Consider the following 57,671-nt stretch of genomic DNA (forward strand, 5'->3'; position numbering starts at 1 on the left):
AAGCCACTCTTAATCGTGTCTTGGAACGAAATAGAGGCTTTTAAAGACTGCGTACATGGAGAATTAAAACAAGAATTACCCTCGAAAAGCCTATTTTTCCACTAAGTATTTATGCTCATTGCAAAGGTGAGATGCTCCCTAATGGCTTGCCCGTGAAATTCCAGTTATCTAGCTGGTTGCGGTTTATTAATATTTATTAATTAGCAGAATTTGTAATTAACTAGCTAAGTCTCTTGATAGCCGACTCAAGGCTAAAAAATTTATTTAGTAGTAATTACACTTATGCTCGATCAACTATTGCCTTTAGATACCCCACACCTTAATAATTAAGTATAGAATAGCCAAGTCTCCAAACTATCGCTTAACCAAAACTTCTATTATCCTGATGAGAAACCTCTATTTTCTTTTGCCCGGTACTACTTCTCCTTTTGGTGGGGGTGGACTGTGGGCAGAAATGAAAACCGTCAATTTGGCTAGTCAAATTTGTACCGCCCAGATTGTGACTTATCGTCAAAAAGAGTTAAATTATCCTTTTTTAGAGGATATACTCGCGAAAATAAACTCAGATGACAGTATTTTTGTGGTTAGCTGGGGTTTTGATCTTCCTAAACTGGTGCAAAAATTGCGATCGCAGAATATCATCTATCATGCCCATAGTACAGGTTACGGCTTCCGTTTACCCTCCGGCATACCAATTATCACCGTTAGCCGTAATACTATGGGTTATTGGGGAGAAAAAGCCCCTAATGCTTTGATTTACTATCTTCCTAATCAAATTGGCTCAGAATTTCTCAATTTAGGCTTACAAAGGGATATCGATGTCCTAGTACAGGGGCGCAAATCCTCAAAGTATCTTCTCAATCGTCTAGTTCCCGCCCTCCGTCCCCACTGTCGCGTTAAGGTTTTAGATAGCTATGTAGAGGATTTAGTGGGATTATTCAATCGCAGTCGGGTTTATCTCTACGATTCGGCTGAATATTGGGCTGTAAACGGTTTAACGGAGGGTTTTGGCTTACCACCCCTAGAAGCTTTAGCCTGTGGTTGTACGGTATTTTCTAGCGTTAATAGCGCCCTAGCCGATTATCTCGATCCCGGTTTTAATTGTCAAAAAATCGGGGCTTATTCCACTCAATACGATCTGGAACGTATTCTTAATTATGCCCGTAATTTTCCCGTTAATTCTTTACCGGCTAATTTTATCGATGATTATCATCCTGAAAAATTACTACCACGTTTTGAAACAATTTTAAGAGAAATTAATGATTTCTTTGATATTAAAAAACGCTATCCGGCTGATATAGAAGGTTTAGAACCCCTGCGACTTAAAAAATTATGGATGCAGAGTTCTCTGGCTAAACTTAAGAAAAAACTGTTTAAGTAAACGCATCAACTTTTTGACAGAGAAAGATCGATCGACTATTCAGTTATCAGTGAGCAGTGAGCAGTGAGCAGTTATCAGTGAACAGGGATATCGGGAGAAAAAAGCTGATGGCTGACTCCCCAAAAAGAAAACTTTCTACTTCACCATTAAGATAACTGCTATATAATTATTTCTAACTCTTACCCCGAGGATATTTATGAAGCGAGGAATTTACATTACCGCTAATGACCGAGTTATCGAGCAGGCGATCGCATTAATGAATAGTATTCGTTTGTACGATCCCGATTCTCCCGTCATCTTGATTCCCTACGACAATAATTATCAAAAAATTGCCGATTTATTGGCAGAAAAATATGGCGTTATTCTCTATCCCGATCTGCAATTAGTGGAAGAATTGGCACAGAAAATTTATGATATTTTCGGAGAAAAATTCTTTGCTCGTCCCAATCAATTTCGCAAGCAGGTGTGTTGGTTTGGAGAATTAGATCAATTTCTTTATATCGATACCGATATCGTAGTTTTTGAAAAAATAATAGATAATCTAAATTTTCTCGATACCTACGATTTTCTCTGCTGTGATTACCAACACAAAAAAGGTATTGCTGATGTCTTTAATCCGATTGTTTTAGAACAAGCAATCTTCACAGAAAATGATCTAACTGGAATGTTTAACGGTGGTTTTTGGGCTAGTAAAAAGAATCTGTTCTCAGAACAGGAATTATATGGTGCTTTTCAAGAATGTGCCGCTCATCCAGAATATTTTGATTTTTCTCAAAAAACCTCCGATCAACCGATTATTAATTATACCATTCTCAAACGAGTTCCCAATCGGTTTAATATTATCCGCGCCCCGGGTTGTCAAGCGGGAAATTGGGCGGGAAGTTCTCATTTTCAATCTCAGGGGAATATCTTAATCGATCCGAGATTAAATCAGCCCTTAAAATATTTACATTGGGCAGGAATTCATATTGAACCGGGATGTCCCTACTGGGATATCTGGAAATATTATCGTTATCTAGATGATCCTAATCCCCCCGCAGATCCGCCAGCAAGCAAACCAAAAAATCCGTTTCAGAGATTGTTAGATAAAATCAAATTATAGGTTTTATTTTTGGTGCATCTCCTATTTGTGACGTTCTCTCACCTATAGGTGAGCAACAGCAGTTATTAAAAGAGGGCGAAGGCAATTCGCCCCTACAATAATATTATTTTCTGAGATAAGGTGAAAGGGAACAAGTGTTTTTTTCAACCCTATAGCTTAATTTAACTCCAATCCTGTTGCTCCTCGCTTTGGCGAATTTGATACACTTGTCCGTGACTGTGCAGTTGTCGAGTTTTTGCCCATAAACTAGCTTCATCTAACTGCCATTTTTCTAGGATTAAATCTAAATCTCTTTGGATTTCTCTTGCCCCCGGAAAGTTTTGATAACGTATGCGTAAACGAGCGCATTCAGCTAAGTTTAAATCATTGGGTTCTGATTGCAGCAGCTGATCAACAATCGGGCGATCGAGTCTTTCCTGTGGATGTTGTTGTTCTTGATTTTTACTAACCATAATTAATCGAACCAACCGATTTCGGAATCCGTTAACTCTGTCGGGGTAGGATTGGGGGCAATATAACGGGCCAAAGTTGCCATTTCAAAGTTATAAAGACTGGGTTTCTTCGGCGCAGGTTTGGTAATTGGCGACGGTTCAGGGGTGGGAGTGGGACTATTTTCTAGGGTTTTAATTTGATTATATAATTTTTCAATTAACTGTTTTTTCTCGGTTAATTCCGTCTGGGATTGACTTAATTGACTCGATAATTTTTCAATTAACTGTTTTTTCTCGGTTAATTCCGTCTGGGATTGACTTAATTGACTCGATAGTTTTTCAATTAACTGTTTTTTCTCGGTTAATTCCGTCTGGGATTGACTTAATTGACTCGATAATTTTGCCACCAAAGTGTTTTTTTCCGAGAGGACAGATTCTAACTGCTCGGTCTGTTGTTGTAACTGCTGTAACCTGACAGAGAGTTCCAGCTGTTCTTTAAGTTCTTTTTCCAGAGAAATAACTTTTTCTTGGAGAGTTTGCCCATTTTTCTCGGTTTTTTCTAACTCTGCCGTCAAGTCGTTAATTTTTGCCTGTAGGGTGGCGTTTGTTTCCTTAGAACGTTTGGGAGAAGGAGAGGTTTGGGATTCTACCTCTTTATTAGCTTCTGTACGGATGAGATCGTTTAAATTACCTTTGGTCATAAGCTCTGCAAATAGGATATTACGATAGAATCGGATACTGTCAAGAAATCTCTTGGTTTAGGCAATCGATAATTAAGTGGGTGGGTGGAATTAAATATAAGATGAACGTAGGTTGGGTTGAAGCATGAAACCCAACGCCCGATTATGTTACGCTACCGCTAACCCATCCTACAAATAATTGTGCCTCCCTACTTATTACCCCGATATACAAGCTTGATTAAGCTGGGGAATTGTTCCATAGGTTTTATTGTATAGCTTGAGGTCGATCGATCCCTGTCCATTTAAGGAATGAGAACAAATACCTAAATCTCAGTTTCGCCAGTAAGATTCTAAATTTTTCTGTAGTTAATAATACGGAATACTAAATTTGTGTCAGACTAAAGGTAGAAGTCGATCGCACCTGTGGCAAGGATAAATTTATGAATATTGAAGAAAAAGCGCGTCTCAATCTAACCCAAGAACGACAAGCAGAAGGAATGCTCGAAGAAAATGTCTTAACTCGTACAGGGGAGCTTTTGGGGGAAGGAGAGGCAGAAACTGCGAAAGCGCGGGTTTTGTTAACTGAAAATCGCCAAGAAGAAGGAAAACGTCAAGATCAAATCTTAGAACGTTCGATCGAAGCTATGCAATAGCCTTTAGGTGAAGACTGGGAATGTCCACAAAAGTTATAGATAAATATCTGTAGAGACGTGGTTAACTGCGTCTCTATCTCAATTACCGATAACTAATCACTGTTAAACTAATCACTGTTCACACTCTGGACAGTGAAAAAATGCAGATCCGAAGAAAACACCCCAATCCTGCCGTCAAAGTTGAGAGTTTGAGTTATGTGGTGAAAGTGCCGGAGGCACAACCACAAAATATTTTAGAAGAAATCGTTTGGCATAAGGAGATCGAAGTCGATAAATTGCGCGAAAGGTTGCCTTTATTGGAATTACGCAAAAAAATAGCTAATACTGCGCCACCTTGCGACTTTTTAGCTGCCTTAAAACAGGGTAAAACCCAACCCGCTTTGATTGCCGAAGTCAAAAAAGCTTCTCCTAGCAAGGGAGTTATCCGCGAAGATTTTGATCCTGTAGCGATCGCCCGTACCTATGAACAGGGAGGAGCCACTTGTTTATCGGTTTTAACCGATAGTAAGTTTTTTCAAGGTAGTTACGAAAATCTTACCCTCGTCCGGCAAGCGGTATCTTTACCCCTATTATGCAAGGAATTTATCCTTTATCCCTATCAAATCTACTACGCTCGCTCTAAAGGAGCCGATGCTGTCCTTTTAATTGCCGCTATTTTAAGCGATCAAGACCTAGCATATTTTGTCAAAATTGTCAAGGGTTTAGGGATGACAGCTTTGGTAGAGGTGCATAGTCTGGCCGAATTCGATCGAGTGTTAGCCATTGAGGGAATCGAACTAATCGGCATTAATAACCGCAATTTAGAGACATTTACAGTCGATTTAGACAATACTCGCCAATTACTAGAAGCCAGGGGCGAAAAGGTGCGAGAAAAAGGTATTCTGAGCGTCAGCGAATCGGGATTACACACAGCAACAGATCTGGCTAAAGTGAAGCAAGCGGGAGCAAATGCGGTTCTAATCGGCGAATCTTTGGTAAAACTGCCCGATCCTGCCGCAGGTATCCAGAAACTCTTTGAAAATCGGGAATAGGAGTTAGGAAGTGGGGAGAGGGAATTATGAATTATAAATTATGAATTATGAAGTGGGGAATTGGGGAGATGGGGAAGCTGTCTCATCACCCTATCACCCCAAAACCCTATCACCCTATCTCCTGAATCCTGATTCCCGACTACTGATCACTGATAACTGACAAGGCTATCTGCCGGGATATAATCAGAGTTTGCCGAATCTTAAATCATCCCCTCAGAATTGATGCGATCGAGATTTGGTTTTTTATCTTTGTTAAATATGGCCCAACGAGAGAGGACGAACCATGGAAAATAAAAATATGTTGATGATTCCCGGCCCCACACCAGTGCCGGAAGCGGTATTATTGGCTATGGCTAAAGCACCCATCGGTCATCGGACGGGTGCTTTTAGCAAGGTAATCGCCGAATTAACCGAAAATCTCAAATGGTTGCATCAAACCAGTGGCGATGTCTTAATGCTAACCGCTTCGGGAACCGGTGTCATGGAAGCGGGAATTATTAATTTTCTCAGCCCCGGCGATCGAGTTTTGGTGGGGGATAATGGTAAATTTGGGGAACGTTGGGCGAAAGTGGCGAAAGCCTACGGCTTAAATGTGGATTTAGTTAAGGCAGAATGGGGTAAACCCCTAGATCCAGAAGCATTCACCGCTAAACTGACCGAAGACAAGGAAAAAGCCATCAAAGCGGTAATTATCACCCATTCGGAAACTTCCACTGGGGTCCTCAATGACTTGGAAAGCATTAACAAAGCGGTAAAAGACCACGGGGAAGCTTTAATCATCGTCGATGCTGTCACCAGTTTAGGAGCCTATCATATTCCCATCGATGAATGGGGTTTAGATGTGGTCGGTTCTGGTTCCCAGAAAGGTTATATGATTCCTCCCGGTTTAGGTTTTGTTTCCGTGAGCCAAAAAGCTTGGAAAGCCTACGAAACCGCCAAACTACCCCGTTTTTATCTAGATTTGGGCAAATACAAAAAAGCCACCGATGAGGATAGTTCCCCCTTTACCCCTCCAGTTAACCTGATGTACGGTTTACAAGCTTCTCTGCAAATGATGAGAAGAGAGGGATTAGCGGCAATTTTCGCCCGTCACCAACGCTTAACGAAGATGACGCGGGCCGGTATGCGCGCCCTGAATTTGCCCCTCTACGCGGCGGATTCCTGGGCTTCCACGGCGATTACTGCGGTGGCCCCCACTCTGGTGGATGCGGAAAAAATTCGTTCGACTCTCAATAAAAAGTTCGACATCGCTCTCGCTGGTGGTCAGGATCATCTCAAGGGTAAAATCTTCCGTATCGGTCATTTAGGTTTTGCCAGTGAGAGGGATATCCTCACGGTTATCGCTGCCATTGAAGCGACTTTAATCGAGTTAGGTGTCGAAGGTGTCACCCCCGGCGCCGGTGTGGCTGCCGCTGCCTCGGTGATGGTGCAGGGTTAATCTTGGGTTGGCTTTTCCCCTTCTCCCCAAAGAGGGGGATTTTTGGCTCTCTTAGGTTTGGTGGGTAAAATGTAGTCTAAGATACAGTCTTGGGGCAGTGAGTGGAAAGAACCACAGAGACACAAAGGACACAAAGACTGATCGCTACTATATAAGTTAAACTTATCATACAAAGAATAAGAGAGCCAAAAACCTTGTATTATCATTATTCAGTACACAAACTGGTACAAAAAAAGAGGGCAACAAAGCCTGAAACGACCGGCTACTGAATCCTGACTCCTGACTCCTTACCCCACAGTTAACTTTACTTTTGTCCAACTACTTAATCCCACTTAACCGTTTACTTTTGACTTGATTGCGGGCCAATTTGGGGCAAATGCAAAGCCGGATCCTGCGCTGTCCAACCGACGGGAGTATCTAAGCGCACCTCAAAATGAAGATGGGGGGGAATAATATCCGGTTGTCCCGTGGTCCCAACCGCACCGATAACGTCTCCTGCTCGTACCCGTTGGTCAATTCTCACTGTAACCCTGCTTAAATGAGCATAACGGGTCTGCCGACGACCTAAATGATTAATTACTACCAAATTACCATAGGCCCCTTCCTGACCCACATAAATCACTAGACCATCCTCGGCGGCTAGAACAGGTGTACCAACATTTGCGAGAAGATCAATACCACTATGAAAAAGATTTTTCTGTTCCGTGGGGCTTTTTTGCCAACCGTAGGCTAATCCGACAGTGCTGGCAAAGGGTAAGGGATAAGAACTTAATCCAGTATAATCCGATCGCTTGCTGGCGGCGGACCAATTGGTGCCGGGGATAAAAACTATTGTCGGCCGGCGACCACAACCGTTAAGCTCAAAGAGTATATCGGCACGAATACCATAGGCCGCTTCTAAATCGCGCCAAGTGGAACCCTTGGGTGCTTCGATGCGAATGCCGTTCATCGGGGGAATAAAGATTTCTTTCCCGACCGGGGCCAAACCATTTTTGAGAATAGTCGGATTGAGTTTAATTATCGTTGCCGGGATAAGAGCGTATTTTTCGGCGATGGAGGCGATCGTTTCTCCCGCTTGGATTCTATGGCGTTGTAACCTTGATAAAATCGGTGGGGGACAAACATTATCAGACCCTTGGGCAAAAATTAATTTTTGATTTAAGCCCAAAAAACCTAGACAAAAAAACAAAATTGTGCTAGTCAAACTTAGCCAACTTTTCTCGCTTCTGATTCTCCGACCCATGACCATAAAAAAACCGATTTCTTAATTACAAAACCCGGAGAATACTGGGAATACTGTCAATAGCTTCTAAAGACTCTATTGCCACTAAAGCGTTGCGGAAATTGCCCTCGCGCACATCGTGGGTGACAACGACAATTTCGGCTAAATCACCCCTAATACCAATTTGTACCACGGATTCTAGACTAACCCCATGGTCACCGAAGGCCATACCTAAATGACCGATTACCCCCGGCACATCGCGACAGAGAAAACGAGCATAAAAACGGGTCGATAAATCCTCCATCGGAGCGATTTGACAATAATGCTGGTGAACACAGCTTAAAAGCGGGTCAAGTTCCTTGGTTTTGCCACTACTTTTTAAAATTCCGACGATATTCATCACATCCGATACTACCGCGCTGGCCGTCGGTCCGCTACCGGCACCCGGTCCATAAAACATCACTTGTCCCAGGGGTTCCCCCTCGACCAGAATAGCGTTATAGACTCCGTTAGCATTAGCGAGGGGATGGGTTTTCGGGACTAGGGTTGGATGAACCCGCAACTCTAAAGTATCGGCATCTTCCTTAACCGTGTCTTTCGCAATCGCTAATAATTTAATCACAAATCCCAGTCTATCAGCGTAGGCGATATCGACGGCGCTAACTTGCCGGATACCTTCACAGTAAACATCTTCCCGTTTTACCCGACCTCCAAAACCCAAAGAAGCTAAAATAGCGATTTTATCGGCCGCGTCGAATCCATCCACGTCCGCAGTGGGATCCGCTTCTGCATAGCCTAATTCCTGAGCTTTGGCCAGAACTTCACTAAAATCTGCCCCTTTTTGGCTCATTTCCGTGAGAATATAGTTAGTTGTGCCGTTGACAATTCCCATAATGCTGCTGATGCGATTAGCTCCGAGGGATTGTTTCAAGGGTTTAATGACGGGAATTCCACCACCCACGGCCGCTTCTAGGAGGACATAAACCCCTTTTTCGTTGGCCTTGGCGTAGATTTCATCGCTAAAACGGGCAATAACTGCTTTATTTGCCGTAACAACGTGCTTTCCCGATGCGATTGCCTGGAGAATTAAAGAGCGCGCCGGTTCCAAACCACCCAATAATTCGACAATAATATCAATTTCGGGGTCAGTAACGATCGATTCTAGGTCAGTGGTCAACAGCTGGGGAGAAAGCTCGATTTCTCTCGGTTTATCTAGGGATCTAACTCCCACTCGTCCAATGGTAATCTCTTTGAGTACGGGATGACGACCAAAAGGATCGAGGAGGATTTTCGCTGTTCCCGTCCCCACAACCCCGAAACCGAGTAAACCAATCTTAAAGGTCACGCTTTTATCTCCTGCTAGTCCGACGCAAAAAATACTAATGGCCAAGCTGTCGCCATTGTCGATTTTATCATTACAAGGTCTTTGTCTGTGGAGTTTTCTTTTGCTTCCCTGACACCACTAACACAGCTTAAATGGTCGGAGTTAGCCAATTTTCAGCCCGCGAATCGCATAATCTAATAATTCGATAGGATGGATAACGGGTGTATCTTTGCCCTGTAATTGTAGATGTTTTTTAATTTGTAGGGAACAACCCGGATTAGGAGAAGCAATCACCGCGGCCCCAGTATTTAATAAATTGCGTACTTTCTGCTGACCTAATTGATCGGCAGTATCTGGCTGTAGCATATTATAAACTCCGGCACTACCACAACACAGGGCCGCATCGATAGGTTCTTTTAAGTTAATATTGGGGATTTTTTGCAATAATTGCCGTGGCTGCACCGAGATTTTTTGTCCGTGTAAAAGATGACAGGCATCTTGATAAACTAGGGTTAATTCTGTCTCGGTAATCGGCGATAAATCAGCAGTTAACCCCACTGCGGCTAAAAATTCTTGAGCATCGCGTACTTTAGCCACAAACTCCTTAGCCTTATCTTTGTATTCAGGATCATCGGCTAAAATATGATGATATTCCTTGAGAGTATGACCACAACCCGCCGCATTGATAATAATATAATCAACCTCGGTTGCTGCGAAACTATCTATCATTTGTCTGGCTAAACTTTGTGCTTGTTTTTCCTGTCCTTGGTGTGCGGGTAAAGCGGCACAACATCCCTGGGTTTTTGGGATAACCACTTCACAACCATTGGCAGTTAAAACCCGCACTGTTGCTTCATTTACCGGCGAGAAAAAGAGGCGCTGCACACAACCTAAAACTACTCCCACCCGATAGCGTTTTTCCGTTTGGGAGGGAATAACATCGGCATAGTTTTTAAACAGAGAATTTAGAGTAATTTGGGGTAGAATCGATTCCATGGCCGCTAGACGGGGAAAGAGCATTTTTAAGATACCCGATTTCCTGACTAGGGTTTGTAATCCCAGGGTTTGATATAACCAGAGGAAAGGTAAAAATAATTTGAGACGGACGGGATAGGGAAAGAGATTAAAAATGAGAAAACGAATAATTTTATCTTTAAAACTGCGGGGTTGATTGCGTTCCACTTGCGGACGAACTGCGGCGATTAATTGATCGTATTGTACTCCCGATGGACAGGTACTAACACAGGCTAAACAGCCTAAACAAGTATCAAAATGTTGGCTAGTGGTTTCGTCTAAAACCGCTTCCCCTTTATTGATGGCATTCATCAGATAAATTCTGCCCCGGGGGGAGTCCATTTCTTTGCCAATGACTCGATAACTGGGACAGGTAGATAGACAAAAACCACAGTGAACACAACTATCGATTAATTCTTGGGCAGGGGGATTCTTGGGGTCAAATCCTTGACTTTTTTGGTCGATTAATTCTTGAAAGTTAAGGGAATGTTCGGAGGTTTGCATAATTTTTAATTAGATTTTGTTAAGAAAGCGTTCAGGACTAAAAATACCTTGAGGATCGAATTTAGTTTTTATGGTTTTCATCATGGTAATTGCGTTACCTGTATAACCCCAAGGTTCAATTTTTTCTTTTAGGGATGGAGGTGCGGTTAACACCGTTAAATAACCCTGATTGCCATGGCATAAAGAGCGAATTTTGTCAAGATTTTCCTCCGATTTTAAGATAACTTTACCCACGCCGCTACTAATATTAATCGAGGCTAGTCCGTTAATTTGGTCGATCACTAGAGCTAAATTGCTGGGTAATAATCCTATTTTGCCGAAAAAATTGCCCTCTTGGTCATAATTATCCATTGTTTTTCGGTATCTTTGCCATAGAGAAATTTCTTCCTCATCCCGATAATAATTAGTCTGACAATCTAACTGTTGTCCTAAATAACTCACCTGTTGCGATTGTTCGCTAATACTTTCGGGAATGCTTTGAAAACGCAGCAGTAAAGCGACTTTTTCCCCTAATCCTAGTGCTTGCGTCATCCCTGGGTTTAAACATTCAGCCACGGTGGGAGTTAAGGACGATTGCCGAATAACTTGACTTAATTTGCTAATATTTTCGCTATTTCCTCTAATTATCAGGGTTTCTGAGTTAGGGGTTTCGGGATAGAGTCGCAGGGTAATTTGATCGATAATCCCTAAAGTGCCGTAGGAACCCGTAAATAGCTTCATCATGTCGTATCCCGCCACGTTTTTCACCACACGCCCTCCGGCTTTAGCAATCTCGCCATCGTGACGGATAAAGGAGAATCCTAGGATCAGATCCCGGACTCCACCGTATCTTTGCCGCCATGTTCCCGCATCGGCCGTGGCCATAATACCGCCAATCGTGGCATTATGGGCGAAACTGGGATCAAGAGGAATAAATTGACCGCTAGGAGCTAAAAAAGCCTGTAAATCTGCTAGTTTAAGCCCAGCTTCCACGGTTATAGTTAAATCTCCCCTAGCGTGGTCAATAATCCGGTTGAGATTTTGGGTACTGACTAAAATATCCGGCGACTCGACTAATCCACCCCAATCTAATTTACTGCCTTGACCGTAGGCCAATAAAGACAGACGATTTTCGTTGGCAAAACGCACCAGAGAGGCTAAAGCGGCCGTATTAGCGGGATAGACTATAATTTCAGGACTTTTGCCCCTAATTGCCCTTGATAATCTTTCTTGTTCCTCTTTTGGCACTTGTGGCCAGGCAATAACCGTCGTGTCGGGGGGTAAAATAGAAGTTATCTGAACAGCAATCGCAGTCATATTTGACAAAAGAATTGAGGAGTGAGGAGTCAGGACTTACCGGCCGATAATCCAGAAGAATGGGGGTAATGCTGGGGCTAATCAGTAATTTTGGGCCTCTGTTAATCAGATTACCTTAGTTTGGCTCCCCATCTCCGATGTCGGGCAATTCCAGTCATACTGAAGCAGTAAAAAAGCTCTCTTGCATAAATCAAAAAATTTTCGGCAAATGTAGGGAAAAAGCGAGAGGTTAAAGGGAAAATTATCCTTTTGCCTCTTGCCTCTTGCCTCTTGCCTCGTCTCAACAAGCAATTTAAATTACGAACAGCTTAACTGCTAAATTAGCCATACACTCGTGCCATAATGGTAGATTACCTCGATCAGTAAGCCAAGAAGTAATGAGTGTAAATTGGACGAATAGCCGCGCCAAGCGATTAAGTGCCTTACCCCCCTACGTTTTCGCCCGCTTGGATGAATTAAAAGCCTTAGCCCGCAAAGAAGGACTAGATTTAATCGATTTAGGTATGGGCAATCCGGACGGTGCTGCCCCGCGTCCAGTTATCGAAGCGGCCATTCAAGCTTTTGAAACCCCCCAATTTCACGGTTATCCACCCTTTGAAGGAACCGCCAGTTTCCGAGAAGCGATCGCTAAGTGGTATTATCGCTCTTATGGTGTGGAACTCAATCCCGATAACGAAGCTTTACCCCTGCTCGGTTCCAAAGAGGGCCTATCTCACCTCGCCCTAGCTTATGTTAACCCCGGCGATGTGGTCTTAGTTCCCAGTCCCGCCTATCCCGCCCATTTTCGCGGTCCCTTGATTGCCGGGGCGACGCTATACCCGATCATTTTAAAAGCGGAACAGGATTGGCTGATAGATATCGATTCTATCCCCGAAGATGTGGCTAAACAGGCGAAAATCCTCTATTTTAACTATCCCAGTAACCCCACCGCCGCCATTGCCCCCCGGGAATTTTTTGAAAGAATCGTTGCTTGGGCCCGGCACTATGAGATTATGCTCGTCCACGATCTCTGTTATGCTGAATTGAGTTTTGATGGTTATCAGCCCACCAGTTTATTAGAAATTCCGGGGGCAAAAGAGATTAGTGTCGAATTTCATACCCTCTCGAAAACCTATAATATGGCCGGGTGGCGCGTCGGTTTTGTCGTGGGCAATTCCGATATTATTCAAGGGTTACGCACCCTGAAAACCAATCTCGATTATGGCATCTTTTCCGTTATCCAAAAAGCGGCCGAAACCGCCCTACAACTGCCGGATGAATACGTCAAACAAGTACAGGAAAGATACCGGCAGCGACGAGATTTTTTAATCAAAGGTTTGGGACAATTAGGTTGGGATATTCCCCCCTCTAAGGCGACAATGTATCTCTGGGTCCCCTGTAGCGTCGGTATGACTTCCACGGATTTTGCCCTCAGTGTCCTGCAAAAAACTGGTGTTGTTGTCACTCCGGGCAATGCTTTTGGAGAGGGAGGGGAAGGTTATGTGCGCGTCAGTTTAATTGCCGATATCCCGCGATTAGGGGAAGCTTTACAGCGCCTCGAAGATGCGGGAATTCGCTATCAGTGAGGAGAATTTTTCCCCCTGAACCGGCCAAATCCCTCTAGGCACTGACTAAAATTGCGATTATGATGGAATTTTATCGCGGTAGCTTGCCACTTCCATGACCTACAGCTTAAGAATTGCCGATATTCCCGTCAGTGAAAGACCAAGGGAACGTTTAATCAGTGTCGGGGCGAAAAACCTCAGTAACGCCGAATTATTAGCGATTTTACTGGCTACAGGTCAAGGTAAAGGCAAACTCTCGGCGGTGGGTTTAGGACAGCATATTCTCAACGAATTGAGTAAATATCGTCGGGATCCTTTGGACGTTTTGAGGGATATTCACCCCCAGGAATTAACCGCTATTCATGGCATTGGACCGGCTAAGGCCACTACTATTCTAGCGGCGATCGAATTGGGAAAACGAGCTTTTCAACGACGACCGACGGAAAAAATGGTCATCGATAGTCCTGATACCGCTGCCGCTATCCTTGGCCACGAACTAATGTATCAGTCTCAGGAACGTTTCGCCGTTATTTTACTCGATGTCAAAAATCAGTTAATCGCACTCAAAGTGATTACTATCGGCACAGCCACGGAAACACTGGTACATCCGCGAGAAATCTTTCGAGAAGTGGTTAAACAATCAGCTACTAAGTTAATTATCGCCCATAATCACCCCACCGGGTCACTTGTGCCTAGTCAAGACGATATTTTACTCACAGAACAATTATTACAGGGGGCTACCTATTTAGCCATTCCTCTCCTAGATCATTTGATCCTCGGTAATGGCAACTTCCAAAGTCTTCGCCAAATCACGGATCTTTGGGAAAAATATCCCCAAGAAGATTGACAGAAAAGACATTCGATCAAGTAGTTTAATTTTTTAGCCGTTTCAATTGGGCGTTAATTTCTGCAAACATTATGCGATCGCTGTAAAGGATTGGGGAGAAAACCAAAAATTTTGGCCGCTCCTCCTAAAATGGCAACAACCAAAGCTATCAGAATCCCCCGATTGGTAAACTCCTGATAAGCGACTCTTGCAGTTAACCCTTTAATTTCTGCGGTTAGTCGCTCATCTAAAGCTTTAATGTCCCCTCTTAATTCTGATTGTCCTATCTCTAGCTTGTTTAAACGCTCGTTGACATCTCTTTGTAAAAAGTCGATTTTCCCCTCAATCCTTGTCAAGACAGCCTCAAGGGAATAAGTGACCGTTTCGTTAGACATTTTGCTAAACTCCTAATTAAGTAATCTCAATTAATTGTTAGATAGTGGCGCAGACTTCTGATTCTTTGCATTTTATCTTTAATTGTAACCGGCTACTTAGTCGATGAGTCGATGATAGGTGCTGCGTTACAACGGATTGTCACCCTCGAGTCAAAGCAGCAATTTTGGCCGTCTCACGCACCCTTTCCTCCCCACTTCCCAATTCATAATTCATAATTCACAATTTATAATTCCCATGGGACCGAAATCTGGGTAAAATTTGAGAGATACAATCGGTCAATTGGGCATGGATTATAAAGAAGCGGGCGTGGATGTGGAAGCGGGACGCGCTTTTGTCGAGAAAATTCGCCAAAATGTGGAAAGTACCTTCCGTCCTGAAGTTATCGGCGGTTTAGGCGGTTTTGGCGGCTATTTTCAGTTACCTTCCGGTTATCGGCAACCGGTGTTAGTATCGGGAACTGATGGCGTAGGAACCAAGCTGAAAATTGCCCATAGTCTCAATTGCCATGATACGGTGGGAATTGACCTCGTGGCCATGTGCGTCAACGATGTCTTAACCTCTGGGGCTGAACCTTTATTTTTCTTGGATTATCTCGCCACTGGTAAACTGGAAGCGTCACAGTTAGCGGCGGTGGTATCGGGAATCGCTAGGGCCTGTCGTGATAGTGGTTGTACTCTTTTGGGAGGGGAAACGGCGGAGATGCCGGGTTTTTATTCGGCCGGAGAGTACGATTTAGCGGGTTTTTGCGTCGGTATTGTCGAAAAAAGTCAATTACTCGACGGCAGTAAGGTGCAAATCGGCGATGTGGCTATCGGTTTAGCCAGTAGTGGGGTTCACAGTAACGGTTTTAGTCTTGTTCGTAAGATTATCGACACCCAGGGCTTAAATTGGCAAGATTGCCCCGAAATTTTGACCGGCTCTAGCTTAGGTGAAGTTTTGTTAACTCCCACTAGACTTTATGTTAAACCTGTGCTGGAACTGCTGCGCTCTGGGTTAGATATTCACGCCATGGCCCACATTACCGGGGGTGGCATCCCGGAAAATTTGCCCCGCTGCTTAGGTAAAGGGCATTCTGTGCAGATTTACCGCGAAAGTTGGCCAATTTTGCCGATTTTTCACTGGTTAGCCCAGATGGGATCGGTTAATTCCGAAGCCATGTTTAATACTTTTAATATGGGTATCGGTTTTGTGATCATTGTCCCATCGGATCTGGCGCAATTGACTATTAATCAACTACAATCCTCTGGGATTAATGCCTACCAAATCGGCGAAGTGATTGCCGGCAAGGGGGAGATTGTTGGGCTTGATTAAGCTACAAAAACTCTTTCAGCAAACCCTACTTAGGGTCTGCTGAAAAAGTAGGGGCGAAGCATTCGGATAGGAAATCTACGGTTTCAGCGATAGGTTATTGCCCGAATGCTTCGCCCCTACAGGACGCGATCGCCGATAAAGAGGCAAGGTTTTGAAGCACGATTCTCTCAAAACCTTGCACCCGTTTCGCAAGAAAAGCCACAAAACCCTTACCTTGCCTATATTTCACATTTATTCAGCCAACCCTAGTTAATAGATTGTATCCCGTTGACGGGCGGGGCGATCGAGGGATTTAATCGCCGTTGCTAATTCCTCGACGGTCAAACAAGTACCGCCCACGGCCCCGGCCATAGTGGTAATATGTTCTTCCATGAGAGTGCCACCGAGATCGTTGCAACCCCAGTTTAAGGCTTCTGTCGCCCCCTGTAAGCCCAATTTTACCCAACTGGGTTGATGATTTTTAATGCTATTGCCCAGATAAATCCGCGCCACTGCCGTTAATTTTAATGTATCGGCTAAAATTGGTTGATCTCGTCCGACTCGATTTCTCAGGGGTTTGGGGGCTGATTGTCCCACAAAAGGCAATAAAATAAATTCGGTGATTTTAGCTGGATAATTATTTTCTAGGGCGATTTCTTGCTGTTTTCTAATTTTTTCAAGGTGCTGCACCTGTTGGCTAGGGGTTTCAATATGACCGCAGAGCATGGTACTGGTGGTATGTAATCCTAAGCGATGGGCAGTACCGACTATTTCTAACCAAGTGGCAGCATCGATTTTTTCTGGACAAATTACCCGTCTTACCTCATCGACTAACACCTCGGCAGCCGTCCCCGGTAGAGAATTGACTCCTGCTTCTTGCAGGGAAGCGATAACTTTTTCGTAACTTAAACCGTCTTCTCTAGCGATAAATTGGACTTCTTGGGGCGAAAAAGCGTGTAAATGCAGGTTGGGAAAAGCTTGTTTCAGGTTTTTAACAATTTCGATGTAATAGTCTAAGGAATTACCCTTAATCTTGGCTTTTGGGTTTAATCCTCCCTGCATACAAATTTCTGTGGCCCCACGACGGACAGCATCCGCCGCTTTAGCGATAATTTCCTCTAAATTAAGCCAGAAAGCCCCCTCTTCATTTTCATCGCGTCTGAATGCACAAAAACTGCAATGCTGCTCGCAAATGTTACTAAAATTAATGTTGCGATTGATCACGTAGGTGACGGTATCTCCCACCTGTTGACGACGCAAAAAGTCGGCCGTTTCCCGAATCTGGGCAATTAAACGGTTATCGGTAGTTTCTAGCAAGATAATCGCTTCTTTTGCCGATAAATTTGCCCCTGACCGCGCTTTTGCCAAAATATCGGTTACGGGTGCGGTGATGGAGGAGTTAGTCACGGGAAATAAATATTAAGGGTTGCCGATCCTAATTGTAGAACGAGGTCAGAAGGAACAGTAAAGAAAGAGAGCCGATTTAATCCTTTTTCTGTTCCCCATTCCCTTGTCTGCACGCGGTAATTTCCGGTTGAGAGCCTTTATTGCAGGGTGGTTTGTTTTTCCTGTTCTTTTTGTTGACGTTTTTTCTTTTCTGCTTCTAGGGCATCTTCGATCACCTTGAGCAGCTGATCCATTTTATCAAGATTACCGCGATAAACATCGAGGTCTTTTTGCAGTTTCTCGCCGGAGAGATGGAGAATTTCTGAGAACTTTTGCAAAATTGGTTCGCGTTTTTCTTTTTCCTTGATCATGTCCGGTTGTGCTTCCGCTAAAATAGTATAGAGACCGATGGCAAACAGGCGACTATACTTAAACTTAGGCGCGTTGATCAGGGAAACTAGACTATCCGACAACTGATTGTCACCACCTAGAGCCTGGTTTTGCAGTTGGGAGAGCAAGGAATCAATATTAGTTTCTTTGGCAATAGCGATCATATTTTCGGCATCACGACGATAGACTTCGGGATTACCGTTAACCGCTTGGCACAAAGCATTAAAAATATTCGGTTTATCCTCCCCCGGACGATAGCCTTCCATGAACTTCTCGAAAGAAGTAACCACACCGAGGGCATAAATTGGATCATAATGGAAATCTACATTAACGGAGAGCAGGTGCATCTCGACTAATAATTCCTCAACCACGCGCCGATACACCGAATTGATGGGGCGGGTGTGGCGAGTATAAAAATCACGCTTACTATCGGAAACGGTGCGAATTTTATCCACAGAACCAAACTTCATAAAAATTTAACACTGCTCTCATTTTCCCCCTTCTGGTTCCCCCTGACAAGGCCGGTGATTACCAAAGAGCGGCAAGCAGTCAGTCCAGAGAGAGCAAAAGAGCGAGTAAGATAGGGCATGGGGAAATGGGGGAATGGGGGAATGGGGAAATGGGGGAATGGGGAAGTGGGGAAATGGGGAAATGGGGAATTTCAACTAAAACCCCAACACCCTAACACCCCAACACCCTAGCACCCTAACACCCTAACACCCTAACACCCTAACACCCCAACACCCCAACACCCCAACACCCAACAGCTTTTTCACTTTTCACTTGACTATATGGCTAATCAAGACGACAAAATCAAAATTATCAGTGACAACCGGCAAGCACGCCATCTCTACGAGATTTTAGAGACTTTTGAAGCGGGGGTGCAGTTACTGGGGACAGAGGTTAAATCTGTGCGCGCCGGTAAGGTGAACCTGCGGGATGGTTACGTTTTAGTCCGCAATGGTGAAGCGGTGTTAATTAATGTTCATATTTCCCCCTACGAACAGAGTAGCGAATATTTTAATCACGATCCGCGCCGGACGAGAAAATTGTTGATGCACAAAAAGGAAATCAGCAAACTCATCGGTCAAGTGGAACAGAAAGGCTTAACTCTTGTGCCTTTAAAGATGTATTTTAAAGGTAGTTGGGTAAAAATCAGCATTGGCCTCGGTAGAGGCAAGAAATTACACGATAAACGCGAAGATTTGAAACGTCGTCAGGATCAACGGGATATGGCGCGAGCGATGAAGCGTTAACAAAATATGGCACGGGAAGTCCCCACCCTAGAGGGAAGCGGGGGGATGTGCCGAGTGCCTCCTTTCCACTTTTCAAAAAACTTATCTGTATATTTAATCACTCAATCAGAAGCGTCTGCCTTTGAAATAGCAGTTTTTAAATAGGAAACTACCTCATTAATTGCTACTTCTGACGCTTTTTTACCGGCTCTTTCGACTAATTCCACCTTACCCGATTTGAGAGATTTACCCGTGACAATGCGATAGGGAATCCCAATTAAATCCGCATCTTTGAACTTAACTCCCGCACGTTCATTCCGGTCATCCAACAGGGTTTCAATGCCGGCTTGATTTAACTCATTGTATAAACTTTCGGCGGTTTTTACCTGCTCGGCATCGGCTAAATTAGGAATAACCACAATCGCTTGATAGGGGGCAATAGCTACGGGCCAAATAATGCCATCTTTATCGTAGGATTGTTCTACGGCTGCCTGGGCTAAACGCGATACTCCTATACCATAACAACCCATACAAATGGGGGTAGATTCTCCCGCTTCATTAGTATAAAAAGCGTTCATAGCTTGAGAATATTTATAACCCAATTGGAAGATATGACCGACTTCAATTCCTCTAGCACTTTGCAAGGTTTGATTAGGATCGTGAATAGCTCGATCGCCTACCCGGGCTTTGCGTAGATCGACGATTAATTCCGGTAAGATAAAATCTTTACCCCAATTGGCCCCCACTACATGAAACCCGGTTTCATTAGCACCGGTGATAAAGTTTTCTAAGTCTGTCACCGTGTTGTCTGCTATGCGTAAAAATTTAGAAGCAATATCGCTGGCTTTTTTGAGCAAATTATCTTCTAAGTCGGGAGCAATATAACCTAAAGGTAAAGGTTTAGTTGCCCATTGCTGTTGAGCGGCAGCATCGGGTATTTTTAAAGCCAAAATTGTTTTAGCATTGTAACGGCCCGCCTGTCTAACTAATTCATTTTGTAGTTTAACTTCGTTAACCTCTTGATCGCCGCGAATGCTCACCAAAACTAAAACAGTTATGCCGCTATCATACACCACTTCGTAGAGAACATTTTTGACGATAGCGGTGGCGGAACAATCGAGAAATTTAGCTAAACTTTCGATCGTGTTGGTGTTAGGAGTCTCTTTTTTAGTAAACTTTTTAAAGGGAGAAGCCACTTTATCGGCCGGCAAAGAAACGGCTTTTTCCAGATTAGCCGCATACTTTTCATCGCCGGTAAATAAAACCTCATCTTCTCCAGCATCAGCTAAGACCATAAATTCTTGGGATGCGGAACCGCCAATCGCTCCAGAATCGGCTTCTACTGCCCGAAAAGCTAACCCACAACGGCGAAAAATATTGCGGTAAGCTATATCCATCGCTTGATAGGTTTTCTTTAAACATTCCTCGTCGAGATTGAAAGAATAGGCATCTTTCATAATAAATTCCCGTCCCCGCATTAAACCAAAACGAGGGCGAATTTCATCTCGAAATTTAGTTTGAATCTGATATAAATTAACCGGTAATTGTCGATAGGAACGAATTAAATCACGAGCGACGGCAGTAATTACTTCTTCGTGAGTCGGTCCTAATCCTAACTCCCGCTTTTGCCGGTCCGTCAGGGCAAACATAATCCCTTCTGCTTTTGTGTAGGTGTCCCAACGGCCTGATTCTTGCCAGAGTTCCGCCGGTTGCAGTTGGGGAAGTAAACATTCTTGGGCACCGGCTTTGTTCATTTCTTCCCGGACTATCTGGGAGACTTTCTGCAAAACCCGCCACATCAGGGGTAAATAGGCGTAAATACCGCTGCCGATGCGACGAATGTAACCGGCACGGATCAAGCATTTATGACTAGGGATTTCCGCCTCGGCTGGATCTTCCCGGAGAGTGACAAAAAGCTGTTGAGAGAGTCGCATCCTATCGATATCCTTTTGAACAGAAGACTCTCTATTATCTCATCAAAGGAGAGCGACTGCAATTATCAATTACTTGTGTTGACAAACAATAACAGCGATCAGTTTACCGATTCTCAGGTATTTCCCCTCACAACTTGAGACTGGTTGGAGAAGCATTGAACCCTAGTTCCAATTGCCTAACTCCCTTGTTCTCTACTCTAGGAAATATGAGCGTTCAGGTCGATCGCTGTTATCGTCGTTATCGAGACAGAATGTAACTTTAACAGGGTTTACTCCTTTGTGAACTTGACCTTTATAACCTTGCCAGTCGATCTGTCAGGGAAGCTTTTTTCTTTAGCTTCAATTATTAATATAACATCGGATCGGGGCTAGAAATCTTTCTCTTAATCAAAGTTTACATTACTGGGATCAAGGAAAAGCCTTGATGTTTTGACGCTTGACCGACCATAACTCTTATTATCCAAAAATTATGGCAGGAGTAACCTCAACAGTAGTCAAAGAAAGCGCAGAAGAATAGACCTCTGGTAAAAATCAAAAATTGTTGTTAGGGTTAGGAGTCAGTAGCCGGTCGTCAGGAGAATTAGGAATGAACAATAATCAATTAAATGGTCTATTTAAGGATTTTATGCAATTTAATCCTTATTCTTACCGTTTTTGAACCCTCAAAAATTAATTATGCAAGAGGTTTAATGAACTAACTCAACAGACCAAAGAAGCAATCACCGTTAGGGAAAAAGACAAACTGCCACTAAAACAAGAAAAAGCTCCCACCCTCAAGGTGATAGCTAAAAGTTGAGGGCATCATAGAAACACAGTGCCAGCCTGGTTGTGTAAATATCGTGAGCAAGGCAACGAAAAGAACTTTATAAGATGAATCGGAACGATCCCTTAAACTTCCCGTTGCCCAGGTCCCAGTGAGACAGGTGAGTAATATACTTATCCACAGGGAGGCTTGATTGGGGTGCTATATATACAACCAGTCTCAATGGCTGGCTGGTACGAATTATCGTGTCTGACTTCATATATATTCTTGTTCCCCAAACAGAAACATCTTTGGCCTGTTTGCCGACAAGATACAAAGCTGAAATGATTGTGGCATCCGAGGCGATGCGGGCGGCGAATGGGATCGATATCGCTCCTAAAGAACTCTTCGCCTTCACCATAAACTGCAAGGTTCTTGGCGCTATGAGTTGGACTCTGGTAAATGTGTAGCCATCTGAAGATGCTCCCTGCTTGAGATAGTCACTGCTTAGTCTCTCAATGATATCGAGATCAATTTCATGATCTGGCACTTCCGAAGGGAGGCGCGTCGGCAGGGAAAATCCCAAGAAGTTGTGATCGGCAAATACGTCCTCAGCAGTGTAAGCCGTTTCTATTTGACCCATTTCATCTATGGTTATATGCCCGGGCCCGTGAAACCCATTAAAGTGATTGCTTACTGAATAGCAATAGGCCCCTGCGTGTTGGATTAACAATGGATCTCCAGGACTCTGGCCTTCTAAATTGGTCGATGGTAGCAATATATCGCCGGCAAAACAAAGTGGCCCTCCGATAGCATCGTCCCCTTGAGTAGGCAGGGTGCGATGATTGCGATCGATAATTTGGTGGCTCCATGAGAGGAGAGTCACCTTGATTAGCTGGTCGGAGCCAACATCAACAATAGCCCAACGTCTGCCCCGCATCTGCTTAAGCTCGCGGATACGAGTCAACAAGGCGACGGCATTACCAACCAGTGCGTGTCCAGGCTCGACTATGTACTCAATACCGGGTAACAAGTGTTTCTTTAATGCTTCTGTGTACTCTGGGATGGTTGGAAACTGTTGCCCGTCATGGAAGTCAATGCCAAGCCCACCGCCAAGATTTAGTTTTCTCATGCAATGATTCGAGCCGGCCTCGATTAAGTTTTTCAAATGATGAATAAACTGAATCGAATGACTAAATGCCGATACATTATCCATCTGAGTACCAATATGGATATGCAAGCCAGCTATAGGTAGTTGGCAACTGGCCAGCGCATCTGGCAATTCCTCGGATGGGATGCCAAACTTACTGTTGGGCGAGGCGTGAGAAACCAGATCCTGCCAATCAGTATTGTGGAAATATTCCACCGGTTTTTCTGGGTTAACCCGAACCAGCAAGCTCCCACTCCAATCCTTGCCATAAAGCTTATGTTGAAGGTCATCTAATATAGCTTGGGAGTCAGCAACTACTGTTGAGCCTCCATCGAGGAGATCTACCATTAGCTGGCGGTCGGGCGCCGGACTGTTGTATGTGATCCGATTTAACGGGAATCCGCAAGAAAGGGCCAACTCAACTTCATATTTAGAAGAGCAGTCTGCGGAGCATCCCAGGGATGCCAGTTCATTCAGAATCGCCATCGACGGATTAGCCTTTACCGGGTAAGCAACCTGAGATGGACTGCCCACAAGCTCCACAAAGTGGGACAGGTTCCGACGAAGCTGACCGAGGTTCAGTATATATAAAGGAGACCCATGGCGTTTTGCTATCTCCTCGATGTCAATCGATCGCGTCCAAGTTTCCATAATCTCTTCCATAATCTCGCTTTTGTCCAACGCCTAGCATCAACCCCCATCCCTATTCAAGATTCATGAGGGACTTCCTGGTATGGTGTCGGGTGGGTGCTGGCACTTTGAAATGCCTTCAGCTATTTTGCTGCCACTTTTTCTAATCTGGTGGTGGCCGATTGTATTACTGCCACCGTCCTAAGAAAGTGCCAGTGTGGAAGGACTGAAAGCCTTGGAGAGCAGTTCCGACCACGAGTTATATAACATCTCGGATACTGATAGCCGTTAATGGCAATGGGTGAATGAGTATTTGTTCTCATATACAAAGCGGGAAGATCCTAAATTATTAATTAAACCGCTCCCTGCGGTTTAGCACCTTTCCCTATGCTACTATTCCACTTCCATCGGTCTAATACCCCCTAAATGAAACTTAATAGCGCACTCTGCGGTTTAAGAGAAAGACCTTAACTTTGCTTACATCTAAGGGGATTAGTGAGCATCCCGCCTAGGGTTTATTAATAGCTTGGGTAATAGCAATCCAGACTTCGCTTTGTAAGCGTCAAATTCAGGATAGCGGGAGAGGGAGCGGTCTTTTTTAAGCATATTGGGAATGAAGACCCCGGCGATGAATCCCCCCAAAATCAGAAAAGGGAGCCAATGTTGGGCTAACAGGGCAAAACTGAGATAAATTAAAATCTCTCCTAAATAGTTGGGATTACGACAACGACTAAAGAAACCTTCGGTGATCAATCCTTGCCTATATTTAAGGGTAAAATACTTTTGGGCATCGCTACCGTAATGGAGAAATACCCCCATGATATTGATCGCTATGGCTGCGGATATTAAAGGGGCGGCAGCCGTGACCTTCCCACTAACAATAATAAAAGGGGCTGCCCAATATAAACCGAGAACGATAAAAGTAAATATTCCCATAGCCACCGATATTTCTTTTTCCCACTGTTGATCCGGATATAATCTATCCTTGATCAACCACATCAGACCGTAAGTTCCGTGCAGAGCAAGGTATATCCAAGCAAGCAGGGTAAAATTATTATAAAAAGCCATTAGGCCCAATATAATTAGAAAAGTCAGGAATTTATGCCAATTAATCGCGTGTTTTATCTTCATTATTTTCTTCAAAGTAGAAATCAATCCGATCGAGCCACTGCTAAACAATTATAACTACTAACGTTTCCATCCGGTCTTTGACATCGCTTGAGAATAAAAAATAAAGGTCGGGGACAGTTGTTAAAATCCATAATTGCTGGCCCGGTATTCTCCTCTAATTTCCCCAAAGAGTCATTAATCGGCAAATAATCCTAGATCATCAGCACCAGCTTCTGATCTGGTCTGTCAGGTTAACATAGTGTGATTAACTCTCAAGTTATGAATTGTTTCTCCCTTCTCCCCACACCCTAGACCCCACTCTCCTATGCCTTTTAAACAGGATTTAGTCTAACACCACCATCGAATACTGTTGGAAGTGCGTTGCAAGGGAGACCCTTGCAACGAGGTAAAAAGCACTTTCGGAGCTTCTCGATTTTCTGTGATCATCAGTGCTTATCATTCGATGGAAACTTTTTTTTGAGAATCGGTAGAAATCCTAAAACCAATACTGTACCCAAGATACTTAAGGAGGGTTCAGGGACACGCGTCAAGACAAATCCATTCATCGTAAAGATGCGATTTATATTGACACTATTGCTAGTTTGTCCAGTGACACCAAACTGATTACCCCCCGTCCAAAAACGCGCAATAACATCATTGATTCCGTTAGCCTTAAATTTCAACACGGCACTTCGACCCTGATTCAATCCGTAAGCTAAATTGTCGTGAACATTGCTGAAGGATGTTCCCCCGTTTGTACTAAGTTGCACATCCACAACACCCTGTTGGTTGCTTAAATCAGTCAAAGGTATCGTGAGCGAATAGGAACCAGCCACTAAGCCAGCAAATTTTAAATCCTGTCCGAGATTTATACCATCACGCCCAGCAAAGTCGCGCAATAACAAATTTGTACCACTTCGTTCAATCATGCGAAAAGCCGGTGAACCGGAAACAGAAGCCAGCGTCACACCAATGCCGGTACCAGTATCCATTGAGCCAGTGTAACCAGTGGAGCCAGATAAATATGTGCGAGTCCCCGGTGTCCCGTTGTTGCTAAAAATAAATCCTGCATATCCAGCAGCGACGGCGCTAGTGCTGGGACTAAAGTCAACTGATAGCTGGGATGCTGCTTGTCCGGGGACAGCAGCCGCCATCATCAGGCCTGCACCCGCCGCTAGGGCGATGGGAGCCAGCTTCAACTTGTCAAAGGTGCTATTTTTCAGTTTTGCATCCATGATTGTTTGATCGAGATTGATAAATTCGTTTGCGATCGCTGTTTCCGTCGGTTGGGTGAAGACACAGCAATACCCAACACCAAAAAGCACCGATAATCATACACACTTACCCCCCCCACATTGTAGCTAAAAATACAATTTAATAAAATCTTTATATTTTTCTCCTGCCAAGGTTCTACCTGTAAGAAGAAAAGGGAAGGAGTGTCTCCCTCCCCTGAGCGGTTAGACAAGAGCTAGAACCTCTGGAAATGCGTTGCAAGGGAGTTCCTTGCAACGAGATAGAAATGAGAAGAACCCTTTACTGATTAATTTTTCACAAAAGTAAATTTACCATTTTTACCATCGGCATCCATTTTAATTTGTGCCACGGAGAATTTATCCTGAATGATTTCCCCTTCGGGAGTAAAAGCAATATCTCCCAGGACAGTGACATACTTACCCGCTAAAATTTCCTGATTTAATTGTTGGCGAATTTGTTCGAGGGAAAGTGTACTGAGTTTATTTTTATCATCTACCCGTTTTAATGCCTCGACAAAAACTTGAATTCCCGTAAAAGCTTGAGCGGTAAATTGGGGCGGTGCTTTTTTATTTTCTGCTGTATAAGCGGTAACAAAATCCCGATTAATAGGATTATCTAATTCCGGGTTATAAGCTTGAGCAATGAGAATACCATCACATTGAGCTTGACAAACTGGGAAAATATTAGAAGTATTTAAACCATTGCCACCAATAATTAACCCCTGATAGCCTAATTGTCGCAGCTGTTTGACCAAATTGCCCCCGTCAGCAACCAAACCAGAAATAACCACTAAATCCGGTTTAATATTAATAGCGGCGGTGGCTTGGTTTTGAAAATCTGTATCGGTGGTTTGGAATTTCTGCACGGTGACAATATCGAGATTTAAACTCTTTAGGGTTTCTTGAAAAGTTTCCGTTTCCGATTTACTAAAAGCATCATTTTGGGCAAAAAAGACAGCCACTTTTTTAATCTTGGGATCGATTTTTAAAGCGGTTTTAACCGCATTGGGAGCGACCACAGCCACAGGAGCAGACACCCTACCCACATATTCACCGATCTGGGGGATACCTTTGGCCGTGTTAGACGGACCGAGAATGGGAACTTTGGCTCGATCGGCGATCGGACTAGCGGCAAAAGCTTGCTGGGAGAGGGACGGACCAAGAATACCCACCACCTTATCTTGAGTGATTAGGGTATTAATGGCGTTGATTGCGCCCTGTTCATCCCCGGCCACATCCTGGATAATAACTTTAATCGGTGTTCCATTGACTCCGCCCTTTTCATTAAAATATGTTTCAGCCATCTTGACACCGATCACCTGTTCCTGTCCTAATAGGGCGAGATTGCTGGTTTGAGCTAAAGCTGCACCGATGGGAATAGCAGCAGTGGCGGCGTTTTCTGCGGGACTGGGGTTAGTTTGACCAGTGGGAGTGCCAGAATTGCAGGCCACCACTAGACCAAAAGTGACTAGGGATAATATTAAGGGGATTAATAAACGTTTTCTGAGCATCTTAACTCTCCTGAGACCGATATTGTTGATGACACTATTATTTCGCTAATCGGGTTGATTTCAGCGATAATTCCCGACGAGATCGAACCAGACTTTACCGCCTTAGCGCCTTTTCTTTCCCTTAATTTTGTCGATTAACCCCCCGTCTAACTCCCGTTTTCAGAAAAACGATTTGCCTTTTCTGGTTCTGTCGCCTAACCTAGTAGTTAGGGAATTTAGATACTGCCCTTCCCGTTCACAAAACCCAGCAAGCGAAAACATCCATTTAAGATTATGACTAACCCCGTTATTCACGCCTTTTTCCTCGGACGAGCGATCGCTGAAGTGGTCAGTGAACAGCTAGAAGACGCGTTGACCAACGCTTTAAGCGAATTAGGCAAATTTGATGCCGAACAACGGGAAAACCTGCGGCAATTCGTCGAAGAAGTGCAAATGAGAGCCGAGCGAGCCGTGGAAAAGGGAGTATATACTGATACAGAGTCCGGTGGTTCCTCCAGTGCCGATGTGCAGGAAAACATCGACGAAATGCGGGCCGAAATCGCCCAATTGCGCTCGGAACTAAAAAACTACCGTAATTAACCCAAAACCCTCTTTTAGTCGCTTTAAAGCCCCAAAAATTGCGTGTCAGCCCTTCTACCCGTCCCCGTTACCCCAGAGTTAAACCCAGCAATGCCGGCCCTCCAAGTCGCCAAAAATAGCTATCGTTGGAATCGAGAAAACTATTCGATCAATCGTCGTCGTCTAGATATTTGGCGATTCGTTCTGACTGTACTTTATCAATTCTGGCTCAACGGTAAAAAATGGAGCTATAACGGCGGCTATAGCCAAGAAAAACTCGCCGGCAGACGCAGAAAACAAGCCGCTTGGATTCGGGAAACCATGCTAGAATTGGGACCGACTTTTATTAAAGTCGGCCAACTGTTCTCCACCCGGGCTGATCTTTTTCCCCTCGAATATGTGGAAGAACTCTCGAAACTACAGGATCAGGTTCCCGCATTTACCTACGAACAGGCCAGCAAAATTATCGAGGTATCCTTCGGTAAACCCCTCAATCAACTCTTTAAAAGCTTCGATCCTATTCCCCTGGCAGCCGCTAGTTTAGGGCAAGTTCACCGGGCCCAACTGAAGACCGGGGAAGATGTGGTGGTCAAAGTCCAACGGCCCGGATTAAAAAAATTATTTAGTATCGATCTGGCTATCCTGAAAAAAATCGCCCAATACTTCCAAAATCACCCCAAATGGGGTAAAGGTCGCGATTGGACGGGTATTTATGAAGAATGCTGTAAAATTCTCTGGGAAGAAACCGATTATCTTAACGAAGGTCGTAACGCTGACACTTTTCGCCGTAATTTTCGCGGGGAAGATTGGGTGAAAGTACCAAAAGTCTATTGGCGCTACACCTCTCCCCAGGTTTTAACCCTAGAATATCTCCCCGGCATCAAAATTAGTCATTATGAGGCCCTAGAAGCGGCCGGACTCGATCGCAAATTGTTGGCTAAACTAGGGGCAAAAGCCTATCTAATTCAACTACTCAACAACGGCTTTTTTCACGCGGATCCTCACCCCGGCAATATCGCCGTTGATAGTGATGGCTCCTTAATTTTCTACGATTTCGGCATGATGGGACAAATTAAAACCAACGTGCGCGAAAAATTAATGCAGACTCTCTTTGGAATTGCCCAAAAAGATGCCGATCGCGTGGTCACTTCTCTAGTGGATCTAGGAGCATTAACTGCCAATGGTGATATGGGAGCAGTGCGGCGATCGATCCAGTATATGCTCGATAACTTCATGGATAAACCCTTTGAGGAGCAATCCGTAGCCTCTATCAGCGATGATCTCTATGAAATCGCCTACGATCAACCTTTTCGCTTTCCCGCTACCTTTACCTTCGTCATGCGGGCATTTTCTACCCTGGAAGGGGTAGGCAAAGGACTCGATCCCGAATTTAACTTTATGGAAGTGGCCCAACCTTTTGCCCTGCAATTAGTAAATGATATGACAGGAAATAATGGCAGTAATATCCTCGATGAGTTAGGACGGCAAGCGGCCCAAGTGAGCAGCACCGCCCTGAGTTTACCCCGACGCATCGATGATACGATCGAAAAATTAGAACGGGGTGATATCCGAGTCCGGGTGCGTTCCAGCGAATCCGATCGACTTTTGCGACGATTGGGTATGATTCAAATGGGAACTAACTACACTTTACTGATCAGTGCTTTACTTATCTCAGCGACGCTTCTATTGGTCAGTGGTTTTGGTTGGTTAACTTTAGTGCCGATGGCGATTTCGCTGCTGCCGGGGATAGCTCTTGTAAGACTTTGGCGAAAAATTGAACGTCAGGATCGCATGATGTAATCGATCACGGGATAATAAATATTGTGTTAAAAGCAGAAATTTCCATGAACAATCTTTCTTTTGGAGGAATAACCGATCCTGGTGTAGTGCGATCGGCTAATCAGGATAGTTATTATATCGACCCCGAGCGGCGCTTTTTTATCGTTGCCGATGGTATGGGGGGTCATGCGGGAGGCCAGGAAGCTAGTCAAATCGCCACTACAACTATCCAAGCTCATCTAGAAGAACACTGGAATTCGTCCCTGACTGCTGGGGAATTGCTCCAGGAGGCAATTACTGCCGCTAACGAGAAGATTATCGAAGACCAACTGAAAAATCCCGAAAGACAGGACATGGGGACAACCCTAGTCATGGCTATCTTCCGAGATGATGGCTCTTGGTACACCCATATTGGTGATTCCCGTCTCTATCGCTTTCGTGAGCAAAAATTAGAACAGGTGACGGAGGATCATACTTGGATAGCTAGGGCGGTAAAAATGGGCGATCTGTCCCAAGAAGAAGCAAAAAACCACCCTTGGCGACACATTTTATTCCAATGTCTCGGTCGTCGCGATTTGCCCCCAGTGACGGTATCTCCCCTCGATGTGCAATCCGGCGATAGTTTAATTCTCTGTAGTGATGGTTTGACGGAAGAACTGTCCGACCGGGAAATTAGCGATTATTTGCAAACCGGTGCCGATTGTCAGGAAATTGTCGAGAATTTAGTGGCAGCGGCCAAAAAAGCCGGCGGTTCCGATAATATCACCGTGGTCATGGTCAGCTGTTGACTATCTAGGGTTTGCGGCAAAAAGTTTCTCGCGGGGAAGTGGGGAAGTGGGGAGATGGGAATTATGAATTATGAATTATGAATTATGAAGTGGGGAAGTGGGGGAATTTCAACTAAAACCCTAAAACCCTAAAACCCTAAAACCCTATCTCCTGCCGAGAAAACGGGTTTCTCCGAGAAACCCGTTTTCTGTGCGTTACTCAACGGATTTAGTATTACTCGATCGCTCCCGCTTGTTGTAATAAAGAAACGATCGCCTGATGGTGATTAAATTTAGCTAACATTAAAGCGGTCATTCCCCCTTGATTTTTCTGATTTAAGTTCACCTTTCCCCCGTCTAACAAGACTTTAACCGTGTCGAGACAACCGTGATAACTCGCCCACATTAAAGCGGAAGCGCCGCTAAAATCGAGTTGATTGACATCGGCACCGATATCGATTAGCCTGCGCACCAATTGACTATTATTGCCCTCACAAGCTTTCATGAGGACGGTTTTGCCATCGGGATAAACGGTGTTGGGATTGGCCCCGTAGTCGAGGAGATAACGGCAGATTTTCGTAAATTGGCGCTGTAGAGCTAAAGTTAACGGTGTTTCTCCCTGCTGAGTTAGGTTAGGATCCGCGCCCTGTTTTAACAATTCTAAAACGAGCGCTTCGTATCCCTGCACGGTGGCGATGATCAGGGGTGTATCACCAAAATGGTTACAGTGATTGACAAAAGCGCCTGCTTGTAGTAAGGCCTGGACGATCTCTAAATGTCCTTCGATGGTCGCTAAATGCAGGGCCGTTTCTCCCGCCTGATTTTGATCGTCAACACTGGCCCCCTGAGCGAGTAAAAGTCGGACAATATGGAAATATCCCTCAGCAGCGGCGATCATCAGGACAGTTTCTCCCTCCTCCGTGCTGATATTCGGATTTGCTCCCGCTTGCAGTAAAGTTTGTACGCTGCCGAGATTTCCCCTCTCTACAGCCAAAATTAGGGGAGTTTCCCCAGATAAAGTGGGAAAATCGAGGGGCAGACCACGGCTAATAAATAATTCGAGGATTTCCTGGCGATTAGCGACGAGAGCCTCTAACCAAGCTTCTTGACGGATTTCTTCATCTATACCACGATCTAGCAGTAAACGGACGATGGCGGCGTAATTTTGTTTGATCGCTACAGATAAAGCCGTATCTCCATCCCGATCGCGCATATTGACCCGAGCGCCGGCGGTTAATAACTGTTCTGCGATCGCTGTATGACCCTTATAAGCAGCAATCATTAGTGCTGGCGTACCATCTTGATTGACCTGATTGACATTAGCAGCAGCGGCGATTAATTGAGCGAGGATTTCACCGTGATTGAGGGCAGCCGCTAACATGAGAGGGCTTAAACCTTGGGGTTGTTTACTTTTGTTGATATCAGCCCCAAATTCTCGCAAAATCGCCACAATTTCCCCATGACCCCCCTGCACGGCATAGATTAAAGCCGTAGTATTTTGGCTATCGGTGGCGTTGACATTTGCCCCCTGACTCAGTAAAGCTTGAACCCGCGCGAGATTACCCTGACGCGCCGCTTGCATTAACAAGATATCCCAATTAGAAGCCATTAACAGTGACCGCTCGGCAGAAAGTATTTTTTCTATTATTGATCGTTATAGGCGGGCAAACGGACAGAAAAGCTACTACCCCGTTCTAATTCTGAGGTGATGGCAATAGTTCCCCCATGAGCATCGATAATGCGACGGGAGAGATAAAGTCCTAACCCATTGGTGGAAGTTTCTACGGAACCAGAGTAGAGGCGATCAAAAATCCAGGGTAGTTCTTCTGCTGCAATGCCGATACCAGTATCCTCCACGACAATGGTGACAAAAGTATCTTCCTCTGTAGCGGGGATGAGATGAATTTTCACACCACCCTTTTGGGTAAATTTAATCGCATTGCCGATGAGATTGGTAAAAACGCGCCGTAGTTCCAAGAGATCGCCAGCTAGGAAAATTTCCCCGCCATTCTCGGCATCTAAGCTTAATTCTAGTTCTTTTTCTTGGGCAAGGGGAGCTAACTCCTGACACACTTCTTCGAGAATATCGATAATCTTTAATTTAGTAAAATTAAGTTTCTTTTCGCCGTTTTCATGAAAATAAACTTCCAAAAGATTATTAACCATTTCCAAGAGATTTTTATTACTGCGAATAATCACATGAATAACTCGACTCATTTCGGCAGTAATCTCACCGTATAAACCTTCTTGAAATAGTTCTAATATATGATTGGCAGAGACTAAGGGAGTTCTCAAATCGTGAGTCATCCTCGCCACAAAATCTTCTTTTTGTTTAGCTAAATGCTCTTTTTCTTGTTTGGCAATCGCCGCTTCTTCTTCCGCTTCATAGATGCGTAGGGCGTTTCGCATCGCTTGATTTAAGCGCGAGGGAGTAAGACGAAATTTACTCAGATAATCGGAAGCACCAGCTTTCATCATATCGACGGCAATTTCTTCGTCTCCGTGACCGGTTAAGATAATTAGGGGGATTTTAACTCCCTGCTGCCGAATTTCCCGCACCAAAGTTAAACCATCTCGATCGGCTAGAAGATAATCGATCAATACACAGTCGAAAAGATTATTGGCTATCTTTTCTCTAGCCTCTTCATAGTCAACGGCTTCTGTTATTTGTGTCTCCATCCCCGATGTTCTTAACAATCGGCGCACAGCACTCCGATCTGCTTCGTCATCATCAACAATGAGAATTTTTAACTGGTTTGACATCGCCAATTTGAATTACATTACATTACTATCGGAGTCTAGTATAATATGTTACCTTGACTCTGCCTCAGTAGTCAAGACATTTTCGAGGTGGATTCTGAGAGCTTTTTTCCTAAAGGGGAAGTGTGACCTAATTTGCTATTGCTGAATCTTGAGAACCGGGTCCCCAAAAGGAAAACTCTATACCTAATACCATTTTTCTTTATTAGACTTCTTGCAGAAGTCAGGCAACAGGCAAAAGGCAACAGGCAACAGAAACAAGAATAGATGCTTTCAGCATCAGGATTGATTACTTTTTGACTTTTGCAAGAGGTTTATTTGCGTCACAACGAATGCAGGCTTGGCAAGCATTCGAGCGTGGGTGTCTGTCATGGATTGAGAAATTTGGTATAACTATACTATAAGATGACTGCTATCATCGGAAACAATACTTAAACAAAACGGCAATGCTTGAGCAGAGCGCTTTCCAGTCGGTGATGATATTCCTTTTCGGAGATAGTATAGGCCCCAAATCTAGCCAGATGGGGATTTTGCATTTGGGCATCAAATAGACAGAAATCCCGTTCTCTGAGGTGTTCAACTAACTTGACCATGGCTACCTTAGAACCATCGGGAATTTTATAAAACATCGATTCCCCGATAAAAACCCCGCGAATTGCTAAACCTAAAATCCCCCCCGCTAATTGATCCCCTTGCCAAGTCTCGAAACTGTAGGCCCAACCGGCCTGGTGTAATTGCTGATAGATTTGCATTAACTCCGGGGAAATCCAAGTCAGCGAGCGATCGGCACAACCGGCACAAACCCCAGCAAAATCGCGGTTAATAGCCACGCTAAAGCGATTTTGATTCAAAACTCGTTTTAGGGACTTGGGATACCTAAAACGCTGATTGAGAGGGATAAGAGCGCGATTTATACTAGAATACCAATCCAATCGCCCCCCCTCATCGGCCATGAGAAAGTAACCGCGTGCGTATCCTTGTATAATAGAGGCGGTATCCACGAATCCCCCCAAGAACTCAGTCTCGTAGCCTGATCATTCTCTAATTATGCCCGATTATCCCCCAGCAATTCCGCCTATTACTCTACCACCGATCGAAAATCCCCAACAGGAACAAACTTGGCTGCGCACGGCTTTGCATCGTTGGTTAGATGCAGAATTTATTCCCGAAGCTATTAATGAAACTATCGCTGAACGCGCTAGTCAAATTTTTCTGCGTCAGCGTTTGGAAGGAGAAAACGATCTCGGTAACTTGGTGATTGCGATCATTACCGAGATGCAAGCTTTTGATTTCCGCGAAAGTTTTTATAGTGAATTTGCCATCGCTAACGCCGTCAGTGATTTGATTTTAGATAGTTTAGGTATTGATCGCTGTTGTGGGCAAAGTTAGACAGTTTTTCTTTGCTATTGGAGTTTAATTTCTATTAGCGGCCCTGCTAATTTTTTTGTACGAATGGGGTAAGCTGCACTGCCTATTAGAAATTTTAGGACAAATGAGCAAAACCTCTCTCCTCGATCATAGACAGTCTTAACCAGTAATTTAGAGAGTCAACAGCTTATTGCTTATTTAAGAAGTTAACAAAATCTTTAATTGACAAGAATTAATTGATAGTTGTTTGAAAAGTTTAATTGATTTCCAACCCAGCGATCTCAGCGATTGTATAGGCTGGTCTGCCCTTAACTTCTTCGTAAATTCGACCGATGTATTCCCCTAATATGCCAATACTGATCAATTGTACCGAACCCAAGAAAAACACGGCGATCAAGATAGTAGCTAAACCGGTAACGGGAGAGTCGGGTTGCTGTAAGCGCCAGTAGAGAACCAGTAAAGCCATCAACAGGGCAATTAAAGCAGAAAATAGGCCTAAATAAGTGGAAAGACGCAGGGGAATCTTAGAAAAAGACACCAAGCTATTAATCGCTAAAGCTAGGGATTTTTTAAAAGTGTACTTGACTTCACCGGCAAACCGGGGATCCCGCTCAAATTTAACAGCAGTTTGTCGGAAACCAATCCAAGCGCGCAAACCGCGAATATAACGATTCCGTTCTGGCATAGAATTTAATAGGTCCACTACCTGACGATCCATCAGACAAAAATCCCCCGTGTCCGCAGGGATATCCACGTCGGCTAATTGTCGCAGCAATCTATAGAAAACGTAGGCAGTTAGGCGTTTAAACCAACTTTCTTTTTTCCGTTTTGTTCTCTGGGCGTAAACCACATGATAACCTGCTTGCCAAGACTCAATCATTTTGGGAATCAATTCCGGTGGATCTTGCAAGTCGGCATCGAGGACAACAATAACTTGACCCCTAGCGAAATTAAGTCCTGCCGTCACTGCTGCCTGATGGCCAAAGTTACGAGCAAAGCTAATATAACAGACCCTAGCATCTCTTTCCTGTAGTTCCCGCATTAATTTTAAGGACCGGTCCCCACTGCCATCATTAATCAGAATCAGTTCCACAGAATCATCTAAACTATCCATGACGTCACTGACACGGCGATAGAGTTCTGGAATGGTTTCTTCCTCGTTATAAATCGGGATAATTAGTGAATATTTCGGCATTTTCGAGAGGTTGAACGGACAAAAGCCGTGTTTTTATGGCGGCCGCTACGCTAAATATTCTGCCAAAGTATCGCTTTTGTCAACTTAATAGATTCCTGCTAGACAGTGCCTTTAAATGGCCAAAGAATGATCGAGCATTGCTTGCTGACGTAAACAATTCCAGTAGGCTGCATAGAGATCCGTCTGTTGACCGCGCAGGGAAGCGATCGCAGGTGCGGCAGGAAAAGGCCAGAGACGATCAAAAACCACTTCTCGATGAGCCAGACGAAACTGTAGCAAGTAAACGGAAGCAGGAGCCTGTAGATTATCCAGTAATTGCGCTGCCAGCCGATGTAAAGACTTCAGACTCTCTCTTTCCAGACTAATCGGTTGACTGTAGGCGTTAGGGATCATACCCTCCCCGATCACCTCACCGTATTCTAAACCCTTAGATGTCACCGTGATGGGCAACCAAAGATCCCCAAAAGAAGAATCTCCCTGACTGGTTTTATAGTGCAGGGTATGGGCAACCCAAGCGCGTCTTTCCTCGATATCCCGACAAGCTTGATAAACTTTTTTACCCGGAAAATTCACCCAATTGGGTAATTGAATTGTTAAGGGACACCAGATTAAATTATTTTGGGCAGTTTTACCCGACTCCATTTTTGACCACAAAGAAGCCGTCCCCGTCACCTCCACCGCTAGGGATTTAGGAACCGCATTTTTTAAGGCAATCACCATCTTTTCGGTAACGGGCGATAGCCGAGACATCTGACCACTGGCTTGAGCTTCGGCATTAACGAGAATGATAACTTTGTCCATTTCTTCTTGTGGGTTGGGTGAACTTGAACGATCAGCGGTGAGGTTGGTTAAGAATGCGAACTGACTGGGGTTCAATGCTTCTGTAGTCGCCATGGCAAAAGCTATTTCTCTGGATTTTAGCGAATTATACAAGAGCGCAACTATTTTTTACGGATTTTTTCAACAACAACCATCTTCAAGGCGGGATTTTTCTGCTCCCCCTCATAGAATACCTTAAGTAATCAGTGATCACTGATTACTGATTACTCAAATCTGAATAACTGGTAACTAATCACTGAAATTACTCGTCTTCGGCGAAAATAAAGCGAGTTAGTTCACTAGGATCGGGTTCGGGGCTAGATTCGGCAAATTTAACCGCTGCCTCGATTTCAGCTTGAATTTTCTCCTCGATTTCTTTTAATTCTTCTCTCGTGGCCAGATCTCGCTCGTAGAGGTAGGCGGCAAAGCGCGTGATCGGATCCCTTTCGCCCCAGAATTGTTTCTCGTCAGCACTGCGTAACTCGTCGGGATCTGCCAAAGAGTGACCCCGGAAACGATAGGTTAAGGCTTCAATCAAAGTCGGCCCCTCACCGGCGCGGGCGCGGGCTACAGCCTCTCTGGCGGCGGCATGAACAGCGACCACATCCATACCGTCCACTTCCACACCGACCATACTAAAAACACTGGCTTTTTTATAGATTTCCGGTTGAGAAGTGGCTCGATCGTGGGCCATACCGATCGCCCACTTATTATTTTCCACCACATAGATAATCGGCAACTTCCAGAGGGCGGCCATATTCAGACACTCAAAAAACTGGCCATTATTACTCGCCCCATCGCCAAAGAAACAGACCGTTACCTGATCGGCACTGGCATCCCCCATAGCCTCGCGACGGTATTTACTTTGAAAAGCTGCCCCGGTAGCGACGGGAATCCCCTCGGCCACAAAAGCGTAACCCCCTAAAAGCTTATGTTCGGCGGAGAACATATGCATGGAGCCGCCCCGTCCTTTACTACAGCCGGTAGCTTTGCCGAATAACTCCGCCATTACCTCCTTAGCGGGAACTCCTGCACTGAGGGCGTGGACGTGATCGCGATAGGTGCTAGAAACGTAATCTTCTCCCTGACGCAAGGCCTTAATAATACCGCTAGATATCGCTTCTTGACCGTTGTAGAGGTGGACAAAACCGAACATTTTGCCCCGATAATACATTTCGGCACATTTATCTTCAAACATCCGCCCCAAAACCATATCTTCGTATAGGCGAAGACCTTCAGCTTTGGTAATAATGATGGAAGCAGGATTAAAGGTTGGTAAAGTACGTTCGGAAATCATAGGGTCTGTAGTATCATTTAGACAACAAAAAAGCAAGGGTAGAGGAAGCGGTAGATTTTTCGAGAATTCTGGCAGTGAATTTTTTAGGCTCAAACCAAGGGGTTCGAGTGGATTTTCTCTCTCAAATCTAACCTTAGTCAGTCAGAGATTGGCTAGGATAAGATGGTATCTTGTTATTTTACTCGCTCCGCTCTCACTTACATCACTTAATTCACTAAGGACTCTCCAGAGTTGAGGTACAGCTAACCGTGCGAATTCCTCTTGACTACTACAGGATATTGGGAATCCCCTTTCAGGTGAGTGCCGAGCAAATTGATTTGGCCCACGCCGACCGGGGACGGCAATTGCCCCGTCAAGAATACAGTCAAACAGCGATCATCGCCCGTCAGCACTTGTTAGATGAAGCTTACCAAGTGTTAAGTGATCCGGATCGCCGTCGTGATTACGATGCCCAATTTTTCGACCCCAACCCCTTGCTTCTCAACCCAGAAAGCAGCGCCGAAGACCTAGATTCTCAGGGTGGGGAGGTGGCCGCCGCTTCCCCGGAATATCCCACTCCCCAGATTACCATTGCCCCCGCCGATCTGGTGGGAGCTTTGCTCATCCTGCAAGAGTTGGGAGAATACGAGTTAGTGATTCGTTTGGCCGAAACTTATCTAGATTTAGAGCCAACTACTCGCCCAGACATGATCTTAACCTTGGCTTTGGCCTACGGGGAATTGAGTCGGGAATATTGGCAGGATAAAAATTATGAACAGGCCGCCAGCACTGCGGCCAAAGCCCTGACCTGGTTGGAACAAGAACAAATGTTCCCGCAAGTGGCCAGCGAGATTCGTCATGATTGCGATCGCCTGCGTCCCTACCGGATCCTGGAATTGTTATCCCAAGAAAAAAAACCCGGTCTTGCCCGTCAGCGCGGCTTAAATCTCTTGGAGGAGATGTTGGCCGCGCGCGGCGGTATCGATGGCCCCGGCGATGACCGCTCTGGGTTGGGGGTGGATAATTTTTTACGCTTTATTCAACAGTTACGGGTTTTTTTAACTCAGGCCGAACAGGAGAAAATCTGGGCAAAAGAGGCCCAACGCCCCTCGGCGGTGGGTAATTATCTGCTGGTCTATGCCTTGATCGCCCGCGGTTTCGCCCAAAAACAACCCGCCGCTATCGTTGCGGCCAGCCAGCGCCTGCAGCAATTACAAAAACATCAGGATGTCTCCCTTGAGCGCTCGATCTGCGCCCTGCTGCTCGGTCAAACCGAACAGGCAAGCACAATTTTAGAAAAAAGTCAAGAGCAGGAAATATTAAATTATATTAAGGAACAATCCGGGCAATCTCCCGATCTTTTACCCGGATTATGTCGTTATGGCGAGCGTTGGTTACAAACAGAAGTTTTCTGCCATTTTAGTGATTTAGTCGAGCAGAAAGCCTCACTCAAAGAGTATTTTGCCGAGGAAGACGTACAAAATTATTTAGAAGAATTGTCAGGTTTTCCTGACGAAAAAGTTCCCGTGTCGGTTCAGGAAAAGGTTGGCGAACCTTTAGAATCGGAAGTAACTGTTCTCAAAACCCACACCCCCCCCACCCATTTAAACCCAGTGCCAGGAGCGACACCGATGAGGGAATCTGCTTATTCGTCTTCCCACTCTCGTCCCCAAAAACCGTCTTTAGCTAGAGTTAACGGTGAGCGGACAAGCACTGCTGTATCTGCCCTGAGAGCCAACCCTCAGCCGGAAACTCTCACCCCCTATACTCAGGGTACTGTGGTGGTGACGGCAGCCCATCATCCACCGGCAGTTAATCCCCCCCGTCGTCGTCCCCGTCGCCCGCACCCCCCAGCGGCGGGCAACTCCCAGCAAGCGGCCCCAGAAACGGTAAAAACCGCCCTAGTCCCACCGAAACGCAGACGACCGGCCCGCAGAAAGCTACGACTCGATCGAGTGGCGATATTGGCAGTAGGATTAGTGGGAACGCTGGCGGTTTTGTCCCTGGGGGTGAAGGCAATTGTCGATAGTCAATCCCCTTTGGCAGCCTTGCAAGGGGAACAGTTACCGATTTCTCTGCATACTCCCATACTGGAAATTCCCTCAGCCAACGCAGAAGTGATCGAAGGGACTCCCTTGGGCAAGGGAACAGCTAAGGAGACGATTCAAGCTTGGTTAGTGGCAAAATCGGCAGCTTTTGGCAGTGAACACCAAAAAGAGCAATTGCAAGAGGTTTTAACGGGTTCGGCCTTAGAAATTTGGCAAAAACGGGCGGCGGCTCTACAGAGAAATAACTATTGGCGCTACGATCATCAGGTGGATGTGCGATCGGTTACTAATAATGCCAAAAATCCTAATCTAGCGACGGTGGAAGCGATAGTCAACGAAAAGGCCATGTATTTCTATAATGGCAAGGAAATTGTCGAGCGTTCCTATAATGAGTCCTTGAAGGTGCGCTATGATTTGGTACGGCAAGGAGATAAGTGGTTAATCGCAAAAACCCAAGTTTTACCCTAATTTTTCCCGATTAAATCCCCCAAAAAACCTCGGAATTATGAATTATGAATTATGAATTCGGAAGTGGGGAGATGGGAGATGGGAGCAGGGAGAAAAAAGCTGATCCCTGATTACTGATCACTGATCACTAAATTCCGACTGCCCCAAACCAAGACTTTGTACCTCACCATTAAGATAACTTCTATATCTTTAGACTGATAAATGCTCGATTTGCTTAATATTTTTTAACATAAAATACGCCCTTTGATTGCTGTAATTAGTTCTCTAGAAGTCAAGCTAATGAGTTATGATCGTGGATAGGAATTCATAGTTCTTAGAGGAAAAAAGCGGGGCGATCTCAATTTTTTGCCCAGCCACAGGATCATGATTTTGATGTTTTAAAAATCTCGCATAAGTCTTTAAGAACTTTTAAAATCAGCATTCACACAGGAGGGATATTATGACAGGTAAGAGTAAACGCGGTTTTGCCTCTATGGATCAAGCTAAACAACGGGAAATCGCTAGTAAAGGCGGTAAAGCTGCTCATCAAAAAGGTACAGCCCACGAATTTACCTCCGAAGAAGCCCGGGAAGCGGGACGAAAAGGCGGGGAAGCGGTTAGCCGAGATCGCGCCCACATGGCGGCTATTGGACGGGAAGGGGGCAAAAATTCCCACAAAGGCAGTGGCAAAAACACAAACTCTGGCGAAAATTCCCCAGCCAACGAGTCTGTAGGTGAAAATTCCTCAGATTTTAGCAACTCGGAAGCAAATAGTTGACTTTGGTTGACTTTTTCTCGGACTAACAGGGTGTTGGGGTTTTGGGATATTAGGGACTTGCGTGGGAATAATATCCCAATTGATCGGGGGGCGCAAGCTTTGCGCCCCTACAGTAACGGATTTTGTCCACAATGTAGGGGCGAACTGCGTTCGCCCAAAAGGTACATTATCAAAGCGCAAGTCCCTTAGTGGAATTTCCCCATTTCCCCATTTCTCTATCGCCAATAAATACTTAGGGTTCGATACTGACAATCCAAGTACCAACGTAGAGACGGACGGGAATATTGCCGGAGGCAGTCACATCACAGGTAAAGTAATAAGTGCCTAATTCGGGATTTCTGACATTAGACATGACGATTTCAACTTTGCTGGTCGGATCGATCGCTTGTTGGGGGACAATTTGAATAACGCGACCATCCTTATCCCAAACCACTTCCTTTAAAGGCAAAGATTTACCGTTGATGCGTACCTGAATTTTATTGGTGTCAAACTGGCCGTTAAAATAATCGGGATAGGAAATAAAAAAAGCCGAAGCCCCTTGGGAGAGTTTTTTCGCAGGGATATAGAGTTTATAACGATCCATTTGGCGGGGACGACCACCGAATTGCAAGAAATAATCTAAGATATCCTTGCGATCGACTCCGCTAAAAATTGTTAGGCCGGGGTTGCCATTGGCTAAAGTTATTTTTGGTAAAATAATCCCCGCACCCACCGCTAAGGATAGAGCAATCAAAGCGGGTGCTTTAGCATATTTAATTACTTTTGTCAAGACTTTTAACATAAATTTTAACCCAAAGTGAGGGGGATGGTGACGGCCGCAAGGAGCCTAATACAGTTCAACTGTAACAAAACTCGCTCGTTTCTTACCTAGACCTTTGCCAGTCCGATAAGTGTCTTTCAGTAAACTGCCTCGACCCGCTGCGAGCGATTGTCTGATAGTTTCTTCCGCCAAATAATCCTAAAAGTGTCGCCCAGTAAGCATTTTACTATAGCTTTTTTCAGTCTGCTGAGGTACAAAATTTCTGGGTTTTAGGCAAAGGGGAAGAAAAATAGCTGTACCTCACTAGCTTAGGAAACGCCATATATAAGTACCTAAGCAAAATTAATTACACATCCAAATCGTCAGCAGTTACTCCGTCAGCTTTTTGCTGTGATCAGTAAACAGTGAACTAAAAACTCAAATCTGATCCCGTCTCCTGTCTCCTGTCTCCTGTCTCGACTGGGAAATTAATTTTGCACGACTACTTATTTAGGGTTTCCGGCAAAAAGTTTAAAGAAGATTTAATCGCACTGGTGGGAGTCGAGATTTTGTTTCCATTCAACTAATTTCTAAGCGCGAGTAGAGAGGCAACTAATAATACTCAATAAAACGCAGCAGTATTGTCGTTTCCATTCAATTAATTTCTAAGCGCGAGTAGAGACTAAAATTATAGGGTAAGGTCTAAGACGATTCTGTTACAAATGTTTCCATTCAATTAATTTCTAACTGCGAGTAGAGAGTAGGGTTAATTCATGAATTAACCCTACAAATGTTTCCATTCAATTAATTTCTAAGCGCGAGTAGAGAGTTCATTAAGAAAAAACACAAACATATTAGGAGTACAGTTTCCATTCAATTAATTTCTAAGTGCGAGTAGAGAGAAAAGCCTCTAAATACCGGTTCGCCCTCGACCTTATCTTTCCATTCAACTAATTTCTAAGCATAAGCAGAGAGTCGGGCAGTTGAAAACTTGAAGTCGGGAGAATCCATTTGTTTCCATTCAACTAATTTCTTCAGTGAGTATAGAGATGGGGTTAATGTAACATTACTATAAATATCTTGTCAAGTTGCCATTCAATCATCCTATAAAGTCGCCCTAAAAGGGCGAGGCTTTAAACCCAATTTTTCGGTAAATTAGCCATATAAACCGCCAAAATCTCCAGACTGTGGTAGATCGAGGGATTTTACCAGAAACCGAGGTTGTCTGCTCCCAACACTATCCAAAGCTAATAATAATCATAGAAAAAAATCTATACCACCAGAAACTTAGACAGGATCAGCTTTTGAAGCTTTTTAAAAAAAATCTTCAAAATATCGTGTTATCTCTAGCGGTTCCTAGTGCATATTGAATATAGTGGGAACATCGGTCAGCAAGGAGTTGAGGCGTTTATGGCCCTGGGATACTGGCAAGCGAAAATCTGGGGATTACTACACGATCCCGTCTTCAAGGCCCTACATAGCAACTCAGGACGCGGTGGCAACAGCTTCTGGAGAGATTTAGAAGTAATGAAGTTGTGGGGAAAACATAACCCCGAAGAATCGACTAAAAAAATTCTCAAACAAATCAAACTAGCTGACTATATCACCTCAGCCAGCGATCGATCGGCGATCGGTAGTTTAACCCAATTCGTTAACTACGATCAACAAACAGGTCTAGAATTGCGTCATCTCCTCTCCGGAGAACCCTTAAATCTCAAATTAGCCGACGCAAATCACCAACAAATTGCTTCTAACCGCACAGATTACTTAAAAGAACAGGAAAAACGACTATTTAACCAAATTCCCGCCAGATTACGCACAGGAATTTTAGAAAACGAAGCTAAAGAACTATTTTGGTGGTTATGGCGCTGTCTTCCCCAAGCAGCGGCGAAATTACTCGATGACGAAAATCTGCTCCTAATGCCCGCCGAAACCAGAATACCGGACGGATCGATCTGGAGTCATGCTAGTTTAACGGCGGCCATCGCCGGGGCCCTAGCGGGATATGATCTCACCTCCGAGGATGTGGTCAATAATTGGCCGACGGGAAAACAATTATCCCACCCTTATCTCGTTAGTTTTACCTTTTCCCCAGTCCAAGAACTAATCAAAGCCAGCCGCAAAATGGGCGATTTTTGGGCAGGTTCTTGGATTCTGCACTATTTATCTGCTCAAGTCTGCTGGCAACTCGCCCAACAATACGGCCCCGATAGTTTGATCTATCCCTCTCTCTACGCACAACCCTTAATCGATCAATGGTTATTAGAAAAATACGCCGATTTTAGCTCCTGGATCGACCCACCGGGCGATCGACAATTACTAACCGCCGGATTTCCCAACATTATTATCCTCCTCTTGCCCAAAGATAAAGTCGCGGCGGCTATGCAAACCGCCAAATCTAGCCTATTAAAACAATGGAAAGAAATTAGTCGGCAAGTTTTCGAGAAATTGGCAAAACGTCACTGGATGCCCAAATTAAAAGAAAATAGTCGTACCTGGGACAGTTGGTTAAATGCCCAATGGCAAACCTATTATGTGGGGGTTCCCATCGGTAGAGAAGACCAACCCCTCATCAGTGGCGAAATTTACAAAGAAACCGAAAATATCGACGAAAATCAAGCCGAAGCCCCAGAAAAAGCGCAAAGCTGGCCAGATAAACAAAACGAACTTTATAATCTCTACGATCAAAAAGCTCTATTTTTAGAAAAAGAGCAGGAATTTCTGCAAAAAGCCGGAGAATTAGCTCATCAGAAGTGGAAAAGACCTCCTTTTAGTTCAAATGTTGGTTCTTGGTGGAGTAGTGCTGTCGAGCAAAACCTTTCTGCCCTTGCTGCCGTCAAAAATGCCCGCGATTGGCAGATTCCCACCGCTTTCGGTCCCCGTTCCACCATTTCTGGACTCGGACCCGTCGTCCATCCCGATGGTGACAACGATTGGATTAGCGAAAAAGCAAGCAAAGAATACTGGAAACGAAATGCCGGATTATTCGATGGGATCGAACAACTCAACGCCACCGAAACCGTTAAACGCGGATTACACCTAATCCTGCCAAAACTCTTAAAAAATAGCGACCAAGAGCGTCTAGATGCCGCTTATCCCGATTTAACCGTGGGAGTCGCCGGTTATCTCAAAATAGGTGGTGATCTCGACCATTTCCATCGAGTTTGTGGCACCATCTCCCGTAGGCTAAGAAAAGACGGTAAAAATATTCCCTCAGCACTTACCCAACCCTGGGGAATCCCTTACATTGACGATCACATCGAACCGGAATATAAACGTTATCACCCTCGATTTCTTAATGCGGGATGGTTAGTAGAAGAACTAGAGATTGCCGATGAAGAAGTGGCTAATTATCGCCATCAATTAAGCCAATTAATTGACCAAAACTATCCCAACAATAACCCGGCTGATTGGTATGTTATCGCCGCAGGAGATGGTGACGGAATGGGGGAATGGTTAAAAGGCCAAAAAATGAAACCCTATCGAGAATATATCCCTAAGTCACTTCATCAATACGCCGATCATCCCCCGACCGAAACCGATACCCTAGAAAAAGAAGTGCAAAAAGCTTTTGCCGATTTTGTCACCCTCGATAAACACATGGGACCATCTACCCATAGCGCCCTCAGTCGCGCCCTTTTAGACTTCTCTAATCAACTCGTTCCCTATCTCACCGAACAACGCTATGCTGGACACTTAATCTATGGTGGTGGTGATGATATTCTTGCCTATACTAATCTCTGGGAATGGGACAAATGGTTATGGGATATCCGCCAATGTTTTAAGGGAGAAAAAGACCCTCAGAAGGAATTTAATAACGCCGGTGACTATTGGCAATGGGAAGGCGAAAAACCTCCCGAAAATCTCTCCAAACGTCCCCTATTTACTATGGGAAAGCGGGCGACTATCAGTTTCGGTATTGTCATCGCTCATCATTCTGTCCCCCTCGCTATCGCCCTAGAAAATCTCTGGGAAGCTGAGAAAAAAGCCAAGGAACACGCCTATAAAGGCTTTGACGGCAAAAAAGTCAAAAAAGACGCTGTACAAGTGCGCGTTCTCTACGGTAACGGTAAAGTCCTAAAATCTACGGCTAAGTTTGATGTTTTCCCTCTCTGGCAAAAACTTTTGGCCAGTAATTCCGATGCCAGTTTATTCGAGGCAGTGGCCGGCCTTTGGCAACAGCATCCTGTACCAATGATAGAAGCGATCGAGGTTTGGGTCAAGGCGTTCTCTAGCCGTCGGGAAAATCTAACAACAGACAACAGAGAAGCTTTTCAAAAAGACCTAAGCAACTTTCTCAAACATCTTTGGTTAACCACGGAAAATGATCCTAATGATCTTAATGAAGCCGTGCGTAGCTGGATGAAATTAGCGGCTTTTATGACTCGAAAAAGAGAGATTAAGATCGGAGGTTCCATTTAATGTATTGGTACACAATCACTCCCCTAGATGTTCTTCTCCTACGCGATGCCAAACCCTTTAGCCCCGGAGAAAGAACCTGGGCCGGAAATACATTTCCCCCCAACGGTCACACGATCGCCGGTGCTTTAAGTGCTTTACTAGATCGCTCTAAAAATAGCTATTTTAAAATCACCGGTCCATTCCTATCCTTTGCCGGAGATACTTTATATCTACCCCGTCCTTTAGGATTCGCCAATTCTGACCCATTAATTCCTATTTCTTGGAGTGATAATTTAACTATTTCAAAAAACCATATATTTTGGGATCGATCGAAACCTGCCCCCTTAGCTAAGGCTAAACCTCACAAAAATTGCCAAAATCGAGAAAATGAAGCGGAAGAAGAGAACGAAAGTAAATATCGTCAGTATCTACCTTGTGAAGTTATTCTCGATTATTTAAAAACAGGAGCGATCGACCCTTGCCAATGGTTAGTAAAACACAAAGGAGAAGATAAACCCTGGCAAGAAGAAATTCGTTCCCATAATGCCATGAAACCGGGAAGTAAACAGGTAAAAGATGCCGATGGATACTTTGTGGAAAAAGCGATCCGAATGCTACCCGGTTGGAGTATAGCGATCGGAATTGATGTTGATATTCTCACTCCCACAACTTTGCGGTTAGGAGGAGAAGGACACCGAGTTATACTGGAAAAATGCGATAATTTAGGTCAACAATGGCAAAAATTAAAACAAAAATCCGAGGAGAACTTTAAACAAATAAATAAAGCGATCGCCTATCTCGTTACCCCTGGTATTTTTGAACGCCGTCACGATAATAATCAAGCCATTTGTCACTCTTGGCCCTGGGAATGGAAACTCGCCCATACTGTTAATAGTAATCAGAAACCGGGCAATCTAGTCAGTGTCGCAACCGATCGAGCTATTCCGATCAGTTGCCGCATTCAATCAAAAGAAAATATTAGCATTCCCGCCCCCCAAGTCTTCGCCGCCCCCCCGGGTAGTCAATACTATTTAAATCAACCCGATCGCCTATTTCAAGATCGGCCCGATAGCCCCGAATATCACCAACGCTGGCGCAAATTAGGCTACTCGGAATTACTTTGGATCAACTATAAAGGAGAATGATTAATCATGAACTTAATTCACTTTTATCTACTTTCTCCCCTACACACCGGAGGCATGACTCAAGAAGGCAATCTAGTGGGTATTGCTCGTGAATCCCATACCACTTTACCCTATATTCCCTCCAGTACAATTCGCGGGAAAATCCGTTCTTTAGCTACCGAAGAAACCCTAAAATTTAAGTTATTCGGTAATGAAATCGATAAAGGTGCAGAAAACTTGGAACAGGGAGACATCTGGATAGGAGATGGCTCGATTCTCTGGTTGCCCATCTCTTCTCTAAGTCACGGTGTCGTCTGGATCACTTCGCCTTTACTTCTCCGTCGTTGGACAAGATTAACTAATCCTCGTCTGACAATTCCCCCCGAATATAGCTGTAGTTTTAAAAGAGCTAACAGGAACGTCTATCTCAAGGATGCCATTCTCAAGGATAATGATCTAAAAGACTGGTCAACTTGGTCAAGTTTTATTCCCCAAAACTCTGTCAGCAGTGGCATTAATCAAGTCTTAGTATTACCGGATCAGCATTGCACGACTCTCATTCAAATGAGTTTATGGCGACAAGTTAAAATTAAATTAGATGAGCATAAATCCGTCGATGGTGGACTTCGTTATGAAGAAGCTATTCCCCCCGACACCTTAATGTATTTTCCTTGGGGTGTCACCTCTCAAGCTAATCAAACCAAACAAAAATCACAAGCTGATTTTAAACGGTTATTAGCAAATAATGACATTATTCAAATCGGTGGGCAGGAAAGTTTAGGACGCGGTTTTGTGCAACAATTGTAGAGGTAATTTATGACTGATAATCTTGCCCTAGCTAAATGGTCAGTGGTCGATTATCATCGCATGATTGCGGCGGGAATTTTAATCGATCGGCGTGTAGAATTACTGAATGGAGATATTCTCGAAATGAGTCCAGAAGGCCCTTTACACAAAGATAGTGGAGAAGGATTAGCCCACTTTCTCCGTCAACGTCTCAAGGATAAAGCATGGGTAAGAGAAGTTGGACCCATTACCCTAGAAAACTCGGAACCTGAACCGGATATTGCTGTAGTTTTTCCCCCTCGTTCTCGCTATCGAGATCATCATCCCTATGCCGATGAAATTTTTTGGTTAATCGAAATTTCTGACTTAACTCTCAGTAAAGACTTAACAGAAAAAAACGCATCTATGCCCAAGCTGGTATTGCAGAATATTGGGTAGTTGCCATCAAAAATCGAGAGATTTATGTTTTCCGTCAACCGATAAATTCTGATTATCAATATCAAGAAAAATTTACTACAGGAACTTTATCTGCCGCCGCATTTCCCGATATTTTCATTTCTCTTGATGACCTTTGGTCAGGGAATATTTTTTAACTTTTGGAGCCAAAATAACCGTGACATTCGACCCTAGAACGATTAGCAATCCCGTGTTCAATGCTTTACAAGAATTATATTTAAATACTGGTGATGATAGTCGCCGCAAAGAACAAAAAAAACAAGCTCTTGAACTTTATACCTATCTTTCGACTTGGGGAATGATGCGCCTAAAAGCTGAGGAAACTACCCTCAATCAAGAAGGAAAAAAAGAGGTCGTTAAAAAGTATTTTCAATGCCTAGAAGAGTTATCTCAAATAAATAATCTTTCTAATTCTCAAGGATTAACTACTCTCAAAGATTTATCTACCGATGATTATCTGGGTCTAACGGGTTTAGGCTTGGAAATCGCCCAAGAATTTAGCTTCTGGGCTAACGCCATCTATTCCGATGTGGAAAGTGGGGACTAACTCAGGTAAATTGTCACCACAGTTTTTATCATTCATTCAACCAGAAAGGAAATTATAATGATTATGTCCCATAGCCCCTTACCACCCCCTAATCGCCCTCAAAAACCCACCCTAAAAAATCAAGCTATAAAACCCACAAATAACCACCAGCCCCCCCAACAGCCTCCTAGGGGTGGCGGCGGCAATAATAACGGCGGTGGCGGCAATAACAATCCTCCTCAACCCTCACCGTGGTTAAACCCCGAAAACCAACCTCAACCCGACCAATCAGCCAGTTTTGTCGAATATCTCCGTTGGATGCGCGCTGCCGACTATCCACACAAAGATGCGACTAAAACCCAAATTCTGCAAAAAGCCCAAGAAAATGCTAACTACACTCAGCGTCTTGAGCAACTCAATCAACGTACCCAACTGTTAGCGAGAGACGGAATCGCTTTTCCAGTCAAATCCACTTGGCGTATTCGTGTCGGTGGTCATCGCGGACCGGAAAGTATTCTTTTACCTGCCTTTGATGCCCTCGGAATGCCCTATATTCCATCTAGTACATTGCGGGGTGTTGCCAGAACCCAAGCCATCCGAGAAATCATGGCGGCAAATAATCTGGAATGGAAAGACGCGGAAAAAGAAATCGCTGCCTATTTCGGTGATATAAACGCCAAAGAGGAAAAAAATAAAACGGGTAAAGTTATCTTTTTCGATGCCTATCCTTTACCTTCTAAAAACGGGGGGTTAGAAATTGACATGGCTAATAATATTTGGTCATGGAAAGATGATTATACGCAATATTCTCCTAACCCTAATGCTTTTTTCTCTCTCAAAGAACCAATTTTTTTAATTGGTTTACGTCTAGCTAGTAACTGTGAGGATAAAAAGATACTTGAACAGGTAAGACAATGGCTTAATAAAGGGCTACAGCTTGGTATAGGTTCACAGGTAAATAGTGGTTACGGTGAATTAAAGCCAATTGATGATAATATTCATCCTGATAATAATAAAAATGACAACGATTCGAGTTTTTATCGATTAAATTTCGAGCTAGAAGGTCAATTAATTCATGGTTATCAACGATTCACCCAATGGCAATGGAATCACCGACGCAATGAATGGCAAATGCGGAGCGCACCCGTTGCAGAAGTTCGTCCGACAGCCTTTAAATCGATGCTGCGATACTGGTTTCGTGTTTTGGCATCTGGAGTTTTACCTATTAACGAAGTTCAAAAGATTGAAGCTGAATTATTTGGAGGTATTAATCCTAAAAAATACGGTTATCTACAAGTCAATATTCTTGAGGGTAAAGTTACCCAAAAAGAACCTCGAACCAATGCTCAGGGTAAAAATGATCCTTGTGGTGAACAACGGGGAACTTTAGTCTTATCTTTATCTTCTGAAACCCCAAAAGATAAACAAGAAGATGTTAAAAAATTAGCTAAATATTTGCTTTGGTTTTTAGCTGATATGGGTGGTATTGGTCAAGGTGCAAGACGACCTAATTATTCTCGCAAAACTCGTGAATACGCCCCCTGGTTTCGTGGCTCTACATTGTATATTGACAGTGAAGAAGATTTTTGGACAATTGCCAAGGATGTGCAGGGTTTTAAACAACAATTTCAGCAAAGATTACGAGATTTTTATGGTATTTTGGATAAAATTAGTGAAACCAATATCAATACTAATAATCTCAGAACAGTAGATCAAGTTTCACCAAATCAATGGATTGATGCGGCCGATAGTAACTGTCAAATTTTTGTCTGTGCAGGAAATGAACAAGGAGGTAAACCCCATGCTTTAGCAATTCTTCACAGTGATACTTTGAAAATTACCGGTAAAAATGGTCAAAGAGAATATGATGGTAATCTCTGTGGTAAAGTCAGTGGTGGAGCTAAACCTTCTCCCGTGTGGATTGCTGATTTAGGAAATTACCAGATAGTTACTGTATTCGGTGCTAATCTGAATCCCCGTCAAGAGTTTATTAGGCAATTAAGAAGTAATACAAGTCCTCAAAATTTTGCTCAAATATTCCCTTTATAATCTCATAAAATTAATTTTAGTCGCAACGATCGGAACCAGAGATTTAATGTTTCAAGTCACCACTGGTGACTGGTATAATATTGGCGATGATCGTATGAAAGGTTATATTCTCGGAGAACAGATAGAAGTGGTGTCTGATTTAGCTCTGACCGAAAAATCATCTTTTCGAGAAATATCCCAATACCTTTGGGAAAATGTTCAATATTATGGCAATCAAGTAAAACCTGTGATTCTGGGTAAGCTTTTGGAAGATAAAATCAATGATCTCGAAAAAGTTTATTTAGTAGTAACTGATCAAAATGAAACAGTAAAAGAAAGAGAAAACTATAGTCTTTACTCAGGAGAATTAATCAAGTATTGACTAAATAAATTAAATTCTGATTTGGTAGTAAATATTTTCTCTATAGGTAGAAATGATGAAAACCCTTCTAACTTCGAGGAAATGTTCCGTTGGTGGCAACAAGTATGGAAAGAAAATATAAAACCTCAAACCGATCAACCCATTTTATTGTGCTTAAAAGGTGGGGTGGGGCAAACTTCAGAAGCGTGGAGAATTTCGGGATTGAGTTCTTATGGAAACGATATTAAATTCTATGAATTTATTCCCACTCCTCATGACAAGAAAAAGGGAATTTCTTCAGATTACACAGTCCCTTTTTTAGGGACTAACTATCTTTGGGATCGCACTCGACAACAAGCCCTACAATTATTAGAACTCTATGATTATGCTGGTCTTCAGGACTTAGTTAAACCTTACTATGAACAAAATAAACAAAAATGGAAAGAAACCTATGCTCTAATTAAATCTGGAGTAAGCTGGAATCAAGGACAATTTGAAGATTTTTTCAATCCGCTTCTTTTAGTTTCAATAATCAACAAAAAGAGCAGCATCAACAATATTGGTCGATGGCCTATCAACAAGCTTATACCGCAGTAGTTAGACTAAAACAAACAAATACAACCGAGGCTATGCTTCACAGGTTTAGAGCTGTAGAAGGCTTAATTTATGAATACTTAAGGTATGAGTTTAAAGAGCATATAATTGAATCTAAATATACTTATTCATCTTGACAATCATCTATGTTGAATAAATATCCTGCTTTTAAAGAACTTTTTGTTAATAATGGCAATCCTGTCCCTGAAATTAAGCTAGATAGTCCTACTCAACAGAGATTAATAGAGAAGTATATTGCTCTCACTTCTCCCCAGGCAAACTTTAAGGATTTAAAAGCTTGGGGTTCTGAAGAATTGCGTAATCTTAGAAATCGATTATCTCATAAATTAGGAGGTATTAGTGAGAAGGAATTATATCAAGCTTGGGGAAAAGATACTTACAATCAAAAAGACTGGGAAAAGCAAATTTTAAATTGTCTCAATCTAATCACAGAAAATAAATTTAATTATTTATGGCAAGGAAGTTTATTTGCTTCTATTCATGAGAGAGTCAGAACAGCTATCAAAAATTATAATGTTGTTTAAAGTACAAAATGCAATTAGCACCTACAATAATATTACCGCAACCATGGTTTGGGCGCATTGCGTGCGCCCAAAATGTCCTATAGATATTTCGACTAAATTGAGATGCACCCCGGATGCTGCCGATAAATGGCCTTCTTATCCCAAATCCGTTTATTAAAGACTGATTATTTATTCCTCTTGTTGCCTTTTGCCTGTCCTGATATGTAGCCTATAATCAACGGATTTAGTATTATTCTTTGTGTGATCAGTTTAACTTATGTAGAACCGATCAATCTTTCTGTCCTTTGTGTCTTTGTGGTTCGTTACAGTCGCTCGCTGGCAGGGATGTATCTTAGAATACATTTTCCCCACCAAACCCAAGAGAGCCGATAAATTAGCCAGTCAAAAGACTATTTAAAAATCCAACTCGTCTAACCCCGATTGTGGAGGAGAAAAGCGACTGCGAGGAGATTTTTTTGACTTTCTGAAAAAAGCGGGAATAATTGCAGCGATAAAAAATCCCATTGCCAAAGAAAAAGCCAATAAAATGCCTATGGGTACTTTAATTGACTCAAATTGTAGAAACTTTAAAGAAACCGGTTGGATATTTTGAATAGCAAAAACTGCCATAGTCATAATCCAACCACCGACAATAGCACTAGCTAAAAAATTACTAATTGTATTCATGCTTGTCCTCGCCATGTTTGTAGAAGATTTTTTAAGGTTTTGTCGGCTAATTTCCTGGTTAGCTCCCTATTAATAAGTACCTAAGCAAAATTAATTACACATATCTAACCACCTCTTGCCTCTTGCCCCTTGCCTTTTGCCTATCTTCACTAGGAAATTAATTTTGCACGACTACTTACTATTTTTCTTTATTCGTGGTCTTCACCCCCAGCTATCGATTATTTACATCTTTCTTAACATAAAATTTGACAAAAAGAGAAAAATGTGCAAGATGGCTCAAATAGTTTTAACATCAGCACCTTTTCTAGCGAAAAAACCCCCAAGAGAAGCAATCATTCTCGCCGCTGAAGGTTGAAAATAGGGTGAATTCCCCAAATCAGATGTGGCACTGGTGGCGGCTAGATTTGCCGAAATATATGGTATAATTGTTCTAGATGCCCAGCCAAGTTTTCCACAATACTGATTAATCTTTTCTTTCTTCTGGTGTCCCCTAGCTCTGCATACTGTAATTCTTGGGCTGCCCATTTCTCCATTTTTTTGCTTACCCCAACCTTGATTCCTTCTTTCAAAACTATACCTATCAATCGGTTTCCCTTTTTTTAAGTTTCTTCTCTTTTTGTTAAGAAAGATCTGACTAATGGATAGCTTATTAAGGGGGCAGGGGGGATCGAACCCAAAATCCATCTTCAATTTAATTATAACCAGCTACTTAACCGCTCCGTATGACTGCCGTTCCGCTTACCGCGGCAGCCACAACAGCCGCAGCCACTTCTACTTCAACGGCCGTTTTCGGGTGGTGTCCGGTGTCGGGGGGACTCTGTAACCCTTTTCCTCTTTTTTCCCTTTCTTTCCCGCCCTTAGGCGCGTCGATTTTGTAGGGGCGAACTGCGTTCGCCCGCCAGCAATAATTGTGCCACCAGCAATAATCCGGTTCATCAGGGTATTTGGGTTTTTTTGGGGCGGTTTTTGGGGATTTGGGTGCTCGCAGTTCGATAAACTCACTGACCACGGTGCGCCCCTACGTCATCAAATGGATTAAGTAGGTAGGCACAATTATTTGTAGGATGGGTTAGCGGTAGCGTAACCCATGCTGGCGTTGGGTTTTATGCTTCAACCCAACCTATGTTCATTTTATATTTAATTCCACCCACCTACTTATCAGCTACTCTTTATAATTAAGCTTATTGCTTAGGTTGACACCAAAGTCACAAATAGGAGATGCACCCCTTGCCGCTCCTATTAGTCTCTGTTTATTGAGAAATAATTAAAAGATAGAGTTTCTCATAAAGATAAGGTATGCCTTGATCGGTCATCGTCTGGGAGTCTCGGAGTCTCCCCAAAACGAAAACTTCCTAATCTCACCATTAGGATAACTGCTGTAATAAACTGACTAACTTATCTCTGACGGAACTGTGCGTGTATTCGTCTTCAGGGTGAGGTTTTTGATTGGGTTGTTGAAAATAGGGACGTTCTCCGTATAATTGTCCCCATTTCACATCGACTCGGTGTACTAATTCATAGAGGAATTCTTGATTGTCTAAAATTTCTTCTAGGATTAACCGTAAAGCGTGAACGGGATTATCTAAATTTTGACTGACTTTTGTTAATTCTTCATCGACGATAAGCTGTAAAATTATCTGCAAAGCTCCCGAAGAATCCCCTAAATTAGCGGCAATAAATTGTTTAATCTCTGTGGTAACTTGCACCAATTTGGGGACGGGAGATTCCCCTTTGAGGAAATCCGCCCCCTCTTGAGCGATAAAATCTGCTAGGGTAAACTCGCGCCTTTCGATGATATCTTGGGAAAAATCCGGTTCTTCAGGGGTCATAAACTAAAAAGATTAGCGATAATAGACTCTAAGACTTATTGTGACATTTTTAGGAATATCTATGGGCATCGATCGCAGAGAGTTTCAGCACCGTCGTCAGCAGGTAATGGAAAAAATCGGCCATGGAACCGCAATTTTTCGCAGTGCGCCCATGGCGGTCATGCATAATGACGTAGAATACACCTATCGTCAGGATAGTGACTTTTTTTACCTGACAGGATTTAATGAACCGGAGGCGGTGGCGGTTTTAGCACCCCATCACCCCGAACATCAGTTTATCCTGTTCGTGCAGCCAAAAGACCCCGAAAAAGAAACCTGGACCGGCTATCTCCACGGTGTGGAAGGAGCAAAGGAGATTTTTGCTGCTGATGAGGCCTATTCTATCCAAGAATTGGACGAAAAATTACCCCAATATCTCGAAAAAGCCGAACGAATTTATTATCATCTCGGACGGGACAAAACTTTTAATACAAATGTTCTCCATCACTGGCAAAAATTAATCGCCACTTTTCCCCGTCGCGGCACCGGACCGACTGCTTTAGAGGATACTAATTTTATTCTCCATCCTTTGCGCTTACTGAAAACCGAGGCCGAATTGGACAATATTCGCCAAGCAACTGCTATTTCAGCACAGGCACATAATCGGGCCAGAGAATTTACCAAAGTTGGTCACTATGAGTATCAAATTCAAGCGGAAATCGAGCATACTTTTCGCCTAGAAGGGGGTATGGGTCCGGCTTATCCTTCTATTGTTGCTAGTGGTGCTAATGCCTGTATTCTGCACTATATCAACAATAATCGCCAAGTACAAGAAAATGAGCTTTTGTTAATTGATGCTGGTTGTGCCTACAATTACTATAACGGTGATATTACCCGCACTTTTCCCGTTAATGGTAAATTTACCCCCGAACAAAAAATTATCTATGAAATTGTTCTGGAAGCGCAATTAAAGGCGATTGACGTGGTAAAAACTGGTAATCCTTATAATCTTTTTCATGACACAGCCGTCAGAACAATTGTGGAGGGATTAGTAGATTTAGGGCTATTGGTCGGCGATATTGATGAGATAATTAAAGAGGAAAAATATAAGCCTTTTTATATGCACAGAACCGGCCATTGGTTAGGATTAGATGTCCATGATGCGGGAGGTTATAAAGTTAACGAAGAAACTTGGCAAACTTTGCAACCCGGTCATGTTTTAACCGTGGAACCTGGTATTTATATCGCCCCCGATATTAAACCGGCTGAAGGACAGCCGGAAGTCCCAGAAAAATGGCGAGGTATCGGTATCCGTATCGAAGATGATGTGTTAGTTACTGCCACAGGAAATGAGGTTTTAACTGCAACGGTTCCTAAAAAAGTTGAGGATATCGAATCTTAAGTAAAAAGCTAGGTGTTAAAAATTGTCAGTTCCCCCCTAACCCTAGGGTTGATTCATGGTAGGGTTGATTCATGGTAGGGTTGATTCATGAATCAACCCTACCCCCCTTAAGGAGATTCAGTTAAGTTTTTTCTAGAGATTATTATGGTTGCTACCCAACAAAAAATATATACCTTTACAGAATATTTAAATTATCGGGACTGCACAGATAATAAATACGAATTATTTGACGGAGAATTAATTTTCATGCCTCCCGCTAGTGGCTTTCATGCTTTGATACTTAGATATATATTTAAGCTGTTAGAAAGGGAAATAGAGAGGCTACAATTAGACTGGCAAGTTATGCCCGCTACGGTGGGAATTCGCACCGATAAAGCTAAATCGAGAATCCCAGACTTAATGATTTTAACTGCCGAACAATGTCAAGAGATTAGAAATATGACCACAGCAGTGATTGAATTTCCTCCCCTCTTAGTTGTAGAAATTGTTAGCCCCAGTAATGCCGATGATGACTACCGTTATAAACGTTCAGAATATGCGGTAAGAGGCATTCCTGAATACTGGATTATCGATCCTATGTCCCTAAAAATATCAGTTTTAACCCTGATTTCGGGATTTTATGAACTGGCAGAATTTAATCAGGAAGATAGGATAATATCGGTGACATTTCCCGATTTAAAATTAACTCCTCAAATGGTCTTTGAATAGTAAAATCTCGGCTGGAGGTTATCATGATTGCTACCCGACAAAAAATATATAGCTTTGCAGAATATTTAAATTATCAGGACTCCACAGATAATAAGTACGAATTATTTAACGGAGAATTAATTTCCATGCCTCCCGCTAGTGGCTTTCATGCTTTAATTCTTGCCTTTCTTTATGATTATTTAATAGCGGAAATTAAAAGATTAAATTTAACTTGGAAAGTTATGCCCGCTACGGTAGGAATTCGCACCGATAAAGCTAA

General features: G+C 43.6%; 49 protein-coding genes and 2 pseudogenes (1 of these 51 running past the window's edge). 27 read left to right on the forward strand and 24 right to left on the reverse strand.

Features of this window, described 5'->3' with window-relative positions; translation table 11 throughout:
- Nucleotides 1-385: 385 nt before the first annotated feature.
- Both ACE1AQ_RS01095 and ACE1AQ_RS01100 read left to right on the forward strand, forming a co-directional pair.
- A complete protein-coding gene (locus ACE1AQ_RS01095) occupies nucleotides 386-1,381 on the forward strand; it encodes a glycosyltransferase (protein WP_008200661.1) in 996 nt (331 codons plus the stop codon).
- A gap of 196 nt (nucleotides 1,382-1,577) precedes the next feature.
- A complete protein-coding gene (locus ACE1AQ_RS01100) occupies nucleotides 1,578-2,483 on the forward strand; it encodes an Npun_R2821/Npun_R2822 family protein (RefSeq protein WP_110543761.1) in 906 nt (301 codons plus the stop codon).
- A 161-nt stretch (nucleotides 2,484-2,644) separates the two neighbouring features.
- Here ACE1AQ_RS01100 and ACE1AQ_RS01105 read toward each other — a convergent pair whose 3' ends face one another.
- The gene (locus ACE1AQ_RS01105; protein WP_008200657.1) at nucleotides 2,645-2,935 is read right to left on the reverse strand and encodes a DUF3288 family protein; all 291 of its coding nucleotides are present in this window, start codon (nucleotides 2,933-2,935) and stop codon (nucleotides 2,645-2,647) included.
- 2 nt (nucleotides 2,936-2,937) lie between these two features.
- Nucleotides 2,938-3,615, reverse strand: coding sequence for a hypothetical protein (locus ACE1AQ_RS01110; RefSeq protein ID WP_008200656.1), 678 nt, complete (start codon nucleotides 3,613-3,615; stop codon nucleotides 2,938-2,940).
- A gap of 419 nt (nucleotides 3,616-4,034) precedes the next feature.
- Here ACE1AQ_RS01110 and ACE1AQ_RS01115 point away from each other — a divergent pair, with 419 nt between their 5' ends.
- From ACE1AQ_RS01115 to ACE1AQ_RS01125, 3 genes are all read left to right on the forward strand, one after another.
- Nucleotides 4,035-4,247: a hypothetical protein gene (locus ACE1AQ_RS01115; protein ID WP_008200653.1), complete on the forward strand. Its 213-nt coding sequence runs from the start codon at nucleotides 4,035-4,037 to the stop codon at nucleotides 4,245-4,247.
- Nucleotides 4,248-4,387: 140 nt separating this feature from the next.
- A complete protein-coding gene (gene trpC / locus ACE1AQ_RS01120; protein WP_110543758.1) occupies nucleotides 4,388-5,278 on the forward strand; it encodes an indole-3-glycerol phosphate synthase TrpC in 891 nt (296 codons plus the stop codon).
- A gap of 283 nt (nucleotides 5,279-5,561) precedes the next feature.
- Nucleotides 5,562-6,716, forward strand: coding sequence for an alanine--glyoxylate aminotransferase family protein (locus tag ACE1AQ_RS01125; RefSeq protein ID WP_110543756.1), 1,155 nt, complete (start codon nucleotides 5,562-5,564; stop codon nucleotides 6,714-6,716).
- A gap of 340 nt (nucleotides 6,717-7,056) precedes the next feature.
- On the opposite strand, the gene ACE1AQ_RS01130 is transcribed toward ACE1AQ_RS01125, so the two are convergent.
- The 4 genes from ACE1AQ_RS01130 to ACE1AQ_RS01145 all read right to left on the reverse strand — a co-directional run bounded on the left by ACE1AQ_RS01130 (nucleotide 7,057) and on the right by ACE1AQ_RS01145 (nucleotide 12,076).
- A complete protein-coding gene (locus ACE1AQ_RS01130; protein WP_008200646.1) occupies nucleotides 7,057-7,965 on the reverse strand; it encodes a M23 family metallopeptidase in 909 nt (302 codons plus the stop codon).
- 19 nt (nucleotides 7,966-7,984) lie between these two features.
- Nucleotides 7,985-9,283, reverse strand: coding sequence for a homoserine dehydrogenase (locus tag ACE1AQ_RS01135; RefSeq protein ID WP_039899902.1), 1,299 nt, complete (start codon nucleotides 9,281-9,283; stop codon nucleotides 7,985-7,987).
- Between the two features lie 141 nt (nucleotides 9,284-9,424).
- A complete protein-coding gene (locus ACE1AQ_RS01140) occupies nucleotides 9,425-10,780 on the reverse strand; it encodes a (Fe-S)-binding protein (RefSeq protein WP_110543753.1) in 1,356 nt (451 codons plus the stop codon).
- A gap of 9 nt (nucleotides 10,781-10,789) precedes the next feature.
- On the reverse strand, nucleotides 10,790-12,076 hold the full coding sequence (locus ACE1AQ_RS01145; RefSeq protein WP_008200635.1) for an FAD-binding oxidoreductase: 1,287 nt from the start codon (nucleotides 12,074-12,076) through the stop codon (nucleotides 10,790-10,792).
- Between the two features lie 377 nt (nucleotides 12,077-12,453).
- Here ACE1AQ_RS01145 and ACE1AQ_RS01150 point away from each other — a divergent pair, with 377 nt between their 5' ends.
- Complete coding sequence (locus ACE1AQ_RS01150) at nucleotides 12,454-13,641, forward strand: aspartate aminotransferase (protein ID WP_008200632.1); 1,188 nt, start codon at nucleotides 12,454-12,456, stop codon at nucleotides 13,639-13,641.
- 94 nt (nucleotides 13,642-13,735) lie between these two features.
- On the forward strand, nucleotides 13,736-14,467 hold the full coding sequence (gene radC / locus ACE1AQ_RS01155) for a DNA repair protein RadC (protein ID WP_002753303.1): 732 nt from the start codon (nucleotides 13,736-13,738) through the stop codon (nucleotides 14,465-14,467).
- 53 nt (nucleotides 14,468-14,520) lie between these two features.
- Here the strand turns inward: radC and ACE1AQ_RS01160 are convergent, their stop codons facing one another.
- Nucleotides 14,521-14,841, reverse strand: a complete 321-nt coding sequence (locus ACE1AQ_RS01160) for a DUF4164 family protein (protein ID WP_008200630.1) — start codon at nucleotides 14,839-14,841, stop codon at nucleotides 14,521-14,523.
- Nucleotides 14,842-15,127: 286 nt separating this feature from the next.
- Here ACE1AQ_RS01160 and purM point away from each other — a divergent pair, with 286 nt between their 5' ends.
- Nucleotides 15,128-16,153 carry a phosphoribosylformylglycinamidine cyclo-ligase gene (gene purM, locus ACE1AQ_RS01165; protein WP_072927053.1) on the forward strand — a complete coding sequence of 342 codons (1,026 nt, stop codon included), beginning with the start codon at nucleotides 15,128-15,130 and terminating at the stop codon, nucleotides 16,151-16,153.
- 249 nt (nucleotides 16,154-16,402) lie between these two features.
- Here purM and cofH read toward each other — a convergent pair whose 3' ends face one another.
- Together cofH and psb29 are read right to left on the reverse strand one after the other, a co-directional pair.
- Nucleotides 16,403-17,539 carry a 7,8-didemethyl-8-hydroxy-5-deazariboflavin synthase subunit CofH gene (gene cofH / locus ACE1AQ_RS01170; protein WP_008200626.1) on the reverse strand — a complete coding sequence of 379 codons (1,137 nt, stop codon included), beginning with the start codon at nucleotides 17,537-17,539 and terminating at the stop codon, nucleotides 16,403-16,405.
- 137 nt (nucleotides 17,540-17,676) lie between these two features.
- Entirely contained in the window at nucleotides 17,677-18,363 is a 687-nt protein-coding gene (gene psb29 / locus ACE1AQ_RS01175; protein WP_172456621.1) for a photosystem II biogenesis protein Psp29, read from the reverse strand.
- Nucleotides 18,364-18,699: 336 nt separating this feature from the next.
- Between psb29 and smpB the strand changes: the two genes are divergently transcribed.
- On the forward strand, nucleotides 18,700-19,164 hold the full coding sequence (gene smpB, locus ACE1AQ_RS01180) for an SsrA-binding protein SmpB (RefSeq protein WP_004162719.1): 465 nt from the start codon (nucleotides 18,700-18,702) through the stop codon (nucleotides 19,162-19,164).
- A 101-nt stretch (nucleotides 19,165-19,265) separates the two neighbouring features.
- Here smpB and ACE1AQ_RS01185 read toward each other — a convergent pair whose 3' ends face one another.
- The 5 genes from ACE1AQ_RS01185 to ACE1AQ_RS01205 form a co-directional block, all read right to left on the reverse strand.
- A complete protein-coding gene (locus ACE1AQ_RS01185) occupies nucleotides 19,266-21,077 on the reverse strand; it encodes a proline--tRNA ligase (RefSeq protein ID WP_008200515.1) in 1,812 nt (603 codons plus the stop codon).
- A gap of 863 nt (nucleotides 21,078-21,940) precedes the next feature.
- Nucleotides 21,941-23,632 (reverse strand): hypothetical protein, encoded by a 1,692-nt coding sequence (locus ACE1AQ_RS01190; protein WP_008200510.1) that lies wholly within the window; start codon nucleotides 23,630-23,632, stop codon nucleotides 21,941-21,943.
- A gap of 459 nt (nucleotides 23,633-24,091) precedes the next feature.
- Nucleotides 24,092-24,730, reverse strand: a complete 639-nt coding sequence (locus ACE1AQ_RS01195; RefSeq protein WP_039899881.1) for an isoprenylcysteine carboxylmethyltransferase family protein — start codon at nucleotides 24,728-24,730, stop codon at nucleotides 24,092-24,094.
- Nucleotides 24,731-25,155: 425 nt separating this feature from the next.
- Nucleotides 25,156-26,034 carry a hypothetical protein gene (locus tag ACE1AQ_RS01200; protein WP_110543751.1) on the reverse strand — a complete coding sequence of 293 codons (879 nt, stop codon included), beginning with the start codon at nucleotides 26,032-26,034 and terminating at the stop codon, nucleotides 25,156-25,158.
- Nucleotides 26,035-26,249: 215 nt separating this feature from the next.
- Nucleotides 26,250-27,473 (reverse strand): ABC transporter substrate-binding protein, encoded by a 1,224-nt coding sequence (locus tag ACE1AQ_RS01205; RefSeq protein ID WP_110543749.1) that lies wholly within the window; start codon nucleotides 27,471-27,473, stop codon nucleotides 26,250-26,252.
- Nucleotides 27,474-27,746: 273 nt separating this feature from the next.
- Between ACE1AQ_RS01205 and ACE1AQ_RS01210 the strand changes: the two genes are divergently transcribed.
- From ACE1AQ_RS01210 to ACE1AQ_RS01220, 3 genes are all read left to right on the forward strand, one after another.
- Entirely contained in the window at nucleotides 27,747-28,052 is a 306-nt protein-coding gene (locus ACE1AQ_RS01210; protein ID WP_106908291.1) for a DUF6825 family protein, read from the forward strand.
- A 90-nt stretch (nucleotides 28,053-28,142) separates the two neighbouring features.
- The gene (locus tag ACE1AQ_RS01215) at nucleotides 28,143-29,831 is read left to right on the forward strand and encodes an AarF/ABC1/UbiB kinase family protein (protein WP_008200502.1); all 1,689 of its coding nucleotides are present in this window, start codon (nucleotides 28,143-28,145) and stop codon (nucleotides 29,829-29,831) included.
- Nucleotides 29,832-29,875: 44 nt separating this feature from the next.
- Entirely contained in the window at nucleotides 29,876-30,598 is a 723-nt protein-coding gene (locus tag ACE1AQ_RS01220; RefSeq protein WP_008200501.1) for a Stp1/IreP family PP2C-type Ser/Thr phosphatase, read from the forward strand.
- A 214-nt stretch (nucleotides 30,599-30,812) separates the two neighbouring features.
- On the opposite strand, the gene ACE1AQ_RS01225 is transcribed toward ACE1AQ_RS01220, so the two are convergent.
- From ACE1AQ_RS01225 to aat, 3 genes are all read right to left on the reverse strand, one after another.
- Nucleotides 30,813-32,186: an ankyrin repeat domain-containing protein gene (locus ACE1AQ_RS01225; protein WP_110543747.1), complete on the reverse strand. Its 1,374-nt coding sequence runs from the start codon at nucleotides 32,184-32,186 to the stop codon at nucleotides 30,813-30,815.
- Nucleotides 32,187-32,221: 35 nt separating this feature from the next.
- Nucleotides 32,222-33,340 carry a hybrid sensor histidine kinase/response regulator gene (locus tag ACE1AQ_RS01230; RefSeq protein ID WP_110543745.1) on the reverse strand — a complete coding sequence of 373 codons (1,119 nt, stop codon included), beginning with the start codon at nucleotides 33,338-33,340 and terminating at the stop codon, nucleotides 32,222-32,224.
- A gap of 428 nt (nucleotides 33,341-33,768) precedes the next feature.
- A complete protein-coding gene (gene aat / locus ACE1AQ_RS01235) occupies nucleotides 33,769-34,350 on the reverse strand; it encodes a leucyl/phenylalanyl-tRNA--protein transferase (RefSeq protein ID WP_039899873.1) in 582 nt (193 codons plus the stop codon).
- A 34-nt stretch (nucleotides 34,351-34,384) separates the two neighbouring features.
- Here aat and ACE1AQ_RS01240 point away from each other — a divergent pair, with 34 nt between their 5' ends.
- Entirely contained in the window at nucleotides 34,385-34,726 is a 342-nt protein-coding gene (locus tag ACE1AQ_RS01240; RefSeq protein ID WP_008200482.1) for a hypothetical protein, read from the forward strand.
- Between the two features lie 235 nt (nucleotides 34,727-34,961).
- Here the strand turns inward: ACE1AQ_RS01240 and ACE1AQ_RS01245 are convergent, their stop codons facing one another.
- From ACE1AQ_RS01245 to pdhA, 3 genes are all read right to left on the reverse strand, one after another.
- Entirely contained in the window at nucleotides 34,962-35,900 is a 939-nt protein-coding gene (locus ACE1AQ_RS01245) for a glycosyltransferase family 2 protein (protein WP_008200480.1), read from the reverse strand.
- A 111-nt stretch (nucleotides 35,901-36,011) separates the two neighbouring features.
- Nucleotides 36,012-36,794 carry a hypothetical protein gene (locus ACE1AQ_RS01250; RefSeq protein WP_008200478.1) on the reverse strand — a complete coding sequence of 261 codons (783 nt, stop codon included), beginning with the start codon at nucleotides 36,792-36,794 and terminating at the stop codon, nucleotides 36,012-36,014.
- A gap of 187 nt (nucleotides 36,795-36,981) precedes the next feature.
- A complete protein-coding gene (gene pdhA, locus ACE1AQ_RS01255) occupies nucleotides 36,982-38,016 on the reverse strand; it encodes a pyruvate dehydrogenase (acetyl-transferring) E1 component subunit alpha (protein WP_008200476.1) in 1,035 nt (344 codons plus the stop codon).
- A 248-nt stretch (nucleotides 38,017-38,264) separates the two neighbouring features.
- Here pdhA and ACE1AQ_RS01260 point away from each other — a divergent pair, with 248 nt between their 5' ends.
- Both ACE1AQ_RS01260 and ACE1AQ_RS01265 read left to right on the forward strand, forming a co-directional pair.
- Nucleotides 38,265-40,511, forward strand: a complete 2,247-nt coding sequence (locus ACE1AQ_RS01260) for an IMS domain-containing protein (protein ID WP_110543735.1) — start codon at nucleotides 38,265-38,267, stop codon at nucleotides 40,509-40,511.
- 439 nt (nucleotides 40,512-40,950) lie between these two features.
- The gene (locus ACE1AQ_RS01265) at nucleotides 40,951-41,268 is read left to right on the forward strand and encodes a KGG domain-containing protein (RefSeq protein ID WP_008200471.1); all 318 of its coding nucleotides are present in this window, start codon (nucleotides 40,951-40,953) and stop codon (nucleotides 41,266-41,268) included.
- A gap of 232 nt (nucleotides 41,269-41,500) precedes the next feature.
- On the opposite strand, the gene ACE1AQ_RS01270 is transcribed toward ACE1AQ_RS01265, so the two are convergent.
- Entirely contained in the window at nucleotides 41,501-42,049 is a 549-nt protein-coding gene (locus ACE1AQ_RS01270) for a DUF2808 domain-containing protein (protein ID WP_008200470.1), read from the reverse strand.
- 1,368 nt (nucleotides 42,050-43,417) lie between these two features.
- On the opposite strand from ACE1AQ_RS01270, the gene cas10 reads away from it, so the two are divergent.
- The 9 genes and pseudogenes from cas10 (at nucleotide 43,418) to ACE1AQ_RS01315 (ending at nucleotide 52,828) form a co-directional block, all read left to right on the forward strand.
- Nucleotides 43,418-46,429, forward strand: a complete 3,012-nt coding sequence (gene cas10, locus ACE1AQ_RS01275; RefSeq protein WP_110543729.1) for a type III-B CRISPR-associated protein Cas10/Cmr2 — start codon at nucleotides 43,418-43,420, stop codon at nucleotides 46,427-46,429.
- Nucleotides 46,429-47,553, forward strand: a complete 1,125-nt coding sequence (locus ACE1AQ_RS01280) for a type III-B CRISPR module-associated Cmr3 family protein (protein WP_110543727.1) — start codon at nucleotides 46,429-46,431, stop codon at nucleotides 47,551-47,553. Before cas10 ends, ACE1AQ_RS01280 begins: the two co-directional genes overlap by 1 nt.
- 6 nt (nucleotides 47,554-47,559) lie before the next feature.
- Entirely contained in the window at nucleotides 47,560-48,339 is a 780-nt protein-coding gene (cmr4, locus tag ACE1AQ_RS01285) for a type III-B CRISPR module RAMP protein Cmr4 (RefSeq protein ID WP_008200464.1), read from the forward strand.
- 9 nt (nucleotides 48,340-48,348) lie between these two features.
- Nucleotides 48,349-48,911, forward strand: a pseudogene (locus tag ACE1AQ_RS01290) (Uma2 family endonuclease).
- Between the two features lie 20 nt (nucleotides 48,912-48,931).
- The gene (locus ACE1AQ_RS01295) at nucleotides 48,932-49,321 is read left to right on the forward strand and encodes a hypothetical protein (RefSeq protein ID WP_008200459.1); all 390 of its coding nucleotides are present in this window, start codon (nucleotides 48,932-48,934) and stop codon (nucleotides 49,319-49,321) included.
- A 63-nt stretch (nucleotides 49,322-49,384) separates the two neighbouring features.
- A complete protein-coding gene (gene cmr6 / locus ACE1AQ_RS01300) occupies nucleotides 49,385-51,349 on the forward strand; it encodes a type III-B CRISPR module RAMP protein Cmr6 (protein WP_110543781.1) in 1,965 nt (654 codons plus the stop codon).
- Nucleotides 51,327-51,710, forward strand: coding sequence for a hypothetical protein (locus ACE1AQ_RS01305; RefSeq protein ID WP_253882577.1), 384 nt, complete (start codon nucleotides 51,327-51,329; stop codon nucleotides 51,708-51,710). The genes cmr6 and ACE1AQ_RS01305 overlap by 23 nt, the downstream gene beginning before the upstream one ends.
- A 21-nt stretch (nucleotides 51,711-51,731) precedes the next feature.
- Nucleotides 51,732-52,286 carry a hypothetical protein gene (locus ACE1AQ_RS01310; protein ID WP_232306167.1) on the forward strand — a complete coding sequence of 185 codons (555 nt, stop codon included), beginning with the start codon at nucleotides 51,732-51,734 and terminating at the stop codon, nucleotides 52,284-52,286.
- 143 nt (nucleotides 52,287-52,429) lie between these two features.
- Entirely contained in the window at nucleotides 52,430-52,828 is a 399-nt protein-coding gene (locus ACE1AQ_RS01315; protein WP_008200450.1) for a hypothetical protein, read from the forward strand.
- 393 nt (nucleotides 52,829-53,221) lie between these two features.
- Here the strand turns inward: ACE1AQ_RS01315 and ACE1AQ_RS01320 are convergent, their stop codons facing one another.
- The 3 genes and pseudogenes from ACE1AQ_RS01320 to ACE1AQ_RS01330 all read right to left on the reverse strand — a co-directional run bounded on the left by ACE1AQ_RS01320 (nucleotide 53,222) and on the right by ACE1AQ_RS01330 (nucleotide 55,323).
- Nucleotides 53,222-53,494 carry a lipopolysaccharide assembly protein LapA domain-containing protein gene (locus ACE1AQ_RS01320; protein ID WP_008200446.1) on the reverse strand — a complete coding sequence of 91 codons (273 nt, stop codon included), beginning with the start codon at nucleotides 53,492-53,494 and terminating at the stop codon, nucleotides 53,222-53,224.
- A gap of 345 nt (nucleotides 53,495-53,839) precedes the next feature.
- A pseudogene (locus ACE1AQ_RS01325) lies at nucleotides 53,840-54,027 on the reverse strand (transposase DNA-binding-containing protein); the annotation flags it as partial.
- Between the two features lie 831 nt (nucleotides 54,028-54,858).
- Nucleotides 54,859-55,323, reverse strand: coding sequence for a hypothetical protein (locus tag ACE1AQ_RS01330; protein ID WP_008200442.1), 465 nt, complete (start codon nucleotides 55,321-55,323; stop codon nucleotides 54,859-54,861).
- A 61-nt stretch (nucleotides 55,324-55,384) separates the two neighbouring features.
- Here ACE1AQ_RS01330 and ACE1AQ_RS01335 point away from each other — a divergent pair, with 61 nt between their 5' ends.
- From ACE1AQ_RS01335 to ACE1AQ_RS01345, 3 genes are all read left to right on the forward strand, one after another.
- On the forward strand, nucleotides 55,385-56,704 hold the full coding sequence (locus ACE1AQ_RS01335) for an aminopeptidase P N-terminal domain-containing protein (RefSeq protein ID WP_008200439.1): 1,320 nt from the start codon (nucleotides 55,385-55,387) through the stop codon (nucleotides 56,702-56,704).
- 144 nt (nucleotides 56,705-56,848) lie between these two features.
- Nucleotides 56,849-57,412, forward strand: a complete 564-nt coding sequence (locus tag ACE1AQ_RS01340) for a Uma2 family endonuclease (protein WP_008200438.1) — start codon at nucleotides 56,849-56,851, stop codon at nucleotides 57,410-57,412.
- Nucleotides 57,413-57,435: 23 nt separating this feature from the next.
- Nucleotides 57,436-57,671: the start of a Uma2 family endonuclease gene (locus ACE1AQ_RS01345; protein ID WP_008200436.1), read on the forward strand. Its footprint extends 331 nt past the window's final position; the window shows 236 of its 567 coding nt (coding positions 1-236); its start codon is at nucleotides 57,436-57,438; its stop codon lies beyond the right edge, outside the window.

The sequence above is a fragment of the Microcystis sp. BLCC-F209 genome (genome assembly GCF_041928595.1).
Classification (GTDB): domain Bacteria; phylum Cyanobacteriota; class Cyanobacteriia; order Cyanobacteriales; family Microcystaceae; genus Microcystis.

What these genes read in the sequence shown, in the direction of transcription:
- ACE1AQ_RS01095 (WP_008200661.1), top strand. Translation starts at nt 386, where the DNA reads ATGAGAAACCTCTATTTTCTTTTGCCCGGTACTACTTCTCCTTTTGGT.
- ACE1AQ_RS01100 (WP_110543761.1), top strand. Translation starts at nt 1,578, where the DNA reads ATGAAGCGAGGAATTTACATTACCGCTAATGACCGAGTTATCGAGCAG.
- ACE1AQ_RS01105 (WP_008200657.1), bottom strand. Translation starts at nt 2,935, where the DNA reads ATGGTTAGTAAAAATCAAGAACAACAACATCCACAGGAAAGACTCGAT.
- ACE1AQ_RS01110 (WP_008200656.1), bottom strand. Translation starts at nt 3,615, where the DNA reads ATGACCAAAGGTAATTTAAACGATCTCATCCGTACAGAAGCTAATAAA.
- ACE1AQ_RS01115 (WP_008200653.1), top strand. Translation starts at nt 4,035, where the DNA reads ATGAATATTGAAGAAAAAGCGCGTCTCAATCTAACCCAAGAACGACAA.
- trpC (WP_110543758.1), top strand. Translation starts at nt 4,388, where the DNA reads ATGCAGATCCGAAGAAAACACCCCAATCCTGCCGTCAAAGTTGAGAGT.
- ACE1AQ_RS01125 (WP_110543756.1), top strand. Translation starts at nt 5,562, where the DNA reads ATGGAAAATAAAAATATGTTGATGATTCCCGGCCCCACACCAGTGCCG.
- ACE1AQ_RS01130 (WP_008200646.1), bottom strand. Translation starts at nt 7,965, where the DNA reads ATGGTCATGGGTCGGAGAATCAGAAGCGAGAAAAGTTGGCTAAGTTTG.
- ACE1AQ_RS01140 (WP_110543753.1), bottom strand. Translation starts at nt 10,780, where the DNA reads ATGCAAACCTCCGAACATTCCCTTAACTTTCAAGAATTAATCGACCAA.
- ACE1AQ_RS01145 (WP_008200635.1), bottom strand. Translation starts at nt 12,076, where the DNA reads ATGACTGCGATTGCTGTTCAGATAACTTCTATTTTACCCCCCGACACG.
- ACE1AQ_RS01150 (WP_008200632.1), top strand. Translation starts at nt 12,454, where the DNA reads ATGAGTGTAAATTGGACGAATAGCCGCGCCAAGCGATTAAGTGCCTTA.
- radC (WP_002753303.1), top strand. Translation starts at nt 13,736, where the DNA reads ATGACCTACAGCTTAAGAATTGCCGATATTCCCGTCAGTGAAAGACCA.
- ACE1AQ_RS01160 (WP_008200630.1), bottom strand. Translation starts at nt 14,841, where the DNA reads ATGTCTAACGAAACGGTCACTTATTCCCTTGAGGCTGTCTTGACAAGG.
- purM (WP_072927053.1), top strand. Translation starts at nt 15,128, where the DNA reads ATGGATTATAAAGAAGCGGGCGTGGATGTGGAAGCGGGACGCGCTTTT.
- smpB (WP_004162719.1), top strand. Translation starts at nt 18,700, where the DNA reads ATGGCTAATCAAGACGACAAAATCAAAATTATCAGTGACAACCGGCAA.
- ACE1AQ_RS01185 (WP_008200515.1), bottom strand. Translation starts at nt 21,077, where the DNA reads ATGCGACTCTCTCAACAGCTTTTTGTCACTCTCCGGGAAGATCCAGCC.
- ACE1AQ_RS01190 (WP_008200510.1), bottom strand. Translation starts at nt 23,632, where the DNA reads ATGGAAGAGATTATGGAAACTTGGACGCGATCGATTGACATCGAGGAG.
- ACE1AQ_RS01195 (WP_039899881.1), bottom strand. Translation starts at nt 24,730, where the DNA reads ATGAAGATAAAACACGCGATTAATTGGCATAAATTCCTGACTTTTCTA.
- ACE1AQ_RS01205 (WP_110543749.1), bottom strand. Translation starts at nt 27,473, where the DNA reads ATGCTCAGAAAACGTTTATTAATCCCCTTAATATTATCCCTAGTCACT.
- ACE1AQ_RS01210 (WP_106908291.1), top strand. Translation starts at nt 27,747, where the DNA reads ATGACTAACCCCGTTATTCACGCCTTTTTCCTCGGACGAGCGATCGCT.
- ACE1AQ_RS01215 (WP_008200502.1), top strand. Translation starts at nt 28,143, where the DNA reads ATGCCGGCCCTCCAAGTCGCCAAAAATAGCTATCGTTGGAATCGAGAA.
- ACE1AQ_RS01220 (WP_008200501.1), top strand. Translation starts at nt 29,876, where the DNA reads ATGAACAATCTTTCTTTTGGAGGAATAACCGATCCTGGTGTAGTGCGA.
- ACE1AQ_RS01225 (WP_110543747.1), bottom strand. Translation starts at nt 32,186, where the DNA reads ATGGCTTCTAATTGGGATATCTTGTTAATGCAAGCGGCGCGTCAGGGT.
- ACE1AQ_RS01230 (WP_110543745.1), bottom strand. Translation starts at nt 33,340, where the DNA reads ATGTCAAACCAGTTAAAAATTCTCATTGTTGATGATGACGAAGCAGAT.
- ACE1AQ_RS01240 (WP_008200482.1), top strand. Translation starts at nt 34,385, where the DNA reads ATGCCCGATTATCCCCCAGCAATTCCGCCTATTACTCTACCACCGATC.
- ACE1AQ_RS01245 (WP_008200480.1), bottom strand. Translation starts at nt 35,900, where the DNA reads ATGCCGAAATATTCACTAATTATCCCGATTTATAACGAGGAAGAAACC.
- ACE1AQ_RS01250 (WP_008200478.1), bottom strand. Translation starts at nt 36,794, where the DNA reads ATGGCGACTACAGAAGCATTGAACCCCAGTCAGTTCGCATTCTTAACC.
- pdhA (WP_008200476.1), bottom strand. Translation starts at nt 38,016, where the DNA reads ATGATTTCCGAACGTACTTTACCAACCTTTAATCCTGCTTCCATCATT.
- ACE1AQ_RS01265 (WP_008200471.1), top strand. Translation starts at nt 40,951, where the DNA reads ATGACAGGTAAGAGTAAACGCGGTTTTGCCTCTATGGATCAAGCTAAA.
- ACE1AQ_RS01270 (WP_008200470.1), bottom strand. Translation starts at nt 42,049, where the DNA reads ATGTTAAAAGTCTTGACAAAAGTAATTAAATATGCTAAAGCACCCGCT.
- cas10 (WP_110543729.1), top strand. Translation starts at nt 43,418, where the DNA reads ATGGCCCTGGGATACTGGCAAGCGAAAATCTGGGGATTACTACACGAT.
- ACE1AQ_RS01280 (WP_110543727.1), top strand. Translation starts at nt 46,429, where the DNA reads ATGTATTGGTACACAATCACTCCCCTAGATGTTCTTCTCCTACGCGAT.
- cmr4 (WP_008200464.1), top strand. Translation starts at nt 47,560, where the DNA reads ATGAACTTAATTCACTTTTATCTACTTTCTCCCCTACACACCGGAGGC.
- cmr6 (WP_110543781.1), top strand. Translation starts at nt 49,385, where the DNA reads ATGTCCCATAGCCCCTTACCACCCCCTAATCGCCCTCAAAAACCCACC.
- ACE1AQ_RS01315 (WP_008200450.1), top strand. Translation starts at nt 52,430, where the DNA reads ATGTTGAATAAATATCCTGCTTTTAAAGAACTTTTTGTTAATAATGGC.
- ACE1AQ_RS01320 (WP_008200446.1), bottom strand. Translation starts at nt 53,494, where the DNA reads ATGAATACAATTAGTAATTTTTTAGCTAGTGCTATTGTCGGTGGTTGG.
- ACE1AQ_RS01330 (WP_008200442.1), bottom strand. Translation starts at nt 55,323, where the DNA reads ATGACCCCTGAAGAACCGGATTTTTCCCAAGATATCATCGAAAGGCGC.
- ACE1AQ_RS01335 (WP_008200439.1), top strand. Translation starts at nt 55,385, where the DNA reads ATGGGCATCGATCGCAGAGAGTTTCAGCACCGTCGTCAGCAGGTAATG.
- ACE1AQ_RS01340 (WP_008200438.1), top strand. Translation starts at nt 56,849, where the DNA reads ATGGTTGCTACCCAACAAAAAATATATACCTTTACAGAATATTTAAAT.